47 protein-coding genes, 2 tRNA genes and 3 rRNA genes (2 of these 52 only partly in view) are annotated in these 57,671 nt (G+C 65.6%); 18 read left to right on the forward strand and 34 right to left on the reverse strand.

Annotation, left to right across the window (positions count from 1 at the left end; translation table 11 throughout):
• The 3 genes from rsfS to CAL12_RS17895 form a co-directional block, all read left to right on the forward strand.
• On the forward strand, positions 1-340 hold the 3' portion of the coding sequence (gene rsfS, locus CAL12_RS17885) for a ribosome silencing factor (RefSeq protein ID WP_086065869.1). Its footprint begins 56 nt before the window's first position; the window shows 340 of its 396 coding nt (coding positions 57-396); its start codon lies off the left edge, out of view; it ends in the stop codon at positions 338-340.
• 52 nt (positions 341-392) lie between these two features.
• Positions 393-863 (forward strand): 23S rRNA (pseudouridine(1915)-N(3))-methyltransferase RlmH, encoded by a 471-nt coding sequence (gene rlmH / locus CAL12_RS17890; protein ID WP_086065870.1) that lies wholly within the window; start codon positions 393-395, stop codon positions 861-863.
• A 79-nt stretch (positions 864-942) separates the two neighbouring features.
• Complete coding sequence (locus CAL12_RS17895; protein ID WP_086065871.1) at positions 943-1,572, forward strand: Maf family protein; 630 nt, start codon at positions 943-945, stop codon at positions 1,570-1,572.
• Between the two features lie 59 nt (positions 1,573-1,631).
• Here the strand turns inward: CAL12_RS17895 and CAL12_RS17900 are convergent, their stop codons facing one another.
• From CAL12_RS17900 to CAL12_RS17925, 6 genes are all read right to left on the reverse strand, one after another.
• Positions 1,632-2,963, reverse strand: coding sequence for a dicarboxylate/amino acid:cation symporter (locus CAL12_RS17900; protein WP_086065872.1), 1,332 nt, complete (start codon positions 2,961-2,963; stop codon positions 1,632-1,634).
• Between the two features lie 175 nt (positions 2,964-3,138).
• Positions 3,139-3,251, reverse strand: a 5S ribosomal RNA gene (gene rrf, locus CAL12_RS17905).
• A gap of 238 nt (positions 3,252-3,489) precedes the next feature.
• Positions 3,490-6,375: ribosomal RNA gene (locus CAL12_RS17910) — 23S ribosomal RNA — on the reverse strand.
• Positions 6,376-6,726: 351 nt separating this feature from the next.
• Positions 6,727-6,802: transfer RNA gene (locus CAL12_RS17915), tRNA-Ala, on the reverse strand.
• Positions 6,803-6,813: 11 nt separating this feature from the next.
• Positions 6,814-6,890, reverse strand: a tRNA-Ile gene (locus CAL12_RS17920).
• Between the two features lie 85 nt (positions 6,891-6,975).
• Positions 6,976-8,506, reverse strand: a 16S ribosomal RNA gene (locus CAL12_RS17925).
• Together the 16S, 23S and 5S rRNA genes with 2 tRNA genes alongside form the textbook arrangement of a ribosomal RNA operon.
• 652 nt (positions 8,507-9,158) lie before the next feature.
• Between CAL12_RS17925 and rng the strand changes: the two genes are divergently transcribed.
• The gene (gene rng, locus CAL12_RS17930) at positions 9,159-10,643 is read left to right on the forward strand and encodes a ribonuclease G (protein ID WP_086065873.1); all 1,485 of its coding nucleotides are present in this window, start codon (positions 9,159-9,161) and stop codon (positions 10,641-10,643) included.
• 33 nt (positions 10,644-10,676) lie between these two features.
• Here the strand turns inward: rng and CAL12_RS17935 are convergent, their stop codons facing one another.
• The 3 genes from CAL12_RS17935 to msbA all read right to left on the reverse strand — a co-directional run bounded on the left by CAL12_RS17935 (position 10,677) and on the right by msbA (position 14,885).
• Positions 10,677-11,237, reverse strand: coding sequence for a DUF924 family protein (locus CAL12_RS17935; protein ID WP_086067962.1), 561 nt, complete (start codon positions 11,235-11,237; stop codon positions 10,677-10,679).
• Positions 11,238-11,296: 59 nt separating this feature from the next.
• Entirely contained in the window at positions 11,297-12,910 is a 1,614-nt protein-coding gene (locus CAL12_RS17940) for a copper resistance CopC/CopD family protein (RefSeq protein ID WP_086065874.1), read from the reverse strand.
• A 160-nt stretch (positions 12,911-13,070) separates the two neighbouring features.
• Positions 13,071-14,885 (reverse strand): lipid A export permease/ATP-binding protein MsbA, encoded by a 1,815-nt coding sequence (gene msbA, locus CAL12_RS17945; protein WP_198298266.1) that lies wholly within the window; start codon positions 14,883-14,885, stop codon positions 13,071-13,073.
• Positions 14,886-14,952: 67 nt separating this feature from the next.
• On the opposite strand from msbA, the gene CAL12_RS17950 reads away from it, so the two are divergent.
• Genes CAL12_RS17950 through CAL12_RS17960 form a run of 3 tightly spaced genes read left to right on the forward strand, consistent with a single transcriptional unit; the run spans position 14,953 to position 17,023 of the window.
• Entirely contained in the window at positions 14,953-15,969 is a 1,017-nt protein-coding gene (locus tag CAL12_RS17950; RefSeq protein ID WP_086065876.1) for a glycosyltransferase family 9 protein, read from the forward strand.
• 14 nt (positions 15,970-15,983) lie between these two features.
• The gene (locus CAL12_RS17955) at positions 15,984-16,748 is read left to right on the forward strand and encodes a YdcF family protein (RefSeq protein WP_086065877.1); all 765 of its coding nucleotides are present in this window, start codon (positions 15,984-15,986) and stop codon (positions 16,746-16,748) included.
• A complete protein-coding gene (locus CAL12_RS17960) occupies positions 16,748-17,023 on the forward strand; it encodes a YkgJ family cysteine cluster protein (RefSeq protein WP_086065878.1) in 276 nt (91 codons plus the stop codon). Before CAL12_RS17955 ends, CAL12_RS17960 begins: the two co-directional genes overlap by 1 nt.
• A 19-nt stretch (positions 17,024-17,042) precedes the next feature.
• Here CAL12_RS17960 and CAL12_RS17965 read toward each other — a convergent pair whose 3' ends face one another.
• Genes CAL12_RS17965 through dnaE form a run of 6 tightly spaced genes read right to left on the reverse strand, consistent with a single transcriptional unit; the run spans position 17,043 to position 25,131 of the window.
• Complete coding sequence (locus CAL12_RS17965; RefSeq protein ID WP_086065879.1) at positions 17,043-17,771, reverse strand: polysaccharide deacetylase family protein; 729 nt, start codon at positions 17,769-17,771, stop codon at positions 17,043-17,045.
• Positions 17,772-17,779: 8 nt separating this feature from the next.
• A complete protein-coding gene (locus CAL12_RS17970; RefSeq protein WP_086065880.1) occupies positions 17,780-18,904 on the reverse strand; it encodes a glycosyltransferase family 4 protein in 1,125 nt (374 codons plus the stop codon).
• A complete protein-coding gene (locus CAL12_RS17975) occupies positions 18,901-19,677 on the reverse strand; it encodes a glycosyltransferase family 2 protein (RefSeq protein WP_086065881.1) in 777 nt (258 codons plus the stop codon). Before CAL12_RS17975 ends, CAL12_RS17970 begins: the two co-directional genes overlap by 4 nt.
• Positions 19,674-20,522 carry a polysaccharide deacetylase family protein gene (locus CAL12_RS17980; RefSeq protein WP_086067963.1) on the reverse strand — a complete coding sequence of 283 codons (849 nt, stop codon included), beginning with the start codon at positions 20,520-20,522 and terminating at the stop codon, positions 19,674-19,676. The genes CAL12_RS17975 and CAL12_RS17980 overlap by 4 nt, the downstream gene beginning before the upstream one ends.
• Positions 20,523-20,533: 11 nt before the next feature.
• A complete protein-coding gene (locus CAL12_RS17985) occupies positions 20,534-21,634 on the reverse strand; it encodes a glycosyltransferase family 4 protein (protein ID WP_086065882.1) in 1,101 nt (366 codons plus the stop codon).
• Positions 21,631-25,131, reverse strand: a complete 3,501-nt coding sequence (dnaE, locus tag CAL12_RS17990; RefSeq protein ID WP_086065883.1) for a DNA polymerase III subunit alpha — start codon at positions 25,129-25,131, stop codon at positions 21,631-21,633. The genes CAL12_RS17985 and dnaE overlap by 4 nt, the downstream gene beginning before the upstream one ends.
• Positions 25,132-25,272: 141 nt before the next feature.
• Here dnaE and lpxO point away from each other — a divergent pair, with 141 nt between their 5' ends.
• Positions 25,273-26,172: a lipid A hydroxylase LpxO gene (gene lpxO, locus CAL12_RS17995; protein ID WP_086065884.1), complete on the forward strand. Its 900-nt coding sequence runs from the start codon at positions 25,273-25,275 to the stop codon at positions 26,170-26,172.
• Positions 26,173-26,205: 33 nt separating this feature from the next.
• Here lpxO and hrpA read toward each other — a convergent pair whose 3' ends face one another.
• Both hrpA and CAL12_RS18005 read right to left on the reverse strand, forming a co-directional pair.
• Positions 26,206-30,186 (reverse strand): ATP-dependent RNA helicase HrpA, encoded by a 3,981-nt coding sequence (hrpA, locus tag CAL12_RS18000; protein ID WP_157793024.1) that lies wholly within the window; start codon positions 30,184-30,186, stop codon positions 26,206-26,208.
• Between the two features lie 38 nt (positions 30,187-30,224).
• On the reverse strand, positions 30,225-32,021 hold the full coding sequence (locus tag CAL12_RS18005; RefSeq protein WP_086065885.1) for a DUF342 domain-containing protein: 1,797 nt from the start codon (positions 32,019-32,021) through the stop codon (positions 30,225-30,227).
• Positions 32,022-32,293: 272 nt separating this feature from the next.
• On the opposite strand from CAL12_RS18005, the gene CAL12_RS18010 reads away from it, so the two are divergent.
• The 3 genes from CAL12_RS18010 (at position 32,294) to CAL12_RS18020 (ending at position 34,883) form a co-directional block, all read left to right on the forward strand.
• Positions 32,294-33,073, forward strand: coding sequence for an SDR family oxidoreductase (locus tag CAL12_RS18010; protein ID WP_086065886.1), 780 nt, complete (start codon positions 32,294-32,296; stop codon positions 33,071-33,073).
• 78 nt (positions 33,074-33,151) lie between these two features.
• Positions 33,152-34,507: an amino-acid N-acetyltransferase gene (argA, locus tag CAL12_RS18015; RefSeq protein WP_086065887.1), complete on the forward strand. Its 1,356-nt coding sequence runs from the start codon at positions 33,152-33,154 to the stop codon at positions 34,505-34,507.
• Positions 34,508-34,610: 103 nt separating this feature from the next.
• The gene (locus CAL12_RS18020; RefSeq protein ID WP_086065888.1) at positions 34,611-34,883 is read left to right on the forward strand and encodes an oxidative damage protection protein; all 273 of its coding nucleotides are present in this window, start codon (positions 34,611-34,613) and stop codon (positions 34,881-34,883) included.
• Between the two features lie 75 nt (positions 34,884-34,958).
• On the opposite strand, the gene phoU is transcribed toward CAL12_RS18020, so the two are convergent.
• The 3 genes from phoU to rmuC all read right to left on the reverse strand — a co-directional run bounded on the left by phoU (position 34,959) and on the right by rmuC (position 37,963).
• Positions 34,959-35,684 (reverse strand): phosphate signaling complex protein PhoU, encoded by a 726-nt coding sequence (phoU, locus tag CAL12_RS18025; protein WP_198298267.1) that lies wholly within the window; start codon positions 35,682-35,684, stop codon positions 34,959-34,961.
• A gap of 164 nt (positions 35,685-35,848) precedes the next feature.
• A complete protein-coding gene (rpiA, locus tag CAL12_RS18030) occupies positions 35,849-36,526 on the reverse strand; it encodes a ribose-5-phosphate isomerase RpiA (RefSeq protein WP_086065889.1) in 678 nt (225 codons plus the stop codon).
• Between the two features lie 45 nt (positions 36,527-36,571).
• Entirely contained in the window at positions 36,572-37,963 is a 1,392-nt protein-coding gene (gene rmuC, locus CAL12_RS18035; RefSeq protein WP_086067965.1) for a DNA recombination protein RmuC, read from the reverse strand.
• A gap of 166 nt (positions 37,964-38,129) precedes the next feature.
• Between rmuC and CAL12_RS18040 the strand changes: the two genes are divergently transcribed.
• Positions 38,130-38,885, forward strand: a complete 756-nt coding sequence (locus CAL12_RS18040; protein ID WP_086065890.1) for a YrbL family protein — start codon at positions 38,130-38,132, stop codon at positions 38,883-38,885.
• Positions 38,886-38,930: 45 nt separating this feature from the next.
• Here CAL12_RS18040 and CAL12_RS18045 read toward each other — a convergent pair whose 3' ends face one another.
• From CAL12_RS18045 to CAL12_RS18110, 14 genes are all read right to left on the reverse strand, one after another.
• A complete protein-coding gene (locus CAL12_RS18045; protein ID WP_198298268.1) occupies positions 38,931-39,623 on the reverse strand; it encodes a DNA-3-methyladenine glycosylase in 693 nt (230 codons plus the stop codon).
• 19 nt (positions 39,624-39,642) lie between these two features.
• Positions 39,643-39,999, reverse strand: a complete 357-nt coding sequence (locus CAL12_RS18050; protein WP_086065892.1) for an arsenate reductase — start codon at positions 39,997-39,999, stop codon at positions 39,643-39,645.
• Positions 39,996-40,805, reverse strand: a complete 810-nt coding sequence (locus CAL12_RS18055; protein ID WP_086065893.1) for an ABC transporter permease subunit — start codon at positions 40,803-40,805, stop codon at positions 39,996-39,998. Before CAL12_RS18055 ends, CAL12_RS18050 begins: the two co-directional genes overlap by 4 nt.
• On the reverse strand, positions 40,802-41,713 hold the full coding sequence (locus CAL12_RS18060; RefSeq protein ID WP_086067966.1) for an ABC transporter permease subunit: 912 nt from the start codon (positions 41,711-41,713) through the stop codon (positions 40,802-40,804). Before CAL12_RS18060 ends, CAL12_RS18055 begins: the two co-directional genes overlap by 4 nt.
• Before the next feature lie 5 nt (positions 41,714-41,718).
• The gene (locus CAL12_RS18065; protein ID WP_086067967.1) at positions 41,719-42,846 is read right to left on the reverse strand and encodes an ABC transporter ATP-binding protein; all 1,128 of its coding nucleotides are present in this window, start codon (positions 42,844-42,846) and stop codon (positions 41,719-41,721) included.
• 5 nt (positions 42,847-42,851) lie between these two features.
• Positions 42,852-43,967 (reverse strand): polyamine ABC transporter substrate-binding protein, encoded by a 1,116-nt coding sequence (locus tag CAL12_RS18070; protein WP_086065894.1) that lies wholly within the window; start codon positions 43,965-43,967, stop codon positions 42,852-42,854.
• A gap of 84 nt (positions 43,968-44,051) precedes the next feature.
• On the reverse strand, positions 44,052-44,771 hold the full coding sequence (locus CAL12_RS18075; RefSeq protein ID WP_086065895.1) for a 3-deoxy-D-manno-octulosonic acid kinase: 720 nt from the start codon (positions 44,769-44,771) through the stop codon (positions 44,052-44,054).
• Positions 44,761-45,189: a group II truncated hemoglobin gene (locus tag CAL12_RS18080; protein ID WP_086065896.1), complete on the reverse strand. Its 429-nt coding sequence runs from the start codon at positions 45,187-45,189 to the stop codon at positions 44,761-44,763. Before CAL12_RS18080 ends, CAL12_RS18075 begins: the two co-directional genes overlap by 11 nt.
• The gene (locus CAL12_RS18085) at positions 45,186-47,738 is read right to left on the reverse strand and encodes an ABC transporter permease (protein WP_157793025.1); all 2,553 of its coding nucleotides are present in this window, start codon (positions 47,736-47,738) and stop codon (positions 45,186-45,188) included. The genes CAL12_RS18080 and CAL12_RS18085 overlap by 4 nt, the downstream gene beginning before the upstream one ends.
• Before the next feature lie 112 nt (positions 47,739-47,850).
• A complete protein-coding gene (locus tag CAL12_RS18090) occupies positions 47,851-48,057 on the reverse strand; it encodes a hypothetical protein (protein ID WP_086065897.1) in 207 nt (68 codons plus the stop codon).
• Between the two features lie 311 nt (positions 48,058-48,368).
• A complete protein-coding gene (gene radA, locus CAL12_RS18095; protein ID WP_086065898.1) occupies positions 48,369-49,739 on the reverse strand; it encodes a DNA repair protein RadA in 1,371 nt (456 codons plus the stop codon).
• Positions 49,740-49,798: 59 nt separating this feature from the next.
• The gene (locus CAL12_RS18100; protein ID WP_086065899.1) at positions 49,799-50,515 is read right to left on the reverse strand and encodes an SDR family oxidoreductase; all 717 of its coding nucleotides are present in this window, start codon (positions 50,513-50,515) and stop codon (positions 49,799-49,801) included.
• A 134-nt stretch (positions 50,516-50,649) separates the two neighbouring features.
• Positions 50,650-51,660 (reverse strand): tripartite tricarboxylate transporter substrate binding protein, encoded by a 1,011-nt coding sequence (locus tag CAL12_RS18105; RefSeq protein WP_157793026.1) that lies wholly within the window; start codon positions 51,658-51,660, stop codon positions 50,650-50,652.
• A gap of 35 nt (positions 51,661-51,695) precedes the next feature.
• A complete protein-coding gene (locus CAL12_RS18110; protein ID WP_086065901.1) occupies positions 51,696-52,910 on the reverse strand; it encodes an alpha-hydroxy acid oxidase in 1,215 nt (404 codons plus the stop codon).
• 248 nt (positions 52,911-53,158) lie between these two features.
• Between CAL12_RS18110 and CAL12_RS18115 the strand changes: the two genes are divergently transcribed.
• From CAL12_RS18115 to CAL12_RS18140, 6 genes are all read left to right on the forward strand, one after another.
• Positions 53,159-54,115 carry a LysR substrate-binding domain-containing protein gene (locus CAL12_RS18115; RefSeq protein ID WP_086065902.1) on the forward strand — a complete coding sequence of 319 codons (957 nt, stop codon included), beginning with the start codon at positions 53,159-53,161 and terminating at the stop codon, positions 54,113-54,115.
• Between the two features lie 118 nt (positions 54,116-54,233).
• Positions 54,234-55,220 carry a tripartite tricarboxylate transporter substrate binding protein gene (locus CAL12_RS18120; protein WP_232464563.1) on the forward strand — a complete coding sequence of 329 codons (987 nt, stop codon included), beginning with the start codon at positions 54,234-54,236 and terminating at the stop codon, positions 55,218-55,220.
• Between the two features lie 25 nt (positions 55,221-55,245).
• The gene (locus CAL12_RS18125; RefSeq protein ID WP_086065903.1) at positions 55,246-55,890 is read left to right on the forward strand and encodes a flavin reductase family protein; all 645 of its coding nucleotides are present in this window, start codon (positions 55,246-55,248) and stop codon (positions 55,888-55,890) included.
• A 41-nt stretch (positions 55,891-55,931) separates the two neighbouring features.
• Positions 55,932-56,549 (forward strand): glutathione S-transferase family protein, encoded by a 618-nt coding sequence (locus tag CAL12_RS18130; RefSeq protein WP_086065904.1) that lies wholly within the window; start codon positions 55,932-55,934, stop codon positions 56,547-56,549.
• Between the two features lie 37 nt (positions 56,550-56,586).
• Positions 56,587-57,210 carry a carboxymuconolactone decarboxylase family protein gene (locus tag CAL12_RS18135; RefSeq protein ID WP_086065905.1) on the forward strand — a complete coding sequence of 208 codons (624 nt, stop codon included), beginning with the start codon at positions 56,587-56,589 and terminating at the stop codon, positions 57,208-57,210.
• Positions 57,207-57,671, forward strand: partial view of an amidohydrolase family protein gene (locus tag CAL12_RS18140; RefSeq protein ID WP_086065906.1) — the start only. Its footprint extends 483 nt past the window's final position; only the first 465 of its 948 coding nucleotides appear in the window; its start codon is at positions 57,207-57,209; its stop codon lies beyond the right edge, outside the window. Before CAL12_RS18135 ends, CAL12_RS18140 begins: the two co-directional genes overlap by 4 nt.

The raw sequence follows: 57,671 nt of genomic DNA on the forward strand, positions 1-57,671 counted from the left end.
GCAAGATATCAAGGTCTTCAACGTCACCCATCTGACCAGCCTGTTCGATCGCGTCGTCATTGCCAGCGCAACGTCGAACCGGCAAACACGTGCCCTGGCGTCCAGCGTGGCCAACCGTGGCCGCGCCCTGAAACTGACCGTCACGGTCGAAGGCGAAGACACCGGCGAATGGGTGGTGGTGGACCTGGGCGACATCGTCGTCCACGTCATGCAGCCCGCGATCCGCGAGTACTACAACCTTGAAGAAATCTGGGGCGGCAAGCCGGTACGCGTCAAGCTGTTGCCGGAATCCTCGCGCACGGTGATGTCCGGCGCGACTTACGACGAAGACGATATTTGAGCGCGAGTCCAGCACGCGATGAGTCCGCTGCCGCGGTCCGGATCCTGAAGCCGTGAAGCTGATCGTCATCGCGGTCGGAAACCGGATGCCGGCGTGGGTGGAAACGGCGTGGGATGACTACGCCCGCCGCCTGCCGTCCGATTGCGCGCTCGAGTTGCGCGAGGTCAAGCCCGAACCTCGGACCAGCGGCAAGACGCCCGCGCAGATGATGGCCGCGGAAGCCAGGCGCATCGAAGCAGCCGCCCCCGCGGGCGCGCTGCGTATCGCGCTGGATGAGCGCGGGCGCGACCTGACCACGGCGGCGTTGGCCAAGAACCTGGAGCAATGGCGCGGGCAAGGGCGCGACGTCGCGTTCCTGGTCGGCGGCCCCGACGGGATGGATGCGGCGCTGAAATCCTCCTGCAACGGGCTGATCCGCCTGTCATCCTTGACCCTGCCACACCCCATGGTTCGCGTGCTGCTGGCCGAACAGCTTTATCGAGCCTGGGCGATCCTGTCGAATCACCCGTATCATCGGGCCTGAGCGGCCCCCTTTTATCCACGCGTCGCCACGACGGTCCTGTCGCCGCGCCATCCATTGCCCACGCCCCTGCCTGCACGCCATGCCGTCCGATTCCTATCTCGAATCCCGATCCGATCCTCGCCTGTATCTTGCGTCGGCCAGCCCGCGCCGCCGCGAATTGCTCAAGCAAATGGGCCTGGTGCATCGAGTACTCGACGTCCCGGCGCCGCCGGGCGAAGACGAGCCCCGGCATGCCGGCGAACCGGCCGCGGATTACGTCCGCCGGACCGCGCGCGAAAAAGCCGTGCGTGGGGAACGCTACCGCCAAGAGCAGGGTTTGCCGCCCCGGCCGCTGCTGGCCGCCGATACCACCGTCATCCTGGATGGCGACGTGCTGGGCAAACCGTCGGACCGGGACGACGCCATCCGCATGCTCGCACGCCTGTCGGGCTCCAGCCACGAAGTCCATACCGCCGTCGCGCTGTACGCACACGATCGGCTGCATGAGAAGGTGTCGATCACGACAGTGCGCATGCGGACGCTGGAGGCCGATGAAATCGCACGTTATTGCGATAGCGGCGAACCCTACGGCAAGGCCGGCGCATATGGAATACAGGGCCTGGCGGCCGCCTTCATCGAACGTATCGAAGGCAGCTATACCGGCGTGATGGGATTGCCTCTTTTCGAAACTGCGGCGCTGCTAAGGCGGGTCGACATCATCCTGCCCTGATAAGCAAAATGCCTCGACGCCTTACGGCATCGAGGCATGTGGACCGCGATTCGAAATCGTCAGCGGCCTACGGCCGCGGGCTCCGCTATCTGTGTGGACGCCGGCGCGGGACGCCCGTTCAGCGCGGCATCCAGGGCTTCCTTGTCCAGTTGTCCTTCCCAACGGGCCACCACCACCGACGCCGTGGCGTTACCGACCAGGTTGGTCAGCGCGCGGCATTCGGACATGAAGCGGTCCACGCCCAGGATCAACGCCATGCCTGCGACCGGCAGGCTGGGCACGACCGACAATGTGGCAGCCAGGGTGATGAAACCCGAACCCGTCACGCCCGCCGCGCCCTTGGAGCTGAGCATGGCGACCAGCAGCAGCAGGATCTGGTCACCCAGCGACAGATGGATATCGCAAGCCTGGGCAATGAACAACGCCGCCATCGTCATGTAGATGTTGGTGCCGTCCAGGTTGAACGAATAGCCGGTGGGCACGACCAGCCCCACCACGGACTTCGAGCAACCCGCGCGTTCCATCTTCTGCATCAGGCTGGGAAGCGCGGCTTCGGAAGAGCTGGTGCCCAGAACTAGCAGCAATTCCTCGCGGATGTAGCGCACCAGCTTGATGATGGAAAAGCCGTTGTAGCGCGCCACCGCGCCGAGCACGACCAGCACGAACAGGATGGCCGTGCCGTAGAACGTGCCGACCAGCGCTGCCAGATTGATCACCGACTTGATCCCATACTTGCCGATGGTGAACGCCATCGCGCCGAAGGCGCCGATGGGTGCCGCGCGCATCAGGATGGCCACCATCTTGAAGATGGGATGGGCCAGCGCGTTCAGCAGATTCAGTATCGGTTTGCCCCGTTCGCCGACCAGGGCGAGCGCCACACCGAACAACACCGAGACGAACAGCACCTGCAGGATGTCGCCCGTGACGAACGGCCCGGCCAGGGAGCTGGGGATGACGTTCATCAGGAAGCCGGTGACGGTCGTGTCGTGGGCCTTGGTGACGTAGTCGGCGACGGCCTTGTTGTCCAGCGTGCGCGGATCCACATGCATGCCCGCGCCCGGCTGCACCAGGTGGCTGACCAGGATGCCGACGATCAATGCGATGGTGGAGAACACGAGGAAGTAAATGAAGGCCTTGCCCGCGACGCGGCCCACACGCTTGAGGTCGTTCATGCCGGCGATGCCGGTACTGACGGTCAGGAAGATCACCGGCGCGATGATCAACTTCACCAGCTTGATGAAACCGTCGCCCAGTGGCCGCATGGCTTCGGCGGTGTCAGGCTTGTAGTACCCGAGAAGAATGCCGATGACGATGGCGACCAGCACCTGCACATAGAGAATCTGATAGAACTTCTGCTTCCGCGGTACTGCGGTTTGATCTATTTCGATCATTGCTCATCCACTTATTTTCTGTCGTCTGGCGTCGTGCTGACCGCGAGCGCGTGCTCGTTGCGCGCCTGCGCGGATTATCGCACTTCACGCGCCGGACCGGCGGCGCGAGGTGCGGAAAAGTGAATTCCAAAAGCAAAACCCCGCTGCGTTGAGCAGCGGGGTTTTGGGGATAAGAGCCTGACGATGACCTACTTTCACAGACGTCCGTCCACTATCATCGGCGCGAAGGCGTTTCACTGTCCTGTTCGGGATGGGAAGGAGTGGGACCACCTTGCTATGGTCGTCAGGCGTAAAGGGTTGCGCGGCGCGCGTCCTCTTGGAAGCGCGACACGCCAATCTGGTAGAAGCACGCCGGGTCGGCAGCGCGGGGGCTGTCGGCCTGGTTGAGGGTATTGGGGGTATTGCTGAATTCGGGTTGAGACTGCATTGCAGCGAGCGTTGACTCGCTCGCGTGGGCACTACGCAAGCATCATGGCTTTTGGCAAGCCGCTTGCTTTGGATGGTGCTTTCTAACCATCAGGGTTATAGGATCAAGCCGCACGGGCAATTAGTATCGGTTAGCTTAACGCATTACTGCGCTTCCACACCCGACCTATCAACGTCCTGGTCTTGAACGACCCTTCAGGGGGCTCGAGGCCCCGGGATACCTAATCTTCAGACGAGTTTCCCGCTTAGATGCCTTCAGCGGTTATCTCTTCCGTACATAGCTACCCGGCAATGCCATTGGCATGACAACCGGTACACCAGAGGTACGTCCACTCCGGTCCTCTCGTACTAGGAGCAGGCTCCGTCAAGTATCCAACGCCCACGGCAGATAGGGACCAAACTGTCTCACGACGTTTTAAACCCAGCTCACGTACCTCTTTAAATGGCGAACAGCCATACCCTTGGGACCGGCTACAGCCCCAGGATGAGATGAGCCGACATCGAGGTGCCAAACACCGCCGTCGATATGAACTCTTGGGCGGTATCAGCCTGTTATCCCCAGAGTACCTTTTATCCGTTGAGCGATGGCCCTTCCATTCAGAACCACCGGATCACTATGTCCTGCTTTCGCACCTGTTCGACTTGTCAGTCTCACAGTCAAGCACGCTTATGCCATTGCACTATCAGCACGATTTCCGACCGTACCTAGCGTACCTTCGAACTCCTCCGTTACGCTTTGGGAGGAGACCGCCCCAGTCAAACTGCCCACCATGCACTGTCCCCAACCCGGATAACGGGCCAAGGTTAGAACCGCAAACAGACCAGGGTGGTATTTCAAGGTCGGCTCCACCGAATCTGGCGACTCGGTTTCCGCGCCTCCCACCTATCCTACACAGGCCGGTTCACAGTCCAATGCAAAGCTACAGTAAAGGTTCATGGGGTCTTTCCGTCTAGCCGCGGGTAGATTGCATCATCACAAACACTTCAACTTCGCTGAGTCTCGGGAGGAGACAGTGTGGCCATCGTTACGCCATTCGTGCAGGTCGGAACTTACCCGACAAGGAATTTCGCTACCTTAGGACCGTTATAGTTACGGCCGCCGTTTACCGGGGCTTCGATCAAGAGCTTGCACCCCATCACTTAACCTTCCGGCACCGGGCAGGCGTCACACCCTATACGTCGACTTTCGTCTTTGCAGAGTGCTGTGTTTTTAATAAACAGTCGCAGCCACCGATTCTCTGCGACCCCATCATGCTCAGCGCGCAGGCGCCTCACACTACCGGGGCATACCTTCTCCCGAAGTTACGGTATCAATTTGCCGAGTTCCTTCTCCCGAGTTCTCTCAAGCGCCTTGGAATATTCATCCCGTCCACCTGTGTCGGTTTGCGGTACGGTCTCGTACAGCTGAAGCTTAGAGGCTTTTCTTGGAACCACTTCCAATCACTTCGCGAGACATGCTCGCTCGTGCCACACCCTTGAGTCACGCGCCCGGATTTGCCTAAGCGCCCTCTCTAATGCAGCAACAGGGACATCCAACACCCTGATGATCTTCCGCAATCCGTCCCCCCATCGCACTGTACGATGGTGCTGGAATATTAACCAGCTTCCCATCAGCTACGCATCTCTGCCTCGCCTTAGGGGCCGACTCACCCTGCGCCGATGAACGTTGCGCAGGAAACCTTGGACTTACGGCGAGGGGGCTTTTCACCCCCTTTATCGCTACTCATGTCAGCATTCGCACTTCTGATACCTCCAGCAACCCTTACGAGTCACCTTCACAGGCTTACAGAACGCTCTCCTACCGCGTACACCCTAAGGTGCACACCCGCAGCTTCGGTTTATCGCTTAGCCCCGTTACATCTTCCGCGCAGGACGACTCGATCAGTGAGCTATTACGCTTTCTTTAAAGGATGGCTGCTTCTAAGCCAACCTCCTGACTGTCTAAGCCTTCCCACTTCGTTTCCCACTTAGCGATAATTCGGGACCTTAGCTGGCGGTCTGGGTTGTTTCCCTCTTGAGTCCGGACGTTAGCACCCGGTGCTCTGTCTCCCAAGCTGGACTTGCGGGTATTCGGAGTTTGCCATGGTTTGGTAAGTCGCCATGACCCCCTAGCCATAACAGTGCTCTACCCCCCGCAGTCATACTTGAGGCACTACCTAAATAGTTTTCGGAGAGAACCAGCTATTTCCAGATTTGTTTAGCCTTTCACCCCTATCCACAGCTCATCCCCTAGTTTTTCAACACTAGTGGGTTCGGTCCTCCAGCACGTGTTACCGTGCCTTCAACCTGGCCATGGATAGATCATCTGGTTTCGGGTCTACACCCAGCGACTGAATCGCCCTATTCGGACTCGCTTTCGCTACGCCTTCCCTATCCGGTTAAGCTTGCCACTGAATGTAAGTCGCTGACCCATTATACAAAAGGTACGCCGTCACCCCACAAGGAGGCTCCGACTGTTTGTATGCATACGGTTTCAGGATCTATTTCACTCCCCTTCCGGGGTTCTTTTCGCCTTTCCCTCACGGTACTGGTTCACTATCGGTCGATCACGAGTATTTAGCCTTGGAGGATGGTCCCCCCATCTTCAAACAGGATTTCACGTGTCCCGCCCTACTTCTCTTACGCCTAGTTCCACGCATTGCATTTCGCCTACAGGGCTATCACCTGCTACGGCCGGGCTTTCCATCCCGTTCGACTATACAACGCGCTAAATCGTAAAGGCTCTTCCGATTTCGCTCGCCACTACTTTCGGAATCTCGGTTGATTTCTGTTCCTCGAGTTACTGAGATGTTTCAGTTCACCCGGTTCGCCTCCTGGAGCCTATGTATTCAGCCCAGGATACCGTCTTGCGACGGTGGGTTTCCCCATTCGGATATCTGCGGATCAATGCTTGTTTGCCAGCTCCCCGCAGCTTTTCGCAGGCTACAACGTCCTTCATCGCCTGTGATCGCCAAGGCATCCACCATATGCACTTAGTCGCTTGATCCTATAACGCTAATGGCTATAGAACACTTCCCAAGCAACCGTCTTGCTCTGACATGATACTTTGCGTTTGTGCCGTTCAAATTCACTTGAGTTTGAACTACTAATGCAATCACAACCCGTATTCAACGACGCGCTCATTTCCCATCGATATCGCTATCAAAGGGGATGAACACACCGCCAATACTTCTCGTTGTGCTTCTTCCAGATTGTTAAAGAACGAGTAAAACTGTCGAGTTAAAAACCCAACGATCAAGATTCGATCTGCTCTTTCCTGAACAGATCAAACACTGATCGTTGAACTCTTTTTTCTCGCGGACCCTTCGACGCTGCACCCGCCTGATTAAAAGGCAATTGGTGGAGGTGAACGGGATCGAACCGATGACATCCTGCTTGCAAAGCAGGCGCTCTCCCAGCTGAGCTACACCCCCAGATAAAACCTTGGTGGGTCTGGTTGGATTCGAACCAACGACCCCCGCCTTATCAAGACGGTGCTCTAACCGACTGAGCTACAGACCCAATTCGCATCGGATCCGCTTTCGATCCAGTCTTACATCAACAACCGATAAGTGTGGCCGCTTAACAAACGCAAACGCTTGCTCTGAAAGGAGGTGATCCAGCCGCACCTTCCGATACGGCTACCTTGTTACGACTTCACCCCAGTCATGAATCCTACCGTGGTAATCGCCCTCCTTGCGGTTAGGCTAACTACTTCTGGTAAAACCCACTCCCATGGTGTGACGGGCGGTGTGTACAAGACCCGGGAACGTATTCACCGCGACATGCTGATCCGCGATTACTAGCGATTCCGACTTCACGCAGTCGAGTTGCAGACTGCGATCCGGACTACGATCGGGTTTCTGGGATTGGCTCCCCCTCGCGGGTTGGCGACCCTCTGTCCCGACCATTGTATGACGTGTGAAGCCCTACCCATAAGGGCCATGAGGACTTGACGTCATCCCCACCTTCCTCCGGTTTGTCACCGGCAGTCTCATTAGAGTGCCCTTTCGTAGCAACTAATGACAAGGGTTGCGCTCGTTGCGGGACTTAACCCAACATCTCACGACACGAGCTGACGACAGCCATGCAGCACCTGTGTTCCGGTTCTCTTGCGAGCACTCCCAAATCTCTTCGGGATTCCAGACATGTCAAGGGTAGGTAAGGTTTTTCGCGTTGCATCGAATTAATCCACATCATCCACCGCTTGTGCGGGTCCCCGTCAATTCCTTTGAGTTTTAATCTTGCGACCGTACTCCCCAGGCGGTCAACTTCACGCGTTAGCTGCGCTACCAAGGCCCGAAGGCCCCAACAGCTAGTTGACATCGTTTAGGGCGTGGACTACCAGGGTATCTAATCCTGTTTGCTCCCCACGCTTTCGTGCATGAGCGTCAGTGTTATCCCAGGGGGCTGCCTTCGCCATCGGTGTTCCTCCACATATCTACGCATTTCACTGCTACACGTGGAATTCCACCCCCCTCTGACACACTCTAGCCCGGTAGTTAAAAATGCAGTTCCAAGGTTAAGCCCTGGGATTTCACATCTTTCTTTCCGAACCGCCTGCGCACGCTTTACGCCCAGTAATTCCGATTAACGCTTGCACCCTACGTATTACCGCGGCTGCTGGCACGTAGTTAGCCGGTGCTTATTCTGCAGGTACCGTCAGTTACGCCAGGTATTAGCCGGCGCCGTTTCTTTCCTGCCAAAAGTGCTTTACAACCCGAAGGCCTTCATCGCACACGCGGGATGGCTGGATCAGGGTTGCCCCCATTGTCCAAAATTCCCCACTGCTGCCTCCCGTAGGAGTCTGGGCCGTGTCTCAGTCCCAGTGTGGCTGGTCGTCCTCTCAAACCAGCTACGGATCGTCGCCTTGGTGAGCCGTTACCCCACCAACTAGCTAATCCGATATCGGCCGCTCCAATAGTGCGAGGTCTTACGATCCCCCGCTTTCCCCCTCAGGGCGTATGCGGTATTAGCTACGCTTTCGCGTAGTTATCCCCCGCTACTGGGCACGTTCCGATACATTACTCACCCGTTCGCCACTCGCCACCAGACCGAAGTCCGTGCTGCCGTTCGACTTGCATGTGTAAGGCATCCCGCCAGCGTTCAATCTGAGCCAGGATCAAACTCTTCAGTTCAATCTCTGTTTCGTACAACCCAAGGTCCATCGACCCGGACTGTCTTTCGCTTAGCGCTCTCAAAGGAAGTGATAGAACCCAGACGATCTTGCGACCATCTGATTCCTGACACTTACTTCTGTGAGCACTTGATTTCTTCGGCCCTGGCCCGCCCTACGCTCGAACTGTTACGTCCGCACGCCAGACCGGCTCAGGTGCGCCTACATCCATCAAGCGCCCACACTTATCGGTTGTCTAGTTTTTAAAGAGCAGCTCCGCTTTTTCGCTGGCACCGCCGCTTCGCTGTTTGCTTTGCGTCGTTGCTGTGTCAGCAGCAGAGAAACGAGATTATGAAGCGTTTTTTTGGGGCTGTCAAATCAGCGTCGCTTTATTTTGCTTTGCCGCTTTGACCGCGGCGCCAGCACTACGCTTGCCCCGCCCTGCCCTTCCCGATCCAACGGACATGCCGCCAAACCAGGGGTACCGACTTCTTCTCGTCCTTCGCTTCAGCAGCGAAGGGGCGCGACTATAGCACAGGAATTCGCGACGTGCCGGCGACACAGGTAATCGCGCCCGGCGCGCTGCTTTATGGATAGACTTCGGCTGATGTGCAAGAGTTGAGCGCTCCGGCGCGCTTCGGCACCATGCATTCAAACAGACCATAAAGCCAGCCATGTCCGCCACCCATCCTGACGTATACGAAGACATCCTCATCAACGTCACGCCGTTCGAGACCCGCGTGGCCGTGGTCGCGCAGGGCGCCGTGCAGGAACTGCACGTGGAGCGCAGCATCCAGCGGGGCCACGTCGGGAACATCTATCTGGGCCGCGTGGTACGCGTGCTGCCTGGCATGCAGAGCGCCTTCGTGGATATCGGCCTGGAACGCGCGGCCTTCATCCACATCGCCGACCTGCGCGAGAACCGCACCGAACGCAGCCAGGGCTTGACGCCCACACCGATCGAGAAGCTGCTGTTCGAAGGCCAGACCTTGATGGTGCAGGTCATCAAGGATCCGCTGGGGACCAAGGGAGCGCGGCTGTCGACCCAGATCAGCATGGCCGGGCGCATGCTGGTCTATCTGCCGCACGATCCGCATATCGGCATTTCGCAGAAGATCGACTCGGAGAGCGAACGGGTGCAGTTGCGCGAACGCCTGAGCGCCCTGATGCCGGAAGACGAAAAAGGCGGGTTCATCGTCCGCACCCAGGCCGAGGGGTCCACGGACGAGGAACTTCGCGCCGACCTGGATTACCTGCGCAAGCTGTGGAGTAGCGTGCAGGCGGCTGCCCGCAGCCATCCGGCGCCTACCGTGCTGCACCAGGACCTGACGCTGGCGCAGCGGGTGCTGCGCGACATGGTGGGCCCCCACACGGGGACCATACGCGTGGATTCGCGCACCACGACCGCCGACCTGCTGGAGTGGGCGCGGGTGTATACCCCTTCGGTGGTGGACCGCATCCATCACTACAGCGGGGAGCGTCCCTTGTTCGATACGGCCAATGTCGACGATGAAATCCAGCGGGCGCTGTCGCGCCGCGTGGACCTGAAATCCGGCGGCTACCTGATCGTCGACCAGACCGAAGCCCTGACCACGGTGGACGTGAACACGGGCGGCTTCGTCGGCGGACGCAATTTTGACGACACCATCTTCAAGACCAACCTGGAAGCGGCGCAGGCCATCGCGCGGCAGCTGCGGCTGCGCAACCTGGGCGGCATCGTGATCCTGGACTTCATCGATATGGAAGACACGGAGCATCGCGAAACGGTGCTGGCCGAACTGCGCAAGGCCCTGGCGCGCGACCGCACACGCATGACGGTCAACGGCTTCACGCAGCTGGGGCTGGTGGAGATGACGCGCAAGCGCACGCGCGATTCGCTGGCGCACCAGTTGTGCGAATCATGCCCGACCTGCCAATCGCGCGGCCACGTGCGCACCGCGCGCACCATCTGCTACGAGATCCTGCGTGAAATCCTGCGCGAGGCGCGGCAATTCAATCCCAAGGAATTCCGTATCCTGGCTTCGCAACAGGTGGTGGACCTGTTCCTGGAAGAAGAAAGCCAGCACCTTGCGATGCTGGGAGACTTCGTGGGCAAGACGGTGTCGCTGGAAGTCGAGGCGACCTATACGCAGGAACAGTACGACCTCATCCTGATCTGACGTCGGGCCGGGGAGCCGGCCAGCACGGCCGCGCTAGCCGGCGAAACCGCCCTGCTCCAGGAATGCCTGTTCCTGCGCCGTGGAAACGCGGCCGAGCAGCGCGTTGCGATGGGGAAACCGGCCGAAACGGGCGATGATGTCGCGGTGCAGGATGGCAAAATCCCTGCTGCGTGCATCCAGGCGCTGCGCCAGTTGCACCGAGAGTGCCTGGTCGTCCGGGTCTTCCGAATGCTCGAATGGAAGATAGAAGAAGACCAGCATCCCGGCTTCCACCTGCCTGTCCAGTCCCTGTTCCACCGCCTGCCTGGCGAAGAATCGCGCCAGGGGATCGGTGGCATACATGTGCGCGGTGCCGCGATAGGCGTTGCGGGGATATTGATCCAGCAGGACCAGCAGGGCGAGCACCCCCGGGGCCGTGGCCGCCCAATGATCCAGGGCGCGGCGCGCGGCCGCCAGATGCAATGCCGCGAAGCGCTCGGAAAACGCGGCGTCGAATGCGGCGTCCTTGGCGAACCATTTGCGCGGGCCCGCATCCTTCCAGAATTCCAGGACCGCGGCCGCGTCGGTCGGCAGGTCTTGTTGGGTGTTCGACATGAGGCTGGCTTCCCCACCGTGATTGACGGCCAGATTATCGGCCATCCCGGCGCGATGGATCAGCGGGCCGTCTGGCGAGCCGCGTCGATATGGGTATGCCCTTCCAGCAACATGCCGCCGCGCCCGGGCACCTGGGCCTGGACGACGATACGCCATTCTCCTGTGATGACCAGGGGAACGTCGTCGACGATCCACGCTCCGCGCGCGTCGCCGTCCGCGGGACGGGCCGGTCGAACGATGCCTTCGATGCCTATCCTCGGCATGGAGAAGGTCGTCGTCAATTCCCTGGGTTGCAGCGGACTGCCATCATTCGCGGTGATGGCGATGGTCACGCGCGCATGGCCGTTCGGGTCCGGGACGACGTGGGCCTCTCCCGCGCCGCCCGCGCCCCGCAGCGACACGGTGTCGTGACGGACCGGCATGGACAAGGCTTGCGGCTCGGCCAGCGGCGGGGCGAAGCGCCACAGCGCCACCGCAAACAGGATGGCGAGGGCAAGCGCGATTTCCCATCGTATATTGAGGACCAGGGCACGCAGGGCATCCAGGTTCCCGCGCAAGGCTGCGGCGGTCCATCGCCATCGGTTGGCCGCGCCCAGCGCCAACAGGGCCACGACGAGCGCCAGTTTGGCCAGGAGCACCCTGCCGAAGTACGTACGCCACAAATCCGCCGGCTCCCGCAATTGCCACCACGCCAGCACCAGGCCGGTGGCGACCAGCAGGACGACTATGGCCAGCGCCGCCCGGGAAAAGCGGCGCAAGGGCGTTTCGCCATACCCCGCCAGCAACAGGACCGGCAGGGAGGCCAGCGCCCCGAGCCAGGCGGAGGCCGCAAGAACGTGGAGGAACACGACGATGCGCGAGGCACTGCCATCGGTGGCCGTGGCCGCATGCCCGCTGGACGCCAGCGCCAGGCCCAGCAGGAGCATGGCCAGCGACGCCAGCCCACGGCGCCAACGCGCCGACGCGACGACACAGGCGAAGAGCCCGATCAGCACGGCGGCTTCGGCAATCCACACCAGCGCGCCATAGGAAGTGCTCATGGCCGCGCTCCAGCAGGCGCGCGTGATCACGGCCGACCAGGGCGCACCAAGGGCGTCCAGGCCTTGCAGGCCCAGCGACACCGGCGCGGCGACGGCCGCCACCAGCAGCGCGGGCAGGTGCTTGCGGCAGCTGCCCGCTTCGTATTGCGCCGCCCAGGCATCGAAGGCCACGCCGCCGATGCCGAACATCAGGCCCGCCAATAGCGCGAGCGAGACCACGATGATGGCCGGATAGAGCAAGGGCGCGTGGTAAGGCGGTGCGGCGGCGCGGGCCTGGCGATCGGGGGAGCCCACGACGAAGTTCAGGGTGCCGCCCACCGGATGGCCGTCGGCGGACGCGACGCGCCAGCTGAAAAGATAGCTGCCCAGCGGGGCTTGCGGGGGCACCCCCACGGACAGTGTCGTGTCGTGGATTTCGGCCTGGTCCAATTGCACCGTCTGGCCGCCGGGGCCCAGCAGGGTGAGAACCAGCGGCGTGACCGGTTCGCTGAAGGTCAGGATGAGGTCGCGGGGCGGTGCGACGAGGACAGTGCCGTCCGCCGGCACGATTTCCATCAACCGCGCATGGGCGTGCGCCGTGGCGGTCAGCACGGAAAGACAAGCGAAGAAAAAGGCCGCCGCGATTCGTCTCATGACGACTATCCTGACTCGGTTGGGGCGGCAGTATCCGCTCGCCCCGCCGGTTGGACAGGAGGGGAGCTGCGCGCGACCGTCATTCTATCCATCAGGACCAGGCTTGTCGCATTTAGTGACGAGCCCGGCAGCGTCCGATGCGGCTCGGCGATATCCAGTGCTATTCCGTGTCGCGGAACTGCATGCGGTAGAGCGAGGCGTACAAGCCGTTGGCCGCCAGCAGTTCTTCGTGACGACCCTGCTCCATGACCTTGCCGGCGTCCAGGACCACGATGCGGTCGGCGTTCTGCACGGTGGAAAGCCGGTGGGCGATCACCAGGGTTGTACGCCCCTTCATCAGGCGCTCCAGCGAAGCCTGCACCTGGCGCTCGGATTCGTTATCCAGGGCGGAGGTGGCTTCGTCCAGGATCAGGATGGGCGCATTCTTGATCAACGCCCGCGCGATCGCCAGCCGCTGGCGCTGGCCGCCGGACAGGCGGGCGGCGTTTTCACCGACCGGGGTATGTATGCCCTTGGGCAGGCCTTCGACGAAATCGCGCAGGTTGGCGGCCTCCAGGGCTTCCAGCACCTGCTGGTCGCTGGCCTGGCCCAGGGCGCCGTAGCCGACGTTGACCGCGATGGTGTCGTCGAACAGCACCACGTCCTGGCTGACCAGCGACAGATGCGAACGCAGGCTGCCGAAGCTCAGATCCTGGATGTCGATGCCGTCGATGGCTATCCGGCCGGCGGTGGGATTGACGAAACGCGGCAGCATGTTCACCAGCGTGGTCTTGCCGCTGCCGGATCGTCCCACCAGGGCCACCGTTTCGCCGGGGTTCACGACGAACGAGACATCGCTGACAGTGTCGCGGGCGGCATCGGGGAACCGGTGGCATACGCCGCTGAATTCGACCTGGCCGCGTATCGGCTCGGGCAGCGCCAGGGTACCGGTTTCCTGCTCGGGAACTTCGTCGATCAAGGTGAACACGCTTTCGGCGGAAACCAGCATGCGCTGCATGCGGCCGGCCAGATTGGTCAGCCGCTTGACCGGGTCGAACAGCTGCGCCAGCGAGGCCATGAAGGCGGCGAAGCTGCCGGCCGTCAGCGTGCCGGCATTGGCCTGGCCCAGCGCGACGGCAATGATCCCGGCGACGGACAAGGCGATGCAGACCTGGGTCAGGGGCGTCATCGCGGCGTCCGCGATGGCGCTACGCATGGCGAAGCGGCGCAGGCGCGAATTGACGTAGCCGAAACGGCTGCGTTCGTATTCGTAGCCGTCGAACAGCTTGATGACGCGCTGGCCGTCGATGCCCTCGCCCACCACGCGCGTGAGCTCGGCATTCATGTTGACCGTGTCGCGGTTGATCTTGCGCAGGCGGCGGATGAAGACGCGGGCGATCAGCACCGAGACCGGCAGCATGACCAGGATGATCAGCGTCAGCAGCCAGGACATGTACAGCAGCACGCAGATGAGCGCCACCACGACCAGGCTTTCACGCACCAGCACCGTGATGACGTCGGTGGCGTAGCCCGTGACGTTGCCGGCATCGATGGTGAAGCGGTTCAGCAAGCGGCCGGTATCGCCTCGCTTGAACTGTTCGTCGGGCAGGCCGAGCAGCCGGTCGAACATTTCCTGGCGGATACCGCGCAATACGTTGTTGGCCACCCAGGCCAGCAGGTAGTCGCTGAAGAAATTGCAGATCCCGCGCAGGAAGATGAGCCCGACCACGGCCAGGGGGATGGCCCAGACATAATAGGGCTTGGCGCCGCTGAAGCCGTCGTCCAGCAGGGGCTTCATGATGACGGCCAGCGTCGGTTGGGTGCCGGCGGCGCCCGCCATCAGCAGGACCGCCAGGACCAGGGCCTTCCAGTGGGTGCCGACGCGCGAATAAATACGTTTCCAGAGCACAGCCTTGACCGGATGCGATCCGGACGGCCTGGTGCGATTGGCAGAATCCAAGAAATCTCTCGCTTTTATACAATCCGTGCGGGGCATTGTACCGTCGGCCGCATGACAGCCCGGGGCGGTTGCGGTGTTCTTCACATTGCTGATTACCTCTTTTATGCCATCCATCACACGTCTGTATGTGCGGCTGCCCAATTGGGTAGGCGATGTCTGCATGAGCTTGCCTACGCTGCGCCTGCTGCGCGGCACCGGGCTGCCGCTCGTCCTGTGCGCCCGCCCCTGGGCCAGGGACCTGCTTGCCGGCGTGGCCGGCCAGGACGACTTCATCGCCATGCGGGGCGCGCTCTGGCAGGACCGCGGCGCCGTGCGGCAGCATGTGCGCCAGGCCGGCAGGGGCGGCGTGGCCCTGGCGCTGCCGGATTCCCTGTCCAGCGCGGCGGCCTTCCGGCTGGCGGGCCTGCCGGTGGCCGGCTACCGTGACGACGGCCGCAGCCTGTTGCTGCGCTGGCCGGTGGACAAGCCCGGCGCGTCGCTGCACGCGGTGGAGTCCTGGTATTACCTGGCGCGGCAGGCCCTGTTGCGCTGGGGGCTGCCCGCCGGCGACGCGGCGCCCGCCGCCGAGCTCGGGCTGGCCCTGACCGCCGCGCACCATGCGCAGGCGCAGGCCACCCTGGATGGCGCGGGCTTGGGGCAGGCGCCCTTCGTGCTGATCGCGCCGACGGCAACCGGCCTGCATCGGGGCCGCAACAAGGTGTGGCCCGGCTACGCCGAGCTGACCCGCGCATTGCAGGCCCGCGGCGTCCGGGTGGCCATGTGCCCGCCCCCCGCCGAAGTGGAGGCCGCCCGCACCAATGCGCCGGACGCCCTGCTCCTGCCGGCCCTGGGTCTGGGCGCCTATGCCGCGCTGACCACCCGCGCGGCGCTGGTCATATGCAACGATTCCGGGGTGTCGCACGTGGCGGCAGCCACCGGGGCGCGCCAGATCACGCTGTTCGGGGTCACGCAGCGCGAACGCACCGGCCCGTGGTCGGCGTCCGCGCATTGCCTGGGTTCCGACCAGGGCTGGCCGGGCGTGCAGGAAGTCCTGGGCGAAGCGGAAGCGCTGTTGAATGCCGAGAATGCCGACAAGGGCGGCCGGACGCCGCATGAATTGACAGGCGCGGCGCCGGCCTGAACAATTGTCGCGGTATGTCTATCGTCAGTCTTCTCGCTTATCTGATCATCCCCCTGTATTTGTGCCTGACGCTGGCGGGCCTGGGCGTGGTGCTGGCGTTGTTGCGCTGGCGCAAGACCGGCCTGGCGCTGGCGCTGATCGGGGCGGCCTGGGCCTATGCCTGGTCCCTGCCCGCCACCACGCTGTGGCTGGGCGGCATCCTGGAAAGCGAATATCCCTACCGGTCCCCGGCGGAACTGCCGACCGCCGACGCCATCGTGGTGCTGGGCGGCAACATCGCCAACGACCGTCCGAACTGGTTCCTGCCCTACGAACGCGAGACCGCGATCCGGCGCTTCCAGACCGCCGAACAGCTGTACGACGCCGGCCGGGCGCCCAGGATCGTCCTGTCGGGCGGCGCCCTGAGCGGCGACGTCAGCGAAGCCGAGGGCATGGCCCACGCGCTGCGCCAGTCCGGCGTGCCGCGCAGCGCGATGATCCTGGAAAACGACAGCCGCACGACGTATGAGAACGCCATCCTGACGGAAGGCCAATTGAAGGAACACAACATCCGCACGGTGCTGCTGGTGACCTCGGCCCTGCATATGCCGCGCGCGATGGCGGCCTTCCGCAAACAGGGCGTGACGGCAATTCCCGCGCCATCGCAACCGCAGATCGAGCTGCCGGCCTCGCCGCGGATTTCGCCCTGGCTGCCGGACGAGCGGGCGTTCGACGGCAGCCGCTCCATCATCAAGGAGTACACGGGGCTCTTCCTGTACTGGCTGCGGGGCTGGATCTGATGGACGCCTCCCCCGTCTCCTGCCGGCCGGGCTGCGGCGCCTGTTGCATCGCGCCGTCCATTACGCGTCCGCTGCCGGGCATGCCCGCGGGCAAGCCGGCTGGCGTCCGCTGCGCGCAATTGACCGACGACATGCGCTGCGCGGTGTTCGGGAAACCGGAACGGCCGGACTTCTGCGGTGGCCTGCGGCCGGCGGCGGACATGTGCGGCCCCGATCGCGGACACGCCATCGCGTGGCTGACGCGCCTGAAAGCAGCGACCGCGCCCTCGGCCTGACGCCGGCGCGGCGCCACGCCTACCAGCGGCGGCGCTTGCGGTCCTCGGAGGACGTCAGGGTCTTGCGCAGGAAGGAGAGCAAGCCCGTCGAGCCCGCCACCAGCACGCGCGGCAATCCCATCGGGTCGTCCTTGGCATTGGCCAGGCCGCGTTTGGTCAGCGTGGCGTTGTCGTAGCCGGCCTCGCGCGCCATGGCCATGACGGCTTCGTTGTATTCGCCGTACGGATAGCAGAATGCCGTGACCGGGCCGCCCAGCGCGTCTTCGAGCTCCTGGCGCGAGGCGCCGATCTGGCGCCGGGCCTCGTCGGGCGCGAGTTGCGGCAGGTGCACGTGATCCAGGGTGTGCGAGCCGACCTCGTTGCCGGCAGCCGCCCATTCGCGCATTTCCGCGGCGGTCATGAGCGGCGATGGCGGCACGCCCTGCGCGTGGTCCCAGACATTGCTGCCGCCGAACTGGCGGGCGACGAAATAGTTGGTGGCGGTAAAGCCGTACTGCGCCAGCACGGGCAGCGCGTTGCGGTGCACGTTGCGATAGCCGTCGTCGAAGGTGATCCCGAACACCTTGCCGCTGCGCTCCCCGCGCAGGTACGGCATCAGCTCGCGCATGGACAGGCCGCGGTAGCCGAGACGGCGCATCCAGGACATCTGCCGCTTGAAGTCGGCCGTGTCGACGGTCAGGCCGCGGTATGGCGTGTCGCGCGGCGGCAGCGGGCCGACCTGGTGGTACATGAGGATGGGGATAGCCATGGCGGCGATTATAGGTTCGGACGCTGGCCCCGCACTGCCGCCTGGTAGACATCGAAGGTCGCGTCGACGAAGGTGGACAGGTTGAATTCGCGCAAGCTTTTCTCGCGCGCCGCCGCTCCCATGGACAGCACGCGCGACGGATCGGCCAGCATGCCGCGCAACACCTCCGCGATGGCGCGCGGATCGCGCGCCGGAACGATCCAGCCGTCGTGGCCGTCGCTGACGTTTTCGGGCAGGCCGCCCGCATTCGATACCAGCGCCGGCAGGCCCAGGGACATGGTCTCCCGGCAGGCGAAGGACAAGGCCTCGCGGTAGGACAGCACGAAGCCGACGTCGCAGGCGGCCAGTACGGGTCGCACATCGTCCAGCAAGCCGGGGAATACCACCTGGTCCTGCACACCCAGCGCGCGCACGCGCGCCATCTTCTCGTCATTGGGCGGGTCGCCCGCCACTAGGACGCGGAACCGCTGGCGTTCGTCGGGCCCGAGCTGCGCCAGGCCGGCCAGCAGATCGAGCCAGCCCTTGTCGTAGTCCGTTCCGCCGGAACTGCCCAACAGGATCTTGCCGGGGGCCGTGGGGCCGAAGTATTTTTCGCGCAAGGCGGGGCGCAGCGCATCGGACGGCGGCGCGAAATAGTCCGTGTCGATGCCGTGCCGGATGGTGGCGATGGGCAGCCGGCCATAAGGCGAGCGCCGCAACAGGCCGGCGACGAACTCGCTGACCGCGATGACGCTGTCCGTGCCGAAGCGCGCGCGCATCCGATGCCCCACGGTATCGAGCGGCAGATCGTTGTGCTTGGTGAAGACGATGGGCGGGCGCCGCATGCCCAGGGTGGCGATCATCGCCAGCCGGTGGTCCGTCGATCCGTTCACATGGATGAGGTCGTAGCGTTCCGTGCGGATCAGGCGCCGCAAGGCCGCCGACTCGCCGAACAGCGCCGCCGCCCGCGAACGAAAGGGAATATCCACGGCGCGCACGCCGGGCAGCTCCCCGGCATAGCGGTACAAGCGGCTGGTGCCCGGCGTGGCGACCGTAATGTCGTGCGCGTGCCCCAGGCCGCGCGCCAAGTTCATGATGTAGGTGACGTGCCCCCCGCCATTGCGCGGATGGAAGTTCGTGTAAAGGATTTTCAAGGACGGGGAGCGCCGTCGCGGCGCGCGTTTTCGGAGAGGAACATCAGCTTGGCATAGCGGAAGAAACTGCCCGCCGCGGCCGTCACCGCCAGGACCAGCCCATGGCGGCCATCGAGAAACCCACGCCGGATCACATAGATGCGGATGAAGGTCCAGAAGCCATGCCCCAGCGCGCCGAAGATGCCGGTGCGCTTGCCGCGCGCGTGCATCATGGCCGCCGCGTCGGAAGAGTAGCGATTGACCTTGTTGACCAGGGCATCCAGGTGGGGATACGGGTAGTGCAGGAAATGTCCCTCCAGCCGGCCGATGGCGCCAGGCTGCGCGGGCACCACCTTTTCATGCACCGCCGCGTCGCTGAAGCGCGCGGCACCGCGGCGAAACAGGCGCAGCACGTGATCGGGCCACCAGCCGCTGTGGCGGATGAAGCGGCCGCAGAAATCCGACAGCCGGGCGATTTCGTAGGCGTCGAATTGTGGCGCCGCGATGGCCTGCTGGATGGCGTTTGCGAGTTCCGGCGTGACGCGTTCGTCGGCGTCGATGGACAACACCCATTCGCCTTCGGCGAGGTTCAGCGCGCGATTTTTCTGCGGGCCGAAGCCGGGCCAATCGTGGGTCTGTTCCACGGTCGCGCCCATGGAGCGCGCCAATTCGACGGTGTTATCGGTGCTGCCGGAATCGACCACGATGAACTCGTCGGCGAACGCCACCGAGTCCAGGCAGGCAACGATATTCGCCGCCTCGTTCTTGGTGATGACGATGACCGAGAGTTTCATGCGCGTCCCCTGAGACGGCGTTTCCAGGCCTTCCAGGCGTGGTAGCGCGGCCCCCAGAAGGGATGGCCGCCCAGCCACAGCCGCCGCGCCAGCCAGCGTCCAGGCCGGTCGCGCACCGCGAAACGGTAGATGTGTTCAGGATCGCCGCCGGCCAGGTTCTGGCCCAGGGCATCGGTCGTATAGAAATAACGGAAGTCCGCCTGCCGGCCGGCCTCCAGGTAATCGGTGTCGAAATAGCCTTGCGGCCAGCAGAGGTGCGGGCTGTGCTCGCCCAGGCGGTCGGCCAGCACGGCGCGCGACTGCCGCAGTTCTTCGGCGATGCGGTCGCGCTTCAGCGCGCTATCGTCGCCACAGACCTTGTCCCAGCGCGTGTGCGTGTGCGTGTGGCTGTGGAACTCGAAGCTGCCGGCCGCGCGCATGGCTTCGATCTCGCTCCAGCGCGCCATGACCTTGTCGGCGCGCTGGTCGCCGATCGCGGCCTTGCAGGCCGCATGGTCGGGTACGGGTGGCGCCCCCGCCTGCCCCGCCACCGGACGGGCCGGACCGTCGCCGATCCAGCCGGTGACGATGAACATGACTGCGTGCATGCCGTAGCGATGCAGGATGGGATGCGCGTGCACCCAGTTGTCCAGATAGCCGTCGTCGAAGGTGATCAGCACGGACTTTTCAGGCACCGGCTCGCCGGCCAGGTGGGCGGCGAAACGATCGGCCGTCAGGGCGGTGTAGCCGTCCCGCGCCAGGCGTTCGATCTGGCTTTCGAAATGCGCGGGCGTGGTGGCGATCATGCCGCCCGCCGGCGTGACGTGGTGGTACATCAGCACCGGCACGTTGTGCGCGCGACGCAGGGCCTGTGGCTTCATCGCCGCCGCTCCGCCAGCCATTTGCGATAGATGATCTCGGTGCGTTCCGCCAGCCGCTGCGGGGAGAATATGCCTTCTTCGCGGATCATGCGGCGTCCGGCGTCGCCCATCTGGCGCCGCAGCGCCGGATCGTCGATCAGGCGGCGCAGCGCCTCGGTCAGCGCGGCCTGGTCCTTGGACGGCACCAGGAAGCCGCTGACGCCATCGCGGAACATTTCAGATACGCCGCCCACATTGGTACCCACCACCGGCAGGCCGCTGGCCTGCGCCTCGACGTACACGGTGCCGGACGCCTCCTGTTCGGTGGCCAGCGCGAACAGGTCGAAGCCGGCCAGCAGGTTGGGCACGTCGCGCCGCGTTCCCATCAGGTGGATGCGCGACTCCAGGCCCAGTTCGCCGATGTAAGCCTGCACGCGTTCGAAGGTGGGCGAACCGCTGCCGACGAACACCAGGTGCAGATTGGGCCGCGTGGCCATCAGCGGCCGCATGGCATCGATCAGGGCGATATGGCCCTTGGCCGGGCGCATGACGGCGACGCAGCCCACGACGATATCGGTTTCGGCCAGGTTCAGTTCGTCGCGCAGCGTGGATTTCTCGATCGGCGGCGGCGGCACGATGGGCGAATACAGCGTCGCGACGCGTTCGCGCGGCACCCCGCGTGTGATCAGGTACTCGCGCACATGGTCGCTGACGGTGGTGACCCGATGCGGCAGTATGGTGTAGGACCACATCGACCCGACCTTGCTGGCCAGATGGCGGGTGCGCACGATCAGCGGCGTGCCGGCCATGCGCGCCGCCGGCGCCGCGATCACGGTGTCGCGGCGGCTGTGGGTATTCAGCACGTCGAATTGGCCTTCGCGCAGGATGCGGCGGATGGCGGCGATGCCCTTGAAGTAATTCGGCACGCCGTCCATATCGACCTGATGGACCTTGAAGCCCTCGTCGCCCAGCCGCTTGACCAGCTGCGCGCGCGATTGGCAGATGGCCTCCATGTGATGGCCACGCTCGCGCATGGCGATCATCTCCTTGAAGATGCGATGCTCCTGCCCGCCGAACGCCACCGCGGCCTCGGAATGGACGATGCGTAAAGGTGTCATGAGTAGGAGATCTCCACGCCCTCCGGACGGGTCCATTCGTTGAGGCGGTCCAGCAGCGCGTCGGCCATGCGCACGCGCCAATCCTCGCCCAGCCGCACCGTGCACAGGAAATTGCCGCGCGTGTAGATCACTTCCACCGGCGTGCCGGGGATGCCGTTTTCCGGTTCGGCACGGTAGGGATTGAGCAGCTTGCGCAGGTGCTCGGCGTCGGCATTGCCGTTCAGGCGGATGCGCAGCGACCGCGCGCGGGCCTCGCGCGCCAACTGCAGGTCAAACAGCGATTCCGCGACGATGCGCATGCCGCCGGAATATTCGTCATTGCTGACCTTGCCATGAACGATGATCAGCTGGTCTTCGCGCAACCGGTTGCGGTGCTTTTCGTAGAGTTCGTTGAAGATGGAGATTTCCACCTGGGCGGTGCCGTCGTCCAGCACCGCGAAGACCATCTTGCCGCGCCGCGTCATCATGGCGCGCACGCCCGACAGCACGCCGCACATCCACTGCGGCTCGCGCTGCGGTTCCAGGCGCGCCAGCGTCATGGGTACGATGCGGCGGACCTCATCGCGCCAGGCGTCGAACAGATGGCCGCTGAAGTAATAGCCCAGCGCCGATTTTTCTTCGGTCAGGCGGGTGTGCAGGTTCCAGGGCGGCACCTTGGCCAATTCGCTGGCGACGACGTCGCTGCCGTCGTCATCGCCGAACAGCGATACCTGGTTGGCGCTGCGCGCGGCCTGCTCGGCGGCTTCCATGGCGGTGGGCACGGAGGCCAGCAGCGCGGCGCGGTTGGGTTCGATGCCGTCGAAGGCCCCGGCCTTGATCAGGGCTTCGATGGTGCGGCGGTTCACCGAATGCTTGTCGACGCGGCGGCAGAAGTCGAACAGGTCGCGGAACGGGCCGCCTTCCTGGCGGGCGCGGACGATGTCTTCCACGGCGCTCTGGCCGGTGCCCTTGACGGCGCCCAGCCCATAACGCATGGTGCGGGGCGGCAGGCCCTTGGCCGTGCGCTCATCCGCGACGGGTTCGAAGCGATAGCCCGACGCATTGACGTCCGGCGGCAGCACCTCCACGCCGTTGTCCTTGGCGTCGCGCCAGAAGGTCTGCACCTTGTCGGTGTCGTCCATGTCGGAGGACAGCGTGGCGGCCAGGAACTCCGCGGGATGGTAGGCCTTGAGCCAGGCGGTCTGGTAGGAAATCAGCGCGTAGGCGGCCGAGTGCGACTTGTTGAAGCCGTAGCCGGCGAATTTTTCCATCAGGTCGAACAGCTTGACCGCCAGGTTGGGATCGTGTCCCTTGGCCGCCGCCCCTTGCTGGAACAGTTCGCGATGCTTGGCCATTTCCTCGGGCTTTTTCTTGCCCATGGCGCGCCGCAGCAGGTCGGCGCCCCCCAGCGAGTAGCCGCCGAAGATCTGCGAGATCAACATCACCTGTTCCTGGTAGACGATGACCCCGTAGGTGCTCTTGAGCGTACCCTCCAGGTCGGAATGGAAATAGTCGACCGGGGCGCGTCCGTGCTTGCGGTTGACGAAGTCGTCCACCATGCCCGATTCCAGCGGACCGGGGCGATAGAGCGCCAGCATGGCGATGACATCTTCGAAGGTATTGGGCCGCAGCTTTTTCAGCAGCTCCTTCATGCCGCGCGATTCCAGCTGGAACACGGCGGTGGTGTTGGCGTCGGTCAGCACCTTGTAGGCCGCGGGATCGTCCAGCGGCACGGCCATGATGTCGAAGTCGCGCTTGCCCTCGTTGAACTGGCGCACGTAGCGCACGGCCCAATCCAGGATGGTCAGGTTGCGCAGGCCCAGGAAGTCGAACTTGACCAGGCCGGCGGCTTCGACGTCGTCCTTGTCGAACTGCGATACCGCGCTGTTTTCCTGCCCGGGCTGGCAGTACAGCGGGCAGAAGTCGGTGAGCTTGCCGGGCGCGATCAGCACGCCGCCGGCGTGCATGCCGATGTTGCGCGTCAGGCCTTCCAGCGGCTGCGCCAGGTCGACCAGCCCGCGCACTTCTTCTTCCTGCTCATAGCGTTCCTTGAAGGCGGGCTCGTCCTTGAGCGTGCGTTCCAGGGTCCAGGGATCGGCCGGGTTGAACGGGATCAGCTTGGACAGGCCATCGCAGAACAGGTAAGGCATGTCCAGCACGCGGCCGGCGTCGCGCACCACCGCCTTGGCGCCCAGGGTACCGAAGGTGGCGATCTGGCTGACGGCATCGCGGCCGTACTTTTCCTTGACGTAATCGATGACGCGTTCGCGGTTGTCCTGGCAGAAGTCGATATCGAAGTCGGGCATGGATACCCGCTCCGGATTCAGGAAGCGCTCGAACAGCAAGTCGTAGCGGATGGGATCCAGGTCGGTGATGCCCAGTGCGTACGCGACCAGCGAACCGGCGCCCGAGCCCCGGCCCGGTCCCACCGGCACGCCGTTGTTCTTGCCCCAGTTGATGAAGTCCTGCACGATCAGGAAGTAGCCGGGGAAGCCCATCTGGATGATGGTCTTGCACTCCCAGCGCAGGCGTTCGAAGTAGGCGTCGCGCTTGGCGTTGCGCTCTTCTTCGTTGGGGAACAGGAACAGCAGGCGCTTTTCCAGGCCCTGCTCGGACAGCTGGACCAGATAGTCGTCCAGGGTCACGCCTTCCGGCGTCGGGAAATTCGGCAGGCGCGGCTTGCCCAGCACCAGCGTCAGGTTGCAGCGGCGGGCGATTTCCACGCTGTTGGCCAGCGCCGAGGGGACGTCGGCGAAGCGCCGCGCCATTTCGTCGCTGTCCAGCATGTACTGGTCGGCGGTGAAGCGGCGCACGCGGCGCGGGTTCGCCAGGATTTCGCCTTCGGCGATGCAGACGCGCGCCTCGTGGGCCTGGAATTCATGCTTGTCCAGGAACTGGATGGGATGCGTGGCGACCACCGGCAGCTTGCAGGCGCCCGCCAGGCGCAAGGCGGCCTGGACATAGCCCTCGTCGCCATCCATGCCGGCACGCTGCAGTTCGATGTAGTAGGCATCCGGGAAAGCCGCGGCCCACTGGCGCGCCAGGGCCTCGGCCTGCGCGGCATTGCCAGTTTCGAGCGCCTGGCCGACGTCGCCGGCGCGGCCGCCCGACAGCACGATCAGGCCAGTGGCCTGTTGCAGCCATTCGCGCCGGACTTCGGCGCGGCCCTTGTGCTGGTTGGTCAGGTACGCGCGCGACAACAACTCGCAAAGATGCAGGTAGCCCTCGCGGTCGCGCACCAGGACCAGCATGCGGTGCGGCTTGTCCCGGTCGTCGTCGTTGGTCAGCCAGATGTCGCAGCCCGCGACGGGCTTGATGCCGGCGCCGCGCGCGGCCTTGTAGAACTTGATCAGGCCAAACAGGTTGGACAAATCCGTCAGCGCGACGGCGGGCTGGCCGAGCTTGGCCGCGCGCTTGACGAGGTCGGAGATACGGACGGTGCCGTCCACCACCGAAAACTCGGAATGGACGCGCAGATGGACAAACGGGGACGGGGCGATGACGGCTTCTTCTGACATGACCGCGATTGTACTCAGCGGACCGCCCTGACGGACCGTCCCGCGGCACATTCCGCCCGCCCGCGGGTGCCATCCCGACGCCAGCTGTGCAAGAATAGGCGGTTACCCGATACTTTCCGCGTCTGACGCTCAGAAATAGCTATGAAATGGCTGATCCCCGGCATCTGGCTGGCGTCCATCCTGTATGGGCATTATCGCGGCCGCGTGCGCCTGGCCTGGTCACGCGTGTTCCTGGACCATTCGGTGCTGCTGGCCCCGGTCAACGCCTTCATGGTGCTGGTCTCGCGCGTCCCCACGACGCCCTATGTGTCGACCCGTGAAATCCCGGAACTGCAGGTGCTCCAGGACAACTGGGAAATCATTCGTGACGAGGCGCTGCAGATGGCCGAACTGCGGCGCATCAAGGCGGCGGAACGCCACGACGACATCGGCTTCAATTCTTTTTTCAAATACGGCTGGAAGCGCTTCTACCTGAAGTGGTACGACGCCCGCCACCCGTCGGCCGAAGCGCTGTGTCCGCGCACGGTGGCCCTGCTCAAGACCCTGCCCAAGGTCAAGGCGGCGATGTTCGCCGAACTGCCGGATGGCGGCAAGCTGAACCCTCACCGCGATCCCTTTTCCGGTTCGCTGCGCTATCACCTGGGGCTGGCCACGCCCAACGACGACCGTTGCTATATCGACGTGGATGGCGAACGCTACAGCTGGCGCGATGGCGAAGGCGTGGTGTTCGACGAAACCTATATCCACGAAGCCCATAACCAGTCCGGCCAGAACCGCATCATCCTGTTCTGCGACGTAGAACGGCCGCTGCGCTGGCGCTGGGCCGAGGCCTTCAACAGCTGGTTCGGCAAGGTGGTGATGTCCGCCGCCAGTTCGCCGAACGACGAAGGCGACAAGACCGGCGCGATCAACCGCCTGACGCATGCGCACTGGCGCCTGGACCAGGTGCGCAAGCGCTTCAAGGCCTGGAACCGGCCGCTCTACAAGGCCATCAAGTGGGGCCTGGTGGTGCTGGTGGTCGGCGCCTTCGTCTGGATCTGACCGGCCGGGCGGCGCCCCGGCGGCAACGCCGGTTCAGCGGCGCATCGATTCCCATGACTTCTGCAGGCGCTTGACCGACACCGGCACGGGCGTACGCAGTTCCTGCGCGAACAGCGCCACGCGCAGTTCTTCCAGCAGCCAGCGGAATTCGTCCAGCCGTGGATCGGCCGCGCCCTTCAAGGCGGCGCGGGCGCGCTGGTATTGCGTCAGCAAGGGCGCCATGTCGGCCATCAGACGCTGGTCGCGCGCCGGATCGGCGCGCAACTTGTCGACGCGGGCGACGGCGGCCTTCAGGTAGCGCGGGAAATGCGCCAGCTGCGCGTAAGGCGTGTCGCGCAGGAAGCTGGGCGGCACCAGCGCGCCTATCTGCTGCTGCAGATCGGCATAGGCGGCCGCGTGGCTCTTGGCCTGCGGCAATTTGCGCTGCAGGGCCGCCCATTCCGTCAGCACGGCGGCGGTCAGCCGCGCCACTTCCTGGGCCAACAGGCCCAGGCGGCCCTTGCCTTCCAGGCGGCGGGCTTCGAACGCTTCCTGGTCGACCGGCCAGGGTTCGGCCAGGCAGGCCCGTTCCAGCGCGCAATCGATGATCTGGTCGCGCAGGCTTTCCTGGCTGCCCAGCGGCATGAACAGCATGCTCATGCGGGTCAGGTCCGGCAGGTTCTTTTCCAGGAACTTGATCTGCTCGCGCAGCCCCAGCCGGAACAGCCGCAGCAGACCGGCCTTGTGGTGCCTGCGGGCTTCGTCAGGATCGTCGAAGACGTCCAGGTCGCAATGCGTGCCGCGGTCCACCAAGGCGGGATAGCCGATCACGGACTGGCCCTTGCGCTTGATTTCCATGATTTCCGGCAGCGGGCCGAAGGACCAGGTCGTGAGGCCATCCTGGGCCAGGGCTTGCGCCACCTGCGTATCGCGCGCGGCCAGCTGCTGGAAATCGGCCTGCGCCTGGCGTCCGAATTCCGCCTTCAGCGACGCCAGGTTGCGGCCGGCGGCCAGCATGCGCCCGTGCTCGTCCACCACGCGGAAGTTCATGAACAAGTGTGGCGGCAAGGTTTCCAGCTTGAAGTCGGCAGGCGCCGGACGCACCTTGACCTGCTGCCACATGTCGTCCGCCAGCGCATCGAGCAGGCCCTGCTGCGGGTCGCCCAGGCGATCGAACCAGCGATCGTAGAAGCCGGCCGCATAGTCGGGCAAGGGCACGCAGTGGCGGCGGATCTTCTGCGGCAGGGATTTGAGCAGCAGCTGGACCTTTTCCTTCAGCATGCCGGGCACCAGCCATTCGCAGCGCTGCGGGTCGATCTGGTTCAGCGCGAACAGCGGCACGGCCAGCGTCACGCCGTCGCGCGGCGAGCCGGGTTCGAAGTGATAGTCGAGCGCCATGGTGACGCCCTGCCACTCCACCTTCTTGGGGAAGACCTCGGTGGTGATGCCCGCGGCCTCGTGGCGCATCAGCGCGTCGCGCGTCAGCAGCAGCGCGTCGGCGGCCGCCTTGTCCAGGCCGGCGTACCACTTTTCCAGGGTGGCGGTCTGGCTCATCCCGGCGGGTATCTGGCGATCGTAGAAGGCCTCTATCAGCGCCTCGTCGACCAGGATGTCGGGCCGGCGGGCGCGATGCTCGAGCTTTTCGATCTCCGCGATCAGGCGGCGATTCTGCGCGACGAAGGGCAAGCGGGTGTCGATCTCGCCCGGCACCAGGGCTTCCCGGATGAAGAGCTCGCGCGCGTGCTGAGGATTGATGCGGCCATAGTGCACCCGGCGGCCGGCGTAGATGACGAGGCCATACAGGGTAGCGCGCTCGTTGGCGACGACCTGCCCCGCTTTCTTTTCCCAACGCGGGTCGGACCAGTTGCGGCGCAGCAGGTGCGCGGCGGCCCGTTCTATCCAGGCGGGTTCGATGCGCGCGACGCAACGCGCGTACAGGCGCGTGGTTTCCACAAGCTCGGCGGCGATGATCCAGCGTCCCGCCTTCTTGACCATGCGCGAGCTGGGGTGGATGTGGAAACGGATATCGCGCGCGCCGTGGTAATGACCGCCCTCGTCGCTCTTGTAGCCGATATTGCCGAGCAGGCCGCTCAGGAGCGCCATGTGGATCTGTTCGAATGTGGCTTCGGTCTGGTTCAGGCGCCAGCCCTGCTCGCCCACCACGGATGCCAGCTGCGTATGCACGTCGTGCCATTCGCGTAGGCGCAGAGGTGACAGGAAATTCTGCCGCAGCAGGCCCACCAGCTTGCGCTGGGACGCCTTGTGCTGCACCTGTTCGCCGTACCAGCGCCACAGTTTCAGGAAGGACAGAAATTCCGATTTGTCGTCGGCGAATTTGGCGTGGGCGTTTTCGGCGGCCTCTTTTTCCTGCATGGGGCGGTCGCGCGGGTCCTGGATCGACAGGGCCGACGCGATGATCAGCATTTCCGTCAGGCATTGGTGTTCGCGCGCCGCGAGGATCATGCGGCCGATACGGGGATCCAGCGGCAGGCGCGCCAATTCCTGGCCCGTGCGGGTCAGAGCGAAGGCGGGGCCGGTGGCGTCGTCGCGCGCGTCGGTCTCCTGCGCTTCGGCGCGCTGCACGGGCTCGATCGCGCCCAGCTCCTGCAGCAGATGATAGCCATCGGCGATGGCGCGGCCCGGCGGCGCTTCGACGAAGGGGAAGTCCTCGATATCGTCGAGCTTGAGCGACTTCATGCGCAGGATCACGGACGCCAGCGAGGAACGCAGCACCTCGGGATCGGTGAAGGGCGCGCGCGCGTTGAAGTCGGCCTCGTCATACAGGCGTATGCAGACGCCGGGACCCACGCGGCCGCAGCGGCCTGCGCGCTGGTTGGCGGAAGCGCGGCTGATGGGCTCGATGCGCAGCTGTTCGACCTTGTTGCGCCAGGAGTAGCGTTTGACGCGCGCCAGGCCGCTGTCGACGACGAAGCGGATGCCTGGCACGGTCAGCGACGTTTCCGCGACGTTGGTGGCCAGGACGACGCGCCGGCCGCTGCCGCGCGGCCTGAAGATCTGTTCCTGCTCGGCCTGCGACAGGCGGGCGTACAGCGCCAGCACCTCGGTGGCCGCGGGATGGCGCTTGCGCAGCGCTTCGGAAGCCTCGCGGATTTCGCGTTCGCCTGGCAGGAACACCAGGACGTCGCCCGGGCCGTGGCGCGCGCACTCGTCCACGGCGTCGACGATGGCGTCGACCAGGTCGCGCTCTTCGTCGCCGGCGCGTTCGCGCGCCGAACGGGAGGCGGCTGCTTCCTCGGTCTCTTCCGGGCGCACGGGGCGGTAGCGGACTTCGACGGGGTACAGGCGGCCGGAGACTTCGATCACCGGCGCGGGACGCTCCGGCTCGGCGGCGAAGTGCCGGGCGAAGCGTTCGGCGTCGATGGTGGCCGAGGTGATGATGACCTTCAGGTCCGGCCGGCGCGGCAGCACGCGCTTCAGGTAGCCCAGCAGGAAATCGATGTTCAGGCTGCGTTCGTGCGCTTCGTCGATGATCAGCGTGTCGTAGCGCTTGAGCAGGGGGTCGCGCTGCGTTTCGGCCAGCAGGATACCGTCGGTCATCAGCTTGACGGCGGCATTCGGGCCGGTGCGATCGTTGAAGCGCACCTGGTAGCCGACGATTTCACCCAACGGGGTGTCCAGCTCTTCCGCGATGCGGCGCGCCACCGAGGTCGCGGCCAGGCGGCGCGGCTGGGTATGGCCGATCATGCGCGTGCGGCCACGGCCGAGGTCCAGGCATATCTTGGGCAGCTGCGTGGTCTTGCCCGAGCCGGTTTCGCCGCTGACGATCACCACCTGATGGTCCTGGATGGCGCGCGCGATCTCGTCGCGGCGCGCGCTGACGGGCAGGTCTTCGGGATAGCGGATGGGCGGGATGACGCGCGGCGTGGCGGCGGGCCTGGCCGCGGACGCGGCGCTTGCGCGCGATGCGGCGGTTGCCGCCGTTGCGGACGATGCTGGCGATGCGGGCACGGAAGGCGAGCCCGCTCCGGGCGCGCCCCGGCCGCGCCGAGAGGGGGTTTGAGGCTTGACGGTCATTTCCGCGATTATAGTTTTCGCGGGACCGCCCTTTTCGCTCAGCGTATGATCAGCTTGCCGTCCGATAGTTTGGCCGTGCCGCCGGGCAGGTCCTCGGTCACGGACTCATGGCGATTGACCACCTGCAGTTCCACGCCGCCATGGATCTTGCGCGACGCATGGATCACGGCGTCCTCGGCGACGGTGTCGTCGGCGGACAGGCGCCGTTCGCGCGCATCCACGCCGGCCAGGTCCTTGACCAGCTTGGCGTGGGTCTGCACCGCGCGCTCGCCGATGCCGTTGGCGGCTTTCTCGGGGTTCTTGCGCAGGAAGATCAGCAACTGCTCCAGCTTGCTCTTTTCTTCCTGCAGGCGTTTGCGGGTGCGCTGCAGGGCTTCTTTCTGCGCCTGCGCGTGCGGATTGACGCCGACCTGGATGATAGTCTTGACGCCCGCCATGGTGCCTAGCGTGGCGGCGCGTACGCCGCGCAGCGCGCGCACCTGCCCGCCATTGATGTTGCCCTGCGTGGATCCCTTCGCGCCCACGGTCACCGTATCGCCGGCGTTCACCTCGCTCTGCCGGATCTCGCTTTCGACCTGGACGTCCTTGCCGGCATTGATCGAGGCATTGCCGATGAAACGCGCCTTGACCGAGCCGCGCGCCGTCACCTGCGCCAGGCGGGTGGTGGGTTCGCCGGTGGTGGCGCCTTCGGCCGCCCCCATGATGCCCCCCTTGACCACCACGTTGCCGCCGGCGTCGATGTGGGCGGCTTCCACGGTGCCGCTGACCAGCACGTCGCCGCTGACCTTGACCGACATGCCGGTGGTCACGTCGCCGCGCACCTGCAGGGTGCCTTCGAAATTGATGTTGCCGGAGTTCAGGTTGACCGCGTCGACTTCGACGACGGGGTTCACCGATACGCCGCAGGACAATACCGAAGGCGCGCCGTCGATGGCGGCGACCAGCACGTCCGGATCGTTGGGGTCGCGCACGACGCCCGTCAGGTTGTCGTCGTAGGGCAGGTCTTCCGGCGCCGGCGCGGGCGCGGGATTGCGATAGACGTCGATGCCATCGGTCCCCGCCGTGCCGGGAATCCGGCGCATCAGCGGCATGCCGGCCTTGACCAGGACCAGGTTGCCCATGGAGCGATAGTCGACCAGGGCGTTCTCGTCCACGTCGGCGGCCGCGTGGCGCGCCAGCAGGCTTTCGAAACGGGTGGGCGCGCCCGCCTTGGGCGGGATGCCCGAGGCGATCAGGACGTCTTCCGCGACGCCGCCTTCGACCGTCTGCAGCAGCAACTGCTCGTCCAGCCCGTAGACGATGCCTTGCTGCGTCAGCGCCGTGCGCACGTCGCCCAGCTGGATGCCACGGCCGCCACGGGCGGGATGCAAGGTCAGGTAGACCTGCAGCTTGTCTTCCGTGACCGTCAGCTCGAAGGCGCCGTCGACGACCTCGCCGATCACCGCTTCCACCACGCCGTCGCCCAGGTCCGCCGCGGCGGGCGTGGCATCGGGCTCGTGGTTGTCCATCAGTTCCAGCGCGGCGCCCAGCCGTGCGGCATTGGACTCGATCGCCGCCAGCTCGCCGGATACTTCCTGCACGGCCGAGGAGGCAGCCGCCACGGCGGTGCCGGCTTCGCGCAGGGCATCGGCGCTGATGCGCGCCGCGGCTTCCTGGCAACGTGCCAGGAAGCCGGCCACGGCCGCTCCATCCAGCGCATCCGGTGTCCAGCCGCGCGCCGCCAGGGCGGCCTGGAGCATGTCGCTGTCCGGGGGCTCCGCCGCCGCCGCGGCTCGGAATCCCGCACGCAGCTCACGGGTAGCAGGATCCAGGGTCAACCAATAGGATTGCGTCACTGCCGTGTATCCTCGAGAAATTACCGACGCGCAGACGACGGCGTGTCTCCATGTCGGCTTGGAATCATTGTTGGACCCGAAGGGGTGCCTGCGTGTCGACAAAAAGTGCTCAGCGCGTATTTCAAAATATTAACGGGCAAACTTCAAGTTGCGACCCTTTTTTTCTAAAAATTAGGTAATTTTTCCTTGGTCACCGGGTCACGCGCGCTGCGAGCGGATAATTCAGCTTTCTGTCAGCGCCGGTACCCGCTTCATCGTCTGGGAGTCGTTACATGGATCTGGGTATCGAAGGCCGTACCGCGCTGGTGTGCGCGTCCAGCAAGGGCTTGGGCCGCGCATGCGCGCTGTCGCTGGCGCGCGAAGGCGTGCGGGTGGTGATGTCGGCGCGCGGCGCCGACGCGCTGGAAGAAGCCGCCGCCGCGATCCGCGCGGAAACCGGCGCCACCGTGACGACCGTGGCAGCGGACGTCACCACCGCCGAGGGCCGCGCGCGCCTGCTGGCGGCCTGCCCGCAACCGGACATCCTGGTGAACAATGCGGGCGGCCCCAAGCCGGGCGATTTCCGCGAATGGTCGCGGGACGACTGGATCAAGGCGCTGGACGCCAACATGATCGCGCCCATCGAATTGATCAAGGCCACCATCGACGGCATGATCCAGCGCCGCTTCGGCCGCATCGTCAACATCACGTCGGCGGCCGTGAAGATGCCCATCGACCACCTGGGCCTGTCCAACGGCGCGCGGGCCGGCCTGACCGGCTTCGTCGCCGGCCTGGCACGGCAGGTCGCCGAGCACAACGTCACCATCAACAATCTGCTGCCCGGTCCGTTCGAAACGGACCGCCTGCGCGGCACCGCCATCGCGACGGCGCAGAAGACCGGAAAATCGGTCGAGGACATCCTGGAAGCGCGCCGGATGACGGTTCCGGCGCGGCGCCTGGGCGACCCGGCGGAGTTCGGCGACGCCTGCGCCTTCCTGTGCGGCAACCGCGCGGGATTCATGACCGGCCAGAATCTGGTGCTGGATGGCGGAACCTATCCGGGCACGCTGTAGCGCGGTCACTATAATTTCGCGATTCAACCCAGGTTACGCCTGGCCGCCCTACCCCGTTTTCCGGCTCTCATACGCACCATGCCCGACCTGGATCAAGACACCGTTTCAGCCCTGGAAGCACCCGAGTTCGCCCCCGCGCAGTTCGTGCGCTGGTTCCGTGAAGTCGCCCCCTATGTGCACGCGTTTCGCGGCAAGACCTTCGTCGTGGCGTTCGGCGGCGAACTGATCCAGGCCGGCGCCTTGAACACCCTGGTGCAGGATCTCTCGCTGCTGTCGGCGCTGGGCATACGGCTGGTGCTGGTGCACGGCTCGCGGCCGCAGGTCAACGAGCAATTGCGGCTCAAGGGCTTCAGCCACCAGTTCGATCGCGGGCTGTCACCCACCGACGCGGCCTCGCTGGAATGCGCCAAGGAAGCCGCCGGCGAAATCCGCCTGGATATCGAGGCGGCCTTCAGCCAGGGGCTGCCCAATACGCCGATGTCGCATTCGCAGATCCGCGTCATCTCGGGCAACTTCGTCACCGCGCGGCCTACCGGCGTGATCGATGGCGTGGACTATCGCCACACCGGCCACGTGCGCAAGATCGATGTCGATGCGATGCGCTTCGCCATGGAAAAAGGGTCGGTGATCCTGCTGTCGCCCTTGGGTTTTTCGCCCACCGGCGAGGCCTTCAACCTGGCCATGGAAGACCTGGCAACCAGCGTCGCGGTGGCCTTGCGGGCGGAAAAGCTGATCTTCCTGTCCACCACCGAAGGCGTGCGCAACGAGGACGGCAGCATCGATACCGAACTGGCGCGCGTGGATGCCGATGCGCTGCTGGCCAAGGGCGGCCTGGACGAGGACACCGCGCTGTTCGTGAAGTACAGCTCGCAGGCGGTCAAGCGCGGCGTGGCGCGCGCTCACGTCGTGCCCTTCGGCCTGGATGGCAGCGTGCTGCTGGAAATCTTCACCCACGACGGCGTGGGCACCATGGTCGTCGAGGATACGCTGGACGACCTTCGGCCGGCCACACTGGACGACGTGGGTGCCATCCTGAGCCTGGTGGAACCGCTGGAAGCCGACGGCACGCTGGTGCCGCGCGGCCGCAGCACCATCGAACGCGACGTCGAGAACTTTACCGTTCTGGAGCACGACGGCGTGATCTACGGTTGCGCGGCCCTGCATCCCTATCTTGAAGACCAGATGGCCGAAATGGCCTGCCTGATCGTGCATCCGGAATGGCAGAGTTCGGGGGAAGGCGAGCTGCTGCTGCGCCACATGGAATCGCGCGCGCGGGCACTGGGCGCCAAGCGGCTCTTCGTGCTGACGACGCGCACCTCGCACTGGTTCATGAAGCGCGGCTTCGTGCAGGGCGGTATCGCCGACCTGCCGCGCGACAAGCAGCAGCACTACAACCGGTCGCGCAACAGCCTGGTGTTCATCAAGCGGCTGTAGAGCAGGACAGGGGCAGGACAACGAGACGGCCCGCTGGGCGAGCGACCGGCCTGGCGCGTTTCGGTAAAATCGATAATCCAACTTTTATACGGCAGCAAACCCAATGACCCGTACCGTTCACTGCGTCAAACTGAAGCGCGACGCCGAAGGGCTGGACTTTCCGCCCTACCCTGGCGAACTCGGCCAGCGCATCTGGCGAGAGGTCTCCAAGGAAGCGTGGGAAGAATGGAAAGGCATCCAGACCCGGCTGGTCAATGAGAACCGCCTGAACCTGGCCGATGCCCGCGCCCGCAAGTACCTGCAGCAGCAGATGGAGCGCTTCCTGTTCGAAGACGGCACCGTCGAAGCGCAGGGCTTCGTACCGCCTTCCGCCTGACGCCGGCGCGCAAGGAAAAGCCCCCCGATGGCTGGTTAGCTTCCGGCCATCGGGGGGCTTTTTTTCGCGCCTGGCCTATTCCGTGGTTTCGGTGCTTTCCTCTTCGCCGCGGGCCTGGCGCTCGGCGTTCTTGGCGCCGGTGTGGCGCACATCCGCGCCGCGGACCATGTAGATCACGCGTTCCGACATGTTCTTCGCGTGGTCGCCGATCCGCTCCAGCGCACGGGCGATGAAGATCAGGTCGATCGACGGCGTGATCGTGCGCGGATCCTCGATCATGAACGAAATCAGCTGGCGCAACGCCGCCTTCCACTCCTTGTCGACGTCCTTGTCGTTGCGAACGACCTGGGCCGCCTGCACCGGATCGAGCCGCGCGAAGGCGTCCAGCGATTGCCGCAGCATCGAGCCGACGCTGTTGCCCATGTGGCGCAGATCCACCATCGGCAAGGAACGGATTTCGCCGTCGTGAATGCGGCGCGCGACGGTGGCGATTTTTTCCGCCTCGTCGCCCGACCGTTCCATGTCGGTCAGCATCTTGGACACCGCCAGCAGCATGCGCAGGTCGATGGCCGTCGGCTGGTGGCGTGCCAGAATCTGGCTGATGCGCTGGTCGATGTCGACCTCGTAGCGATTGACTTCCTTTTCGCGTTCGCGCACCTTGTCGACCAGGTCCAGGTCGCCGTTGGCCAAGGCATCGACGGCGTCCTGGATCATGGCTTCCACCACGCCGCCCATCGCCAGAAACTGCGAACGGACGCCTTCCAGGTCGGCATCGAATTGTTTGTTAGTGTGCTCGGTCATCCGGGCTCCCTGCGGGGTTAACGATGGTTCCATTGCCATGCGAGCCTCCAAGAAACGCCATTCGGAAGTCCCCAGGCCGCATCGGTCGGCTAGGTTATGACTCCCATGTGACAGGATTATGAATCGTGCGGTCTGGCCCAGGTGCGGCCGCGCCTGGGCGGCGACTACTGACGTACCAGGCGCCGTATCCCCTGCTGCGTGGCGAGCAGCGCGATATCGGCGCCGGGCTGCGTGAACAGGCCGCAGGTCACGACGCCGGGCAGGTTGTTGATGTGCAGTTCCAGCGCCGGCGCATCGACGATGTCCAGCCCCGCCACGTCCAGGATGACGTTGCCGTTGTCGGTGATGAAGCCGTCGCGCAGCGCCGGGCGCCCGCCCAGCGCGGCCAGCTTGCGCGCCACCGCGGCGCGCGCCATGGGGATGACTTCCACCGGCAGCGGGAAAGCGCCCAGGCGTTCCACCAGCTTGGATTCGTCGGCGATGCAGACGAATCGGTCGGCCACGGACGCGACGATCTTCTCGCGGGTCTGCGCGCCGCCGCCACCCTTGATCATATGCAGGCGGCCATCGAGCTCGTCGGCGCCGTCGACGTAGATCGGCATGTACTCGACGTCGTTCAGGTCCAGCACGGGTATGCCCAGCGCGGCCAGGCGGGCGGCGCTGCGTTCCGAACTGGCCACGGTGCCGCGCAGGCGGCCCTTGAACCGCGCCAGGCCGTCGATGAAGAGGTCGGCGGTGGAGCCGGTGCCGACGCCGATGATGACGTCCGGGCCGGCGACTTCGCCGACGATTTCCAGGGCGGCCGTGGCGGCCTGCTGCTTCAATTCTTGCTGGCTGAGCATGAGAGCACTCGATAAATAGGTTTCAAGTTCGCGCAAGGCCGCATGCTACGCCGATCGCGCGTCTTCGTCGTCCCGCACGGCGGAGGCGTCTTCCGGAAGCTGGGCGAACGTGGTGGCCACCGCCGCGTCGTCTGGAAGGGCTTCCACGGCCTTGAGGCTGCGCAGCATGGCGCGAGTGCGTGTTTCGGTCTGGCCTATCTTGGAGCTGGCGGTCTCCAGCGTGCGCTTGACGCCGGCCAGCGCATCGCCGAAGCGGCCGAATTCGGTCTTGACGGCGCGCAACACCTGCCAGACTTCGGACGAGCGGCGCTCGATGGCCAATGTGCGAAAGCCCATCTGCAGGCTGTTCAGCAACGCCGCCAGATTGGCCGGACCGGCCACGTTCACCCGCAGGCGATGCAGCTTGTCGATCAGGCCGGGGCGCCGCAGGACCTCGGCGTACAGGCCTTCGGTGGGCAGGAACATGATGGCGAAATCCGTGGTGTGCGGAGGCGCGACATACTTGTCGGAGATCGCGCGGGCCTGCAGTTCGATTGCCTTGGACAACGCCGCGGCGGCCACCCGGGCAGCGTCGGCATCGGCTGCCTGTTCGGCCTCCAGCAGGCGCTCGTATTCTTCCTTGGGAAACTTGGCGTCCAGCGGCAGCCACACCGGCGCGCCGTCATCGGCGCGCCCCGGCAGGCGGATGGCGAATTCGACGATGGCATCGCTGCCGGGCACCGGTTTCACATTGCTGGCGTATTGTTCCGGCGCCATGCTGTCTTCCAGCAGGCGCGCCAGCTGTACCTCGCCCCAGGTGCCGCGCGACTTCACGTTGGTCAGGACGCGCTTGAGGTCACCGACACCGGACGCCAGGGTCTGCATTTCCCCCAGGCCCTTGTGCACCGCCTCCAGGCGTTCCGAAACCAGCTTGAACGATTCGCCCAGGCGCTGCTCCAGGGTGGCGTGCAGCTTCTCGTCGACGGTGCGCCTCATTTCTTCGAGCTTGCCGGCGTTGTCGGCCTGCAGCGCCGTCAGGCGCTGGTCGACGGTCTGCCGCACTTCCTGCAGCCGACGGTCGTTCATGTCGATCAGGCGCTGCACCTGCTCGCCGAATACCGTGCTGAATCGCCCCAGCGATTCGGCGGATTCGCTGCGGGAGGCCTGGGCCTCGCGCGCGACGGCGTTGCGCAGCTCTTCCAGATGCCGGCCCAGCTCCAGGCGCAGGCCGCGCATGGCGTCGCCCATTTCCACCCGGAGCGCCCGCTGGCCTTCCGCCAGTTCCCCCCGCAGCGCGCCCGCCAGTCGTTCCTGCTCGGCCAGCACCGCCGTCAGATGGTCGGTCCCTTTTTTCGATCTGGCTGCATTCCAGGCCGCCAGCCCGGCCGCCAACGCGGCAAACAGGGCCGCTCCGGCCGCGGCCCACACCCATAGCACAATGTCGCTTTGCGGCAACATGGTCTCCCCGAATACCCAGGCCGCATTGTAGGGCGTACGCCACATCGGCCAAGTTTTCCTTTCCGCGCTGGTTCCAAGCGGTCAAACTACGGACATCGTCGAATTTTCGTCATGGAACTGTGGCAGCAGCAAAACCAGAACAGCCACAGCGAGCCAGGCCATTCCTATGAGCATCGTCGCCCTGCCAGTCCGGCGTGAGACCGTCGCCGTGCCGCTGCACGCGCAACCCGCGCCCGCCGAACTGCACCTGCATACCCAATTCCGGCTGTTGGACCTGGCCGGATTGCGCCCCATCGCCTCGGGCGCCGAGCGGCTGGTGTATCAGCACCCCTACGACCCTGCCCTGCTGGTGAAGGTGATCGACTTCCCGGCCATGGCGGAACATCTCAGCACGCGTCCCCTGCGCCGCTGGCGCAAGAACCATCAGCGCGAAGGCGCCTACCGCAACCACGTCGCCGAGCTGGCCGAATACACCGCCGCCCAGAACGCCGCCGCCGGCCGCTGGAAAGTGCCCATGGCGCGTGTCCTGGGCCTGGCCCAGACCGATTTGGGGCTGGGATTGCTGGTCGAGAAAATCACTGACGGCAAGGGCGGCCTGGCGCCGACGGTCGAACAGATCGTGCGCGAACGCGGCCTGGACGAAAAACTGGCCCGAGAGCTGGATTATTTCTTCGACACGCTGGCGGATCACCACATCATCCTGAACGATGTGTCGGCCCGCAACGTGGTCGTTGGACAGAATGCCGACGGCGAGCCGGGCCTGTACCTGATCGACGGATTCGGCTCCAAGCAGGCCGTGCCGGTATTCGCCTACAGCAAGGCCTTGAACCGCCAGCGCATCCTGCGCAAGTACCACAGGATGAAGGCCAAGCTGGTCCTGCGCAGCCAGGCGCGTGCGCGGTTGACCGAACAGAATCGCTGATCTCAGGGGAAAGAGCGCGGAGCGCCGAGAGAAAGCCGGAGAGGGTCAGGACCGCAAGGCCTGACCCTTGCAAGGCCGCCCCTGCCGCGTCACCCAGTCGTAGTCGCGCCCCGCCACCTGCCCACGCCGCAGCGGATTGCGGGTGCAGAACGGCGCGTAGGCGGGATCCACGAAACGGTAGGGAAGATGCGCGTCGCGGCCTTCGGGTATGCCTAGCCGCACGGTGCGGATCAGCCTGGGCGGGCGCGCACCGATATCTTCCACGAAGAAGACCGCCGGATCGAAATGCCCGCCATCCCAATCCGGCACCTTCAGGCCCAGCGATCGGCACAACAGCGTCTGGCCCGCGCATAGCCGCTGTGGCGGCCGGCTGCCGCCCTGGGCGTCCGGATTCAGCGCCTGCATGCGCGCCAGCGATTCTTCGCCGGAAACCGCGTCGACCCAGGGATGGGCGGACTTGATCAGCACCGCGTTGCCCGGGCCGCCCGCACTGATGTTCAAAGAATCGCCGCCACGCGCGTAGTACATATAGATCGCGCCGCCGTCCATGAACAGCGCGCGGCGCTTATGGGTGTAGCCCAGCGAGGCGTGACTGCCCCTGTCGTGCAGGTAATAGGCTTCCGTTTCGATGATGCGCGCCGACAGCCACAGGCCCTGGTGCCGGCGGCGCAGCACCATGCCGATGAGCTCGCGGGCCACCTGGCAGGCGTCCCGATCGAAAAACGAATCTGGCAGCATGGGGCCGCCGGTTCCAGTGTCAGGCAAAACGTTCCGTGTAGCGCTTTTCCGAGAAACCGACGCTGACGGCGCCATCCGGCGTGACCGTCACCGGGCGCCGCACCAGCGCCGGATACTCGGCGATCAGGGCCTGCCATTCGCCATCGCTGGCCGCCGCCTTGCGGGCTTCGGGCAAGGCGCGCCAGGTCATGGACGTCCGGTTCACCAGCTTTTCCCAGCCCCCCACCTGCTCGGCCCACTGCTTGAGGGTGCCGGCGGCAACGGGGTGGTCGCGGTAATCGACGAAATCGTGCTTGACGCCGTGGTCGTCCAGCCAGGTACGCGCCTTGACGCAGGTGCTGCATTGCTTGAGGCCGTACAGTACGGTCTGTTTCATTGGGTCCCCTTCAAGGCGGCGCGCCGCTGCAGGTGGTTGGCCGCCACCACGCACACGCCGACGATCAGAATGAAAAGCGCCGCGAGCGCATTGACCTCGGGCTTCAGCCCCAGGCGCACCCGCGAAAACACTTCGATCGGCAGCGTGGTGTAGCCCGGGCCGGACAGGAAGGACGACAGGATCACGTCGTCCAGCGACAGGGTGAAGGCCAGCAGCCACGCCGACGCCAGCGCCGGCGCGATCAGGGGCAGCGTGATGGTGAAGAACACCTTCAGCGGCGTGGCGCCCAGGTCCAGGGCCGCTTCTTCCAGCGAACGATCGAGGTCGCGCACGCGGGACTGGATGATGACGGCGACGAATGCCATGCAGAAGGTGGTATGCCCCGCCCAGATGGTGAAGATGCCGTTTTCCGGCCAACCGATGGTGGTGCGCACTTCGACAAACATCAGCAGCATGGAGATGCCGATGACGACCTCCGGGATGACCAGCGGCGCGCTCAGCATGCCGATATACAGCGAAAAGCCGCGGAAGCGCCCCATGCGCGCCAGGACGTAGCCCGCCCAGGTGCCGATGATGGTGGCGGCGGTGGCCGCCAGCGCGGCGATGCGGAACGACAGCCAGGCCGCGCCCAGCAAGGCGTCGTCGCGGAACAGCGATCCGTACCACTTGAACGAGAAGCCCGACCACGACGTGACCAGCGGCGAATCGTTGAACGAAAACGCCACCAGGCTCAGGATGGGGATATACAGGAAGGCGAAGCCCAGCCCCAGCGCCAGCGCGCGCATGCCGCGATGAGGCCCCTTCATTGCCTGGACTCCCGGCCCGTTTCGACCTGCCTGACCTGGTTGTACTGGAACAGCGACAGCGGGACCAGCAACAGCAGGACCATCACGCAGGTGACGGCCGCGGCCATGGGCCAGTCGGCGTTGTTGAAGAACTCGCTCCACATGACGCGGCCCATCATCAGCGTATTCGCGCCGCCCAGCATTTCGGGGATCACGTATTCGCCCACGGCCGGGATGAATACCAGCATGGCGCCGGCGATCACGCCCGGCCGCGACAGCGGCACGGTGATCTGCCAGAAGGCCTGCCAGGGCCGCGCGCCCAGGTCGTAGGCGGCTTCCAGCAGGCGCAGGTCCATCTTTACGAGGTTGGCGTACAGCGGCAGGATGAAGAACGGCAGGTAGGAATACACCATGCCGATGTAGACGGCGAGGTCGGTCCGGTAGATTTCCAGCGGCTGCGAAATGATGCCCAGCGCCAGCAGCAGCTTGTTGAGCAGGCCGTCATTGCGCAGGATGCCGACCCATGCGTAGACCCGCAGCAGCAGCGAGGTCCAGAACGGCAGGATCACGCCCAGCAGCAGCAGATTGCGCGTGGCGGGGGCCGAGCGCGCGATGTAATACGCCATGGGATAGCCGATCAGCACGCAGCACAGGGTACTGATGGCGGCGATCTTGACCGAGCTCAGGTAAGTGGCCAGGTAGAGGCTGTCGGTGAACAGCAGCGCGTAGCCGCGCAGGTGCAGGCTGAAGTTCAGCGCTTCGTCCTTGAGCTCCAGCAGCGGCGTATACGGCGGCACGCCGAACTGCAGATCGGCGAAGCTGATCTTGAGCACGAGCAGGAACGGCACCAGCAGGAACAGGGCCAGCCAGGCGTATGGCGGCACGATGGCCAGCGCGCGCGGCGACGGCAGCAAACGACGCAGCGGCATGATGTTCATGAAGGCAGCACCGTCGCGCTTTCCGCGTCCCAGGCCACGTAGACTTCTTCGTGGATGGCCGGCGCGTCATCCTGCGCGAACACCTGCCGGGGCACGGTGGCTTCCACCGTCATGCCGGAATCCAGGCGGATGTGGTACAGCGCGTAGCTGCCCATCCAGGCCATGTGGGTGACGGCGCCATGCGCCCAGTTGTAGATGCTTTCCGGCTGGTCGCGCGACACCACGATGCGCTCCGGGCGGATCGATACGTATACCTGCATGCCCAGCGGTTCGCTCACGCCATGGCTGACGTACAACTGGCGCGACAGCTGGTCGGACTCGATGGCGACGTGGTCGGGCTCGTCGACCACGATGGTGCCGGAAAACAGGTTCGTGCTGCCGATGAAGCCGGCGACGAAGCGCGAGTTGGGGAATTCGTAGACGTCCTGCGGCGTGCCGACCTGGACGATCTGGCCTTCCGTCATGACCGCGAGCCGGTTGGCCATGGTCATGGCTTCTTCCTGGTCGTGCGTGACCATGATGCAGGTCACGCCGACCTGTTCCAGGATGCGCACCAGCTCGATCTGCGTGGCCTGGCGGATCTGCTTGTCCAGCGCCGACATGGGTTCGTCCAGCAGCAGCAGCTTGGGGCGCTTGACCAGGCTGCGCGCCAGCGCGACGCGCTGCTGCTGTCCGCCGGACAACTGGTGCGGCTTGCGGCGCGAATAACCGGCCATCTGCACCAGGTTCAGCGCCTCGAACACGCGATCGTGGATTTCGGCACGGTCCACGCCTTCCTGCTTGAGCCCGAAGGCCACGTTGGCTTCCACCGTCATGTGCGGGAACAGCGCATACGACTGGAACATCATGTTGACGGGGCGCCGGTACGGCGGCATGTCGGTGATGTCCTCGCCGTCCAGCAGCACCTGGCCGGAGGTGGCTTCCTCGAAGCCCGCCAGCATGCGCAGCAAGGTGGACTTGCCGCAGCCCGAGCTGCCCAGCAAGGCAAACAGCTCGTTGCGCCGGACAGACAGATTCACCGAGCGCACGGCGACGGTGTCGCCGAAGATTTTCACCAGATCCGACACGCGCACGAATTCATCGGAATCCGCCACGTGGGAGGCCGCGTAACGGCTGTCATTCATGATGCTCAACGCCCGGACTTCAGTTCGGCCCACATGCGGGTTTGCAGGCGCAGGATGTTGATGGGTTGCGCCTTGATGACGTACAGCGTCTTGGAAACGTCCGCCGGCGGATAGATCATGGGATTGTCGGCCACGTCCTTGACGACGTACTTGCGTGCTTCCTTGTTGGCGTTGGGGTAGAACATCTTGTTGGTGATCGCCGCGTGCACCTGCGGCGTCTCGATGTAGTTGATGAACTTCATCGCGTTTTCGGGATGCGGCGCATCCTTGGGCACGGCCATCACGTCGAACCAGGCGGGCGCGCCGCCTTGCGGGATGAAGTAATTGACGTCGAAGGTCTGCTTGTTCTGGCGGGCGCGGTCGCGCGCGATCATGACATCGCCGGAAAACCCGTAGACCATGCACAGATCGCCGGAGGCCATTTCATCGATATAGCCCGACGAACTGAACTGCCGGATGTACGGGCGGATCTTCTTGAGAACTTCGAAGGCGGCCTTGTAGTCGTCCGGATTGCTGCTGTTGGGATCCTTGCCGATATAGTGCAGCACGGCCGGGAACACCTGGGCGGCCTCGTCGAGAACCGAAATGCCGCAGTCCTTGAGCTTGGCGGCATTTTCCGGCTTGAACAGCATGTCCCAACTGTTCAGCGGCGCATCCTTGCCCATGATCTGCTGGACCTTGGTGACGTTGTAGCCCAGCCCATTGGTGCCGTAGCCCCAGGGCACGAAGTACTTGTTGCCGGGATCGACCTGCGCCACCAAGGCCATGACCTCGGGATCCAGATATTGCAGGTTGGGCATCTTGGCCTTGTCCAGCGGCTGGAACAGGCCGCCTTGCAGCTGGCGCGAGGCATAGTGGGTGGACGGGACGACGACGTCGTAGCCGGACTTGCCGGTCAGCAGCTTGGCCTGCAAGGTGTCGTTGTTGTCGTAGGTGTCGTAGCGCACCTTGATGCCGGTTTCCCGTTCGAAGCCGGGAATGGTGTCGGGCGCGGTATATTCGGCCCAGTTGTAGACGTTGACGACGTTTTCCTGCGCCTTGGCCGCGCCCGCCACCGCCAGCGCCACCAAAGCCAACGCCGCGTAGCGTGCACCCGCGATTGCACCCGAGTTGATACCCATGTCCCAGAGCCCCTTGCCAGGAAAATTATTGCGGGACGGTGCCCGCGCGCAAAGGCAAAATGATAATTCGTTTTCCCGCGGGAGTCAGGCCGGCGCCCGCGCCATTCGCTCTCTGTAGGAATGGTCCAATTTCTGGAAGAACGCGAGCCCCGCCGCCCCGGCGACTTTTTCCAGGGAACGGCGCAGCCGTTCGATGTTGCGGCGTTGGCCGGCGCGTGTCACCCCGCCTTGCCGGCCGCGGTCGAAATCGATGATCCAGGCCTTGCCGCGCGCGTCCACCAGGATGTTGTACGCGTTCAGGTCGGCGTGCCAGACGCCGGCCTGGTGCATGCGCGCGATGGCATCGGCCGCCACGTCCCACACCGGCTGGTCCAGCAAGGCGGCCAACGGCCGCACGTCCGGCAGGCGCGCCACCAGGATGGCGGCCTCGTAGCCCAGGCGCCCCACCCGCCAATAGCCCGCGGCCAGGGGCGCGGGCACGGGCAGGCCTTGCGATGCCAGGGATTCCAGCAACTGGAATTCCATGAAGCAGCGGGTGCGCGCCTCGCCCAGCCATACGTAGCGCTGCCGGCTCAGCCGCGCGACCATGCCGCCGCGCCGGTAATGGCGCAGCACGCCATGGCCGAAGCCGCCGTCCACGAACCAGGCGGCCTGGCGGCCGCCCGCCTGTACCGTGCTGGCGTGCTCGCCATAGTGACCGGGATCGAAAAGTTCCGGGCCTGGCTGCGCGATGCGCGCCACGTCAAAGCACATGGCGCCAGGGCGCGTGCCATCCCACGCCAGCCGGCGCACGTCAGCCGGCACGGTTGCGCATCCAGTCCGCGGTGCCATAGAACGCATGGAGAAGACGATCCGCCAGGGGCGCGGGGACTTGCAGGTCCTGCATGGCGCGGCCCATGCAGGCCACCCACTGGTCGCGCTCGATCTCGCCGATGGAAAACGGCAGGTGGCGCGCGCGCAGGCGTGGATGGCCGTAGCGCTGGACGTAATGATCCGGCCCGCCGAAATAGCCACACAGGAACAGGAAAAGCTTTTCGCGCGCGGAATCCAGGCTGGGACCATGGGCCGCCCGCAGCGCGGTGAAATCTTCTTCCATGTCCATCAGGTCATAGAAGCGGTTGACCAGGGTGCGCACGGCGTCCTCGCCGCCCAGCAGCTCGAAAATCGTGCGGGTATGGTCCAGGGGCTCGAAGATGGGTTCGACCCGCGTGGTGGTAGTCATGTTGCTTCTCTCAGGGTGACCAGTGGCGGCGTGCGGAGTACGCCGCGCAAGGCCAGCGCGCCGCCGGCCCAGGCGCCCAGCATGCCCGCGGCGGCGCCTGCCAGCCATGGCCACAGGCTGAAGGTGACGTCGAAATCGAAGACCCGCTGCGACAGCGCCCAGGCGACCGCGCTGGCGCCAGCCGCGGCGAGTACGCCAGCCAGCCCACCCACCGCCAGCAACTCGATGCGCTGGGCGCGGGCCAGTTGCTGCCGGGTGGCGCCCAGTGCGCGCAGCACGGCGGCTTCGCGCACGCGTTCGTCGCGGGTGGCGGCAAGCGCCGCTGTCAGCACCAGCACGCCGGCCGCCAGGGTGAAGCCGAACAGCAGCTGCACCGCCTGCGCGACCTGGTCCAGCACGTCCTGCAATTGGCGCAGGATGGCGTCCACATCGAACACGGTCAGGTTGGGGAAGCGCTGGACCAGCGCCGGCAGCAAGCCGGCCTGCCCCGGCGGCAGGCGGAAAGACGTGATCCAGCTCTGCGGCGCATCGGCCAGCACGCCGGGCGACAGCATGGCGAAGAAATTGGCCCGCATCGTGTCCCAGTCCACGCCCCGCATGCTGGTGACCGTGACGTCGACCTGCTGGCCCGCGATGTCGAAGGTCAGCTTGTCGCCCATGTTCAGGCCCAGGGTGCGGGAAATGCCGGATTCCATGGACACTTCGCGCGAATCCGGCGCCATCCAGCGGCCCGACTGGAGGACGTTGTAGGACGGCATGCGATCGGCGTACGACAGGTTGAATTCGCGGTCCACCAGCCGGCGGGCGCGATCTTCCGTGTAGTCCGCCGAGGACACCTGCCGGCCGTTCACCGCGACGAGGCGGCCGCGGATCATGGGAAACAACGTGACGTCGGCGACGCCGGCGCCCGTCAGCGCGGCGGCGACGGCCTCGCGTTGGTCGGGCTGGATATTGATCAGGAAGCGGTTGGGGGCGTCGGGCGGCAGCGTGCGCTGCCAGCCGGCGATCAGGTCGGTGCGTGTCATGGCCAGCAGCAACAGCGCCATCAGGCCGATGGCCAAAGCGCACACCTGCGTGACCGTGGCCGCGCGCCGCCGCACCACGCCGGCCAGCGCGAAACGCAGCGCCGGCATGCCGTTGGCGGCACGCCGCAGGCGCGCCAGGGCCTGCACGCACAGCCAGGCGACCAGCGCGTAGGCCGCGAAAGCGCCGAGGAAGCCACCAGCCACCACCGCGCCCAGTTGCGCGTCGCCGGCGAACCACCAGATCAGCAGCGCGAAGCCGATGGCGCCCACGGCATAGCCCAGCACGCTGCCCATGCGCACCCCGGCGGCATCGCGGCGCAGGACCCGCGCGGGCGGGACGTGACGCAACTGGGCCAGGGACGGCAGGGCGAAGCCCAGCAGCAACCACATGCCGGTGGCCAGGCCCTGGGCGGCTGGGATGACGGATGGCGGCGGCAGGTCCACGCCGGCCATGCGGCCCAGCATGGACAACAGCCCCAGATGGACGACATAGCCCGCCAGCCCGCCCAGCACCGATCCGGCCAGGCCGACAAGCACGAACTCGACGGACAGCACGCGCGTCACCTGCGCTTGCGTGGCGCCCAGGCAGCGCATGACCGCGATGCCATCCCGATGCCGCAGCATGAAGCGCGTCGCGGCCAGGGCCACCGCCACGGCGGAGATCAAAACGGCGAGCAAGGCGACCAGCGACAGGAAGCGCTGGGCGCGATCCAGCACCCGGCGGATTTCCGGCCGCCCCGACTCGACGGTGGCCAGCCGCTGCCCGCGTTGCAGATGGGTGCCCAGCCACTGCTTGTATGCCGATACGGCCGGCGCGTCGCCGGCCGCGAGCAGGCCGTAGTCGACGCGGCTGCCGGGTGCCAGCAGGCCGGTGGCGGGCAACTCGTCGGCGCGCATCAGGACGCGCGGCGACAGGTTGACGAACGACATACCGCGATCCGGTTCGTAGGTAACGACGCGCGAAATGCGAAAGCGGCTGTCACCCAGCGCGATCGTGTCGCCCATTTTCAGGCGCAGCGCGGCCAGCAGTTGCGGATCCACCCAGACGGTGCCGCGTTCGGGTATGCCCCGCGTGGCGCTTTCCGCGCCGGCGGGCGCGACGGCCGTGCGCAGGCTGCCGCGCAGGGGATAGCCTTCGTCCACCGCTTTCAGCGAGACCAGTTGCGCCGCCTGGTCGGCCGACGCCATCGATGGAAACTGATAGGTGTGGACGAGTCGCAGCCCGAGGTCCACGGCCTGGCGCTCGAAAGCCGGCGGAACGGGTTCGTCGGCGTCCAGCACGATGTCGCCGCCCAGCATCTGGGCGGCGTCGCGCTCCAGCGCGCGACCCACGCGATCGGCCAGGAAGCCGACACTGGTCACCGCCGCCACGGCGACGATCAGCGCGACCAGCAGCAGCCGCAACTCGCCCGAGCGCCAGTCGCGCAGCAGCGTGCGCGCCCCCAGCCGGATGTTGGAAGCCAGGCCTGTGGCTACGGCCGCGGGAGCGGCGGCGTATGGACGAGCGGCGGATGTATCGTGCATGACCCTATCGTAACCTGACAGTTCGCTGGCTAAGGCAAAAAAGGAAAAAGGCGAAGCTCCCTCACGGAAGCTTCGCCCCTGGGACTGCCACAGCGCGGGAACGGGCCCTGGCTTACTTGGCCGCGGGCGTTGCCGGCGTCGCGGGGGTCGCCGACTTCTTGGCCTTCGTGCCCGACTTGGCCTTGTGCTTGTGCGTGGTCGTCTTGGCCGGCTTGGCGGTGGTGCCGGCGTCGGCGGCGAACACCGCCGGGGCGGCGGTCAGACCCAGGCACAGGGCGGACGCGGTCAAAAACGTAGCAATACGGGAGCGGTTCGTCATTTAAAAACTCCAGATTAAGCAAGGCCACGTGGCCTCATCCCACGGGCACGGCCGGTTGCCGTGATCCCCGTACAGCCTTGGAGCAAGCACCCCCGCGAAGGTTTCACGACACGCAAAAAAAATTGCATGATCTGCGATTTGGACATAGTTGCGGACGATGCGGCGGGCTTTTCCTTCGCCGCGCTTTCAAATTGCCGTCTGCATGCTGAAAGGCCGACACAGAACGGACGGTGTCCGCGCGACACAAGCGCCACTCACACGCCACTCACACGCGATGCGAGTGCGATGCCAGCGCCCGGGGCCGTCGCACGTTACCCGTTCTTCAATCTGTCCAGCGCATGTTCCAGGCGATCCACGGCCCATACCTCCAATCCTTCGATCGGCTGCCGTGGCGCGTTGGCCTTGGGAATCAGCGCAACGCTGAAGCCCAGCTTGGCGGCTTCGCGCAGGCGTTCCTGGCCGCGCGGCGCGGGACGGATTTCGCCGGCCAGGCCGACTTCGCCGAAGGCGACCAGGCCGCGCGGCAAGGGCCTGTCGCGTAGCGACGAGATGATGGAAAGCAATACCGGCAGGTCCGCCGCCGGCTCGGTGATGCGCACGCCGCCGACCGCGTTGACGAAGACGTCCTGGTCCGAGGTGACCACGCCGGCATGCCGATGCAGCACCGCCAGCAGCATCGCCAGCCGATTGCTTTCCAGGCCCACCGTCAGCCGCCTGGGATTGGAACCCTGCACGCCATCGACCAGGGCCTGGATTTCCACCAGCAGCGGACGCGTTCCTTCCTGCGTGACCATCACGCAGGAGCCCGCCACCTGGCGATCGTGCTGCGACAGGAACAGCGCCGACGGATTCGCCACGCCGCGCAGGCCGCGATCGGTCATCGCGAACACGCCCAGTTCGTTGACGGCGCCGAAGCGGTTCTTGAAGGCGCGCACCAGGCGGAAGGACGAGTGCGTGTCCCCTTCGAAATACAGCACCGTGTCGACGATGTGTTCCAGCACCCGCGGGCCCGCCAGCGCGCCATCCTTGGTGACGTGGCCGATCATCACGATGGCGATGCCGGTCTGCTTGGCCAGCCGCGTCAATTGGGCGGCGCACTCGCGCACTTGGGAAACCGAGCCGGGCGCGGCGGTGAGTTCGCCGCTGTACAGCGTCTGTATCGAGTCGATGACCGCCACGGACGGCTTCTGCTCGGTGACGGCGGCCTGGATGGCTTCCAGGCGGATTTCCGCCAGCAGATTGACGTTGCCGGTGCTCAGGCCCAGACGGCGCGCACGCAGCGCCACCTGTTCGGCCGATTCTTCGCCGGTGACATACAGCACGTTGGCGGTTTCGGACAGCGATGCCAGGGCCTGCAGCAGCAAGGTGGACTTGCCGATGCCGGGGTCCCCCCCGATCAGCACGACGGCACCGGCCACCAGGCCGCCGCCCAGCACCCGGTCGAACTCGTCCAGTCCGGTGGGCTGGCGCGGTACTTCGCGCGCTTCGATCTCGGCCAGGCTGCGCACCGGGCTGGACGCCGCCAACGGCGCATAGCGATGCGACGCGGCCGCCCCGGGGGCGGCGGCTTCCAGGGTTTCCGACAGGGTGTTCCAGGCGCCGCAATGCGGGCACTTGCCCTGCCATTTCGGGCTGGTGCCGCCGCATTCGGCGCAGACGTAGACGGTTCGTGATTTGGCCATGCCGGCAGTGTACCGGCATGGCGAAGGACGGCGGCCGATAAGCGCCGCCTGGAACGCGCCTAGCGCCCCGCGATGCTGCCGCCGCCATCCACCGCCAGGATCTGGCCGGTGATATAGCTGGCGTCGTCCGACAGCAGGAAGGCGATCGCCGCGGCGACGTCGGCGGGCGCGCCGATACGCTTCATCGGGATACCCGACAGGATGCGCTTTTCGGCATCGCTGCCGACCGGACGGCTGGCGCGGAACAGTTCGGTTTCGATGGGTCCGGGCGACACCGCGTTCACGGTGATGCCGTATTCCGCCAATTCGAGTGCCCAGCTGCGCGTACACCCGACCAGGGCGTTCTTGGCGGCGGAATAGCTGGTGCGGTCATAACCGCCGTGGATCGCGCGGCTGACGACGTTGACGATGCGGCCGGCGCGCCGCACCTTCATCGATTCGACGAAGGCCTGGGCAACCTGCACGGCGACGCGCACGTTCAGGTCCAGCACGTTGTACAGCGACGCCAGTTCGATGGCCCCCAGCGGCTGGGGCAATACCAGGCCGACGTTGTTGACCACGGCGTCGACCGGATACTTGTCGCGTATTTCGCGCAGCGTTTCTTCCGTCTTGCCGGCGTCCGACAGGTCGCAGGCATAGAGATAGCCCGGAAAATCGACATCGCCGGTGTGGCGGGCGATGCCGACGACATGGCAACCCATGTCCGCCAGACGGCGCGTCAACGCCCAACCGATTCCCTTGGTGGCGCCCGTTATGAGCACGCATTTATCTTTCATGATCTACCCTCGACAACACACTGCATACCGCCAAAGCACCGAGTAGACCACCAACCGGACCGTCTGTCTTGGGTTTCGTAACAACTAGGCGAGGCAGGCCGGCGCCGTCGGGCGCTGGCGCCCCGCCCCGCCGCTCAATCCACCGACGCGTGGGATTCCTGGACGATGACGCGCCACCGCGTGATCTCGTCGGCCAGGAATTTCTTGAAGAACGCCGGCGATTCGTTCATCGGCGCCATGCCCAGGTCTTCGAAGCGCTGGCGCAGCTCGGGCTCCGTCATGGCCTGGTTGACCGCCTTGTTCAGCTTGTCGACGATGGGCTGCGGCGTGCCGGCGGGCGCGACGATGGAATACCAGGTCGCCACGTTCATGCCCTTGACGCCCGCTTCTTCCATGGTGGGGATGTTGGGCACGGCGGGAAAGCGCTTGGCGCTGGTGATCGCCAGGGCCCTCAACTGGCCGCTTTCGATCAGCTGCTTGCTGCTGGGAATGTTGATGAAGGTGAAGTCCGCCTCGCCGCCGATGACGGCGGTGAGCGCCGGCGCGGATCCCTTGTACGGGATGTGCGTGGCGTCGAAACCGCCGATCTTCTTGAACAGCTCGCCGGCCAGGTGCTGGGTACTGCCGCTGCCGGCAGAGGAGAAATTCAGCTTGCCCGGGTGTGCCTTGCCGTAGGCGATCAGGTCGCTGACCGACTTGACGGGCAGCTTGGGATTGACCAGCAGCAGGTTGGGCGCCTCGGCGAAGATCGCCACCGGCTCGAAATCCTTGACCGCGTCATAGTCCAGCTTCTTGTACAGCGTGACGTTGATCGCCAGCGCCGTCGACGACAGCGACAGCGTATAGCCGTCCGGCGCGGAGCGCGCGACATACGACGCGCCGATATTGGTGCCGGCGCCGGGCCGGTTTTCCACCACGATGTTGCCGTGGATGATCTTCGCCAGTTCCTTGGCGAGCAGGCGCGCGGCGACATCGTTGCCGCCGCCGGGCGCGTAGCCGACCACCAGCTTGATGGGATGGTCGGGGTACTTGTCGGCGGCCGAGGACTGCGCCTGTGCGGTCACGGCGGCGGAAGCCGCCAGCAGCGAACAGCCGAACATCACGGCCTTGAGCGAAAAGCCTTGCAGGGGTAAGCGGAACTTCATGTTCAACATCTCCGTGTGTAGTGTTGTTCTGATATTCAAAGGCGGCGGACAGCCGGCCCGGCCGCAAGCAGGACGCCATCGTCGCGCGCATGTGCGAGTTCCGCGATGGCGTTGTATCCGACCATCCCCAGCGCGCGGAAAACCTCGTCGCGCAACAGCTTGGCGGCGTGCAGCACGCCGGCCTCGCCGGCGACGACGTTGGCGAAGTTGAACGGCCGGCCGACGAAGACGAAATCCGCGCCCAGGGCCAGTGCCTTGATGACATCCGTGCCGCGCCGGAAGCCGCCATCCACCATCACGGGAATGCGCGGGCCCGAGCTCTCCAGCGCGGCGATGACGGCCGGCAGCATGCGTACCGACGACGGGCTGCCGTCCAGCTGGCGCCCGCCGTGGTTGGATACGATGATCCCGTCGGCGCCGCGATCGCGGGCGATGCGGCAATCCTCGGGATGCAGCAGGCCCTTGACGATCAGCTTGCCGCGCCAGGATTCGCGTATCAGGGAAAAGCGCTCCCAGTCCATATGGTCCTTGGGCGCGTGGTCGCGTATCGCGGTCGCGGAAATGATCGGGGCGCCACGGGTCGCGAAGGAGTTCTCGAAATGCGGCATGCCGGTGCGCAGCAGCGTGCGCAGGAACACCTTGGCCAGCCAGCCCGGGTGCGACAGCCCATCCCAGGCCAGCGACAGGCTGGGCCGCAGCGGCGTCGTGAACCCGGCGCGGACCTGGTTTTCCCGGCTGGCGCCGATGAAGGTGTCGAAGGTCAGGACCAGGGTCCGGTACCCGGCTGCCTTCACGCGCTCCACCAGCGGCATCGTGCGTTCGATATCGCCGGGCAGGTAGGCCTGGAACCAGGCATCCGGGTTGGCGGCGTAGACGTCTTCCATGCGTATCGTCGACGTGCCGCTGACGATCATGGGGATATGGAAGGCCTGCGCGGCGCGCGCCAGGGCAACGTCGCCGCGGTAGGCGGCCAGCGCCGACAGGCCCATGGGGCAGATGCCGAAAGGCGCCGACCACTGTTCGCCGAACAGGTTGGTGGCCACGGATCGCCGGGACACGTCGCGCATCACGCGGGTCACCAGGAGATGCTCCTCGAACACCGCGCGGTTCTCCCGCAGGGTGTGCGTGTCTTCGGTGCCGCCGGCCACGTATTCGTAGACGGCGCGCGGCAGGCGGCGGCGCGCCTGCCGCTGGAAATCGTCTAGGGAAAAAATGCGCTCGAGTGCCCTGGGTCTGGTCTGCGATGCCATCGATGTCTCTGCGCCGGGACGGTCCGATGGCCGCGAGCGCCTCGCAAACGCTGCGTGGTGTCTCCGGTCAAAGGTTCGCGCCGGCGCCTTTTTTTGTATTTATCTCAAGGCCGGCTAGTGTGCCGGCTTCGCCCGCAACGCGCATTCGGCCCGGCCAAACGGCCGTTCGGCGCAAATGAACGGCGGCCCCTGGAATGCTATGCTTGCGCGGCCCGGGCAGCCCGGCCGAGGCACCAGGCGATCTCTCCATGGAACTCAGACAACTTCGATCCTTCGTCCGTGTGGTCGAGCTCAGCAGCATGGGACGGGCGGCGCTGGAGCTGGGTATCGCCACCTCCACGCTCAGCCAGCAGATCAGCCAGCTCGAAAGCGAACTCGCGACCAGGCTGCTGCAGCGACGCTCGACCGGGGTCTTTCCGACCGAAGCCGGACTGGATTTCTGGCACCAGGCGCAGGTCATCCTGCGGCAGGTCGACACCGCGGCGGCGGTCGCCCGCCAAGGCAGGTTTTCCGGCCAGGTCAGCATAGGCATGGCCACCACCACCGCGGCCGTCCTGACGGTGCCGCTGCTGTCGATCATGCGGGAACGCTACCCCGCCATCCGCGTCCGGATCGTCGAGGGCCTGACCGCGCACCTGGCCGCCCTGCTCAATTCACGCCAGCTGGATCTGGCGCTGCTTTTCGAAGCCTACGATCCCAAGCGCTGGAGCGTGACGCCGCTGGTCGATGAAAGGCTGTTCGTCGTGGCGCGCAAGGACCTGGCCGGCCTGCCGCCCACGCTGGCCACGGCCAGGAGCGTCAAGGTCAGCCAGATCGGCGACCTGCCCTTGATCATGCCCGGCAACAGCCACGCGCTGCGCGACCTGATGACGGCCAGCTTCAACGCGGAGAAACTCAGCCCCAACGTGGTCCTGGAGATCGAGGGAGCCCATAGCCTGATGCGCGCGGTGCGCGCGGGCCTGGGCGCGACGGTCCAGCCGGGCGCCGTGTTGTCCATGCTGGCGCCGGACGGCGAGACCATGGCGGACGACCAGCTGCTGCGGGCGATACCGATCGAGGATCCGTCGATGCGCAGGCGTTGCCTGCTGGCCAGCTTCTCCGACGACGAACTGTCGCCCTCCGCGCTCGCGACCCGGGTGACGCTGGTCCAACTGGCAAGACAATTGGTGCAGGACGGCGTCTGGCGCGGCGCGATCATGCTGTAGGTGCACGGGTAGGCGCGCGACCGTCTTGCATACCTGAATTGCCACGCCGGGCATAGCTTGCCTGCGCCCCGCCGCCTACCATGCCCTCCATCAAGATAACAATGACAATGGAGACAACGTGCGAACCGCATCTGCGCTGGCGCTGCTGGCCGCGATCGCCGTGTCCGCCGCCGGGCCGGCCGACGCCGACGCGGCGGGGGCCGCGGACGGCTATCCCTCCCACTCCATTACGCTGGTCAATCCCTACGCCGCTGGCGGACCGGCCGACATCGTGGCACGCAGCCTGGCGCGCGGGCTGGAAAAGCGCCTGGGCCAGGCCGTGGTGGTCGAAAGCAAGCCGGGCGGTGGCGCGTCGATAGGGACGGGCTTCGTCGCCCGCGCCAGGCCCGATGGCTACACCCTGCTGCTGGGGACGTCGGCGGGCCACGTGGTGACGCCGCTGATGCAGAAGACGCCTTATGACGGCGTGCGCGACTTCGCCTTCGCGTCCGTGGTCGCCATACAGCCCATCATGCTGGCCGTGAATCCCACGCGCGGCATCAGGACCGTTGCCGACCTGATCGCGCGCGCCCAGGCCGCCCCCGGCAAGCTGAGCTACGGCTCCGCGGGCGTGGGCGGCGCCACGCACCTGGGCGGCGAGCTGTTCCAGCAGGCCGCGCATGTCCAACTGAACCATATCCCCTACCCCGGGGCGTCGCCCGCCATCAACGACGCCGTCGGCGGGCAACTGGACATGGTCGTGCTGAATCTTTCGGCCAGCCTGCCTTTCATACGCCAGGGGCGCCTGCTGCCGCTGGCCTATGCCGCCGACCGGCGTTCGCCGCTGCTGCCGCAGGTGCCGACCCTGGACGAGGCTGGCGTGCACGGCGCGCAATCGGCCACCTGGTACAGCCTGGCCGCGCCGGCCGGCACGCCGCCCGCCATCGTGCAGCGCCTGAGCGATGCCGTGCGCGATGTGAACGAGGACGCCGATTACCGGCGGGTGATGGAAGAACAGGCGGTGGAGCTGATGGCGCTGTCGCCCGGCCAGGCGCAGGCCTATGTGGAAAAGGACCGCGCCGACATGCGGGCGCTGCTGGGCAGGCTGGACCTGCTGGCCAAATGAACGGACGCGCCAGGCGGGAAATGCGATGAACTTCGACTTCAGCGAGCTGGCGACGGCGGATGCCTTCAAACTGCTGTCCAGCGTGGTGGTGCCGCGGCCCATCGCCTGGGTCGTGACGCAATCGGCCGAAGGCCGGATGAATGCCGCGCCGTTTTCCTTCTTCAATGTGGTCAGCAGCGATCCGCCCATCGTGGCGCTGGGCATAGGCCCGCGCGGCGGACAGTTGAAGGACACCTCGCGCAATATCCTGGCCACGCGCGAATTCGTCGTCAACGTCGCGCCGGCGGGTCTCGGGCCCCAGATGACCCACACCAGCCTGGACTACGTGGCGGACGTCGATGAATTGGCCAAGGCGGGCCTGACCACCGCGCCATCGCTGCGCGTGAACCCGCCGCGGATCGCGCAGAGCCCCGCCGCGCTGGAATGCCAGGTGTGGCAGATCCTCGAAGCCGCGCCGCAACGGATTATCGTATTGGCGCGCGTGGTCGCCATGTACCTGCGCGACGACGCCTTGCTGGATCCGGACAAGTACTACGTGGATACGCCGTCGCTACGGCTGCTGGGCCGCATGCACGGCGCCGGCTGGTATGCCCACACCGACCATCTTTTCCAGATGGCGGCGCCCGATGTCGCGGACGACCCCGCGGTGCGGCCGCCACAGGGGCACTGACACGTGCGCCACCGCCAGAACGCTGTTTACAGGAGATCCGCATGAAGCTGCATTGGTCGCCACGTTCGCCTTTCGTACGCAAGGTCATGATCGTGCTTTACGAGGCGGGCATCGAAGACCGCGTGCAATGCGTCCGCACGCCCGTCGCGATGGACAAGCCGAATCTCGACCTGGTGCGCGACAACCCGCTCATCAAGCTGCCCACGCTGGTCCTGGACGACGGCACCGCGATCTACGACTCCCGCGTGATTTGCGCCTACCTGGACGGGCTGGCGGGCGCCGGCCTGCTGCCGGCCGAACCGCGGGCACGCCTGACCGCGGAGCGGCGCCAGGCCCTGGGCGACGGCCTGCTGGACGTGCTGCTGCTGTTCCGGCAGGAACGCAACAAGCCGCCGGCGCGGCAGACGCCGGAATGGCTGGACGCTTTCGCCTTGAAACTGGACGCGGTGCTGAAGGCGCTGGAACAGGAAGCGCCGGCGCTGCGGGAAACGCGCTTCGACCTGGGCCTGATCGCCATCGGCTGCGCCCTGTCCTATCTGGACTACCGCTACGCCGACCTGCCCTGGCGCGACGGCCATCCCGCGTTGGCGACGTGGCATCGCGAGTTCTGCGCGCGTCCGTCCGTGGCGCGTACGGCACCCGACGACGCGGCGGCTTGAAGCGGACGACACAACGGACGATACGAAAGGACATCACATGAGCCGCATCCCCTTCCCCACTCCCGACACGATGACCGCGGCCCAGCGACAGGTCTACGACCGCATCGTTTCGGGCCCGCGCGGCCGCCTGGTCGGCCCGTTGCGCGCCGCCTTGCACAACCCCGACCTGGCCGACCGCTGGCAGGCCCTGGGCGCCCTGCTGCGCTTCGGCACCAGCCTGCCGCCGCGTGTCAGCGAGCTGGCCATCGTGGCGACCGCACGGCGCTGGAACAGCCAGATCGAATGGCATATCCATGCCCAGGCGGCCGCCGATGCCGGCATCCCCGTCGCGGCGCTGGAGGCGATCCGCGACGGGCGCGCACCGGCCTTCGACACGCCGGCCGACGGCATCGTCTACGAATATGCCCGCCAGCTGCAGGAGACCGGTCAGGTCGCGCCCACGCTGTACGCGCAGGCGATCGAGCACTGGGGCGTGGCGGGCGTGGTGGAGCTGACAGCCGTCATCGGCTACTACACGATGGTATCGATGACCTTGAACGCCCATGAAATTCCCATGCCGGACGATGCGCCCGATCCATTGCGGGTACCGATGGAAGCCGGCCAGCCGGCCCTGACGCGGCTGCCGCGCTTGCCTGGGCAAGCCGGCGGAGACCGCCCATGAGCGACGCGACCCCGCCGCGTACCGGCGATGCCCGGGGTGGATCCGGCCAGGCGCTTGCCTATGTCCCGGACAGGACCGAAACGCCGCGCATGCCCGGGCGGCCGCGCCATGTGCTGATGCCGGGCGCCTGCGACGCGCACTGCCATGTGTTCGGGCCGTACGACCGCTTCCCGCTGCAACAGCCATCTTCCTATGCCGCGCCGGACGCGCCGGCCGAGCGCTACCTGTCCATGCTGGATACCCTGGGCGCGCAGCGCGGCGTGCTGGTGCAGCCGGCCCCCTACGGTACCGAGCCGGCGGCCCTGCTGGATGCGCTGCGGCAGGGCGCCGGCCGCTTGCGCGGCGTGGCGGTGGCCGATCCGCAAGTCAGCGATGCGCAATTGCGGGCGTGGTCCGAGGCCGGCGTGCGCGCCCTGCGTTTCGTCGAGGCGCGCGATCCGGCGGGACGGTTGTTTCCCGGC

The sequence above is a fragment of the Bordetella genomosp. 8 genome (genome assembly GCF_002119685.1).
GTDB lineage: Bacteria > Pseudomonadota > Gammaproteobacteria > Burkholderiales > Burkholderiaceae_B > Bordetella_C.

Excerpts from the sequence above, each read along its gene's own strand:
- CAL12_RS17895 (WP_086065871.1), top strand. The coding sequence starts at position 943 with ATGCCGTCCGATTCCTATCTCGAATCCCGATCCGATCCTCGCCTGTAT.
- CAL12_RS17900 (WP_086065872.1), bottom strand. The coding sequence starts at position 2,963 with ATGATCGAAATAGATCAAACCGCAGTACCGCGGAAGCAGAAGTTCTAT.
- rng (WP_086065873.1), top strand. The coding sequence starts at position 9,159 with ATGTCCGCCACCCATCCTGACGTATACGAAGACATCCTCATCAACGTC.
- CAL12_RS17935 (WP_086067962.1), bottom strand. The coding sequence starts at position 11,237 with ATGTCGAACACCCAACAAGACCTGCCGACCGACGCGGCCGCGGTCCTG.
- CAL12_RS17940 (WP_086065874.1), bottom strand. The coding sequence starts at position 12,910 with ATGAGACGAATCGCGGCGGCCTTTTTCTTCGCTTGTCTTTCCGTGCTG.
- msbA (WP_198298266.1), bottom strand. The coding sequence starts at position 14,885 with ATGCCCCGCACGGATTGTATAAAAGCGAGAGATTTCTTGGATTCTGCC.
- CAL12_RS17950 (WP_086065876.1), top strand. The coding sequence starts at position 14,953 with ATGCCATCCATCACACGTCTGTATGTGCGGCTGCCCAATTGGGTAGGC.
- CAL12_RS17955 (WP_086065877.1), top strand. The coding sequence starts at position 15,984 with ATGTCTATCGTCAGTCTTCTCGCTTATCTGATCATCCCCCTGTATTTG.
- CAL12_RS17960 (WP_086065878.1), top strand. The coding sequence starts at position 16,748 with ATGGACGCCTCCCCCGTCTCCTGCCGGCCGGGCTGCGGCGCCTGTTGC.
- CAL12_RS17965 (WP_086065879.1), bottom strand. The coding sequence starts at position 17,771 with ATGGCTATCCCCATCCTCATGTACCACCAGGTCGGCCCGCTGCCGCCG.
- CAL12_RS17975 (WP_086065881.1), bottom strand. The coding sequence starts at position 19,677 with ATGAAACTCTCGGTCATCGTCATCACCAAGAACGAGGCGGCGAATATC.
- CAL12_RS17985 (WP_086065882.1), bottom strand. The coding sequence starts at position 21,634 with ATGACACCTTTACGCATCGTCCATTCCGAGGCCGCGGTGGCGTTCGGC.
- dnaE (WP_086065883.1), bottom strand. The coding sequence starts at position 25,131 with ATGTCAGAAGAAGCCGTCATCGCCCCGTCCCCGTTTGTCCATCTGCGC.
- lpxO (WP_086065884.1), top strand. The coding sequence starts at position 25,273 with ATGAAATGGCTGATCCCCGGCATCTGGCTGGCGTCCATCCTGTATGGG.
- hrpA (WP_157793024.1), bottom strand. The coding sequence starts at position 30,186 with ATGACCGTCAAGCCTCAAACCCCCTCTCGGCGCGGCCGGGGCGCGCCC.
- CAL12_RS18010 (WP_086065886.1), top strand. The coding sequence starts at position 32,294 with ATGGATCTGGGTATCGAAGGCCGTACCGCGCTGGTGTGCGCGTCCAGC.
- argA (WP_086065887.1), top strand. The coding sequence starts at position 33,152 with ATGCCCGACCTGGATCAAGACACCGTTTCAGCCCTGGAAGCACCCGAG.
- CAL12_RS18020 (WP_086065888.1), top strand. The coding sequence starts at position 34,611 with ATGACCCGTACCGTTCACTGCGTCAAACTGAAGCGCGACGCCGAAGGG.
- phoU (WP_198298267.1), bottom strand. The coding sequence starts at position 35,684 with ATGACCGAGCACACTAACAAACAATTCGATGCCGACCTGGAAGGCGTC.
- rpiA (WP_086065889.1), bottom strand. The coding sequence starts at position 36,526 with ATGCTCAGCCAGCAAGAATTGAAGCAGCAGGCCGCCACGGCCGCCCTG.
- rmuC (WP_086067965.1), bottom strand. The coding sequence starts at position 37,963 with ATGTTGCCGCAAAGCGACATTGTGCTATGGGTGTGGGCCGCGGCCGGA.
- CAL12_RS18040 (WP_086065890.1), top strand. The coding sequence starts at position 38,130 with ATGAGCATCGTCGCCCTGCCAGTCCGGCGTGAGACCGTCGCCGTGCCG.
- CAL12_RS18045 (WP_198298268.1), bottom strand. The coding sequence starts at position 39,623 with ATGCTGCCAGATTCGTTTTTCGATCGGGACGCCTGCCAGGTGGCCCGC.
- CAL12_RS18050 (WP_086065892.1), bottom strand. The coding sequence starts at position 39,999 with ATGAAACAGACCGTACTGTACGGCCTCAAGCAATGCAGCACCTGCGTC.
- CAL12_RS18055 (WP_086065893.1), bottom strand. The coding sequence starts at position 40,805 with ATGAAGGGGCCTCATCGCGGCATGCGCGCGCTGGCGCTGGGGCTGGGC.
- CAL12_RS18060 (WP_086067966.1), bottom strand. The coding sequence starts at position 41,713 with ATGCCGCTGCGTCGTTTGCTGCCGTCGCCGCGCGCGCTGGCCATCGTG.
- CAL12_RS18065 (WP_086067967.1), bottom strand. The coding sequence starts at position 42,846 with ATGAATGACAGCCGTTACGCGGCCTCCCACGTGGCGGATTCCGATGAA.
- CAL12_RS18070 (WP_086065894.1), bottom strand. The coding sequence starts at position 43,967 with ATGGGTATCAACTCGGGTGCAATCGCGGGTGCACGCTACGCGGCGTTG.
- CAL12_RS18080 (WP_086065896.1), bottom strand. The coding sequence starts at position 45,189 with ATGACTACCACCACGCGGGTCGAACCCATCTTCGAGCCCCTGGACCAT.
- CAL12_RS18085 (WP_157793025.1), bottom strand. The coding sequence starts at position 47,738 with ATGCACGATACATCCGCCGCTCGTCCATACGCCGCCGCTCCCGCGGCC.
- CAL12_RS18090 (WP_086065897.1), bottom strand. The coding sequence starts at position 48,057 with ATGACGAACCGCTCCCGTATTGCTACGTTTTTGACCGCGTCCGCCCTG.
- radA (WP_086065898.1), bottom strand. The coding sequence starts at position 49,739 with ATGGCCAAATCACGAACCGTCTACGTCTGCGCCGAATGCGGCGGCACC.
- CAL12_RS18100 (WP_086065899.1), bottom strand. The coding sequence starts at position 50,515 with ATGAAAGATAAATGCGTGCTCATAACGGGCGCCACCAAGGGAATCGGT.
- CAL12_RS18105 (WP_157793026.1), bottom strand. The coding sequence starts at position 51,660 with ATGAAGTTCCGCTTACCCCTGCAAGGCTTTTCGCTCAAGGCCGTGATG.
- CAL12_RS18110 (WP_086065901.1), bottom strand. The coding sequence starts at position 52,910 with ATGGCATCGCAGACCAGACCCAGGGCACTCGAGCGCATTTTTTCCCTA.
- CAL12_RS18115 (WP_086065902.1), top strand. The coding sequence starts at position 53,159 with ATGGAACTCAGACAACTTCGATCCTTCGTCCGTGTGGTCGAGCTCAGC.
- CAL12_RS18125 (WP_086065903.1), top strand. The coding sequence starts at position 55,246 with ATGAACTTCGACTTCAGCGAGCTGGCGACGGCGGATGCCTTCAAACTG.
- CAL12_RS18130 (WP_086065904.1), top strand. The coding sequence starts at position 55,932 with ATGAAGCTGCATTGGTCGCCACGTTCGCCTTTCGTACGCAAGGTCATG.
- CAL12_RS18135 (WP_086065905.1), top strand. The coding sequence starts at position 56,587 with ATGAGCCGCATCCCCTTCCCCACTCCCGACACGATGACCGCGGCCCAG.